The organism is Colwellia ponticola, assembly GCF_005885605.1.
GTDB lineage: Bacteria > Pseudomonadota > Gammaproteobacteria > Enterobacterales > Alteromonadaceae > Colwellia > Colwellia ponticola.
In genome coordinates this window covers 57,672-115,342 of sequence record NZ_SZVP01000011.1, presented here as the reverse complement: position 1 = coordinate 115,342, position 57,671 = coordinate 57,672, and the positions used below count along the sequence as shown (strand labels likewise).

The window sequence follows — 57,671 nt, the reverse complement described above, 5'->3', positions numbered from 1 at the left end:
CTCCTTTTGGTGCTACAGCGGTGCTTGTTTTTGGGGTACCAAGCAGCCCTCTCGCGCAGCCTAAAAATGTTATTTTTGGGCACTTAATTACTGCTTTTGTTGGGGTGTTTTTTACGCAGTATATTGGTGTGTCACCGGTTACATTGGCGCTAGCAACGGGAATTGCGGTGAGTGCAATGTTAATGACGAAAACGACACATCCCCCTGCAGGTGCAAATCCGTTATTAATCATGCTATCAGGACAAAGTTGGGGTTTTCTAATTACGCCAGTTTTATTAGGTGCAATTTTCATTGTATTAGTAGGTAAAAGTATGCAAATGTTGTTAGTTAAGTGGCAAACAGTTAAAGGAAATCTATCAGGCAAGAATCTATCAGGCCACCCATAATGAAATATATACACTTTATTATGGGTGGCATGTTACGTTCTCTCATATTCCTGATCAATGAACGTCATTACTAAATATATAAATAAAATAAGGAGGATAAGGGATGAAAAACATTATTAGCTTATGCCTATGTTCTATTTTGTTGTTACCTATGGCACTAAGCGCCAATGAATTCAGTTATACCGACTATATAGACTCTACTAAACGTATTAAGTGTTTGTATGGTTATGTTGCGAGTAAAACCGGTGATCACCAAGCCGCCATTCAAATATTTGAAGATTGTATCGAACGTTGGAACGATGTTTATTCAATGATTTGGCTCGCATACATTTATGAGTCAGGCGCCGGGGTACCACAAGATTATTCATATTCTACTCAGTTAATGAAAAGAGGCGCTTTACTGAATGATAAGGCTGGATATTCTAGTTTGGCTAGATACCATTATGGCGTAGCACTCTATAAAGGCAAAGGGACTAAAGCCAATGTTAAAGAAGCTAAAATATGGCTGCAAAAGGCCTATGCCGAGGGAATTAAAGAAGCAGGTGAGTACCTAACCTTAATTAATAGTCAGTAGCTATCTTAAAAGTCATTTTAGAAAAATCTATCAGGCCACCCATGATAAGAACAGGTAACATGCCACCCACTTTATTATGGGTGGCATGTTACGTTCTCATGTTACGTTCTGATACGTTGCTTCTCCCTATGGGGGCTTAATTAGGTGAGTGATTCAGCTGACGGTACAACGACCGCATAAAGATCACTGATCGTTGCCAAAGCACTTTGGTGTAATGCGATAGCACTGACATCACTGACTGATGTTTGAAGTGGTCGTGTTGCACAAGCATCAGCAACGACTGTTGGGCTATTGCCTCGTAAAAATGCGCCTTGTGCAGTAAACGTTACGCACATATGAGTCATAAAACCAATAATAATGACCTGGTTATTACCTGCGGCATCAAGCTGTTTATCAAGATCAGTATCGACAAACGCGTCAGGTGCTGTTTTTACGACAACAGGTTCACCGTCAATGGGGGCAACACTAGGGTGAATTTGACCAATATCGTCATTAATATCGTATGGACTCCCAGCACCACCATCATGAATGACATGAATGATCTTGGTGTTTGCTGCACGTGCCTTGGCTAACAATGCGCTTGCACAATCCAATGCTGGCTGCCAACCATCAAGTTCCATGACACCGCGAGTATAAGTGTTTTGGTAATCAACTAAGATCAGTGTTGCTGTAGACAAAGAAGCCGGCGTTTGATCAAAACCATTAAGATCGCGCAGTGTTTTGGTTGTACGGTGAGTTATTACTTTAGCTGTAGACATATTTTTCTCCGTTTATCGTGAGTTATCTTTGTTAACAGCAACTTGCCTTTTACATCCCTAGAAATTAACGTCAAGGTAACCATAATTCAAGTTTGTTGTAAGCATTTTGCTGTACTTGTAGGTTGTTACTTTATGCTCTATTATCGTCACACAAAAGTGTCCTTTAGGACTATATATGATGATATTGGGACAAGATGAATTTAGCCGCCGATCATACAATAGCCATTGTCGCCTATGATGGTATTAGCCTGTTTCACCTATCAATACCGTGCAGTATTTTCGGTGAAAATTTAGATAAAATGGGCGTTCGTCCGTACAAGGTTGTTGTGTGCACGCAAACGCCTGGATTAATACCTACGCTTTCGGGTTTTCCCATTGATATTGGTCAAGACTTAACAGTACTTGATACCGCAGATACCGTTATTGTGCCAGCATGGCTTGATCCCGATGTTCGCCCATCAACGGAGTTACTTGAGTCGCTACGCCGTGCACATAAACGTGGCGCGCGCATGGTCGGCTTATGTCTTGGCTCTTTTGTACTTGCTGAGGCTGGATTACTCGATGGCAGAACGGCTTCAACCCATTGGGTCTGGGGTGACGATTTCGCTCGAAAATACCCAGAAGTCATTTTCGATAACGATGTACTTTATATTGATGATGGCGATGTATTAACCTCGGCGGGAGCCGCGGCAGCCATTGATTGCTGTTTACATTTGTTAAGACGAGATCATGGTGCTGATGTGGCAAACCAAGTTGCCCGTCGTATGGTCGTAGCTCCGCACCGTAGTGGTGGACAAGTGCAATACATAGAACAGCCTTTGCCTAGAAAAGTTGATAGCGATCGCTTAGAACCGGCAATTACGTGGGCCATTGGCCACTTAAGTACGCCAATAAACCTAGATCAAATGGCAGATCGCGCCAACATGAGCCGTCGAAATTTCTCACGACTTTTTCGAAAAGCAACCGGTATCACGTTTACTCACTGGTTACTCACTGGTTACTCACTCGAAGGTTAGCATTAGCGCAAAGGCTATTAGAAACAAATGATCATAATATGGAGTTGGTCGCTAGTGCAGCAGGTTTTAGTTCAAGCGTTAGTTTTAGACAACACTTTTCTACCGCCTTTTCAATATCGCCCACGGCCTATCGCAAACAATTTAGACAAAACGACTCACGATGAGTTGCCAAGCGAGTCGTTCTTTTTCATTTTTTCGTAATATGTGAAGCAACTAGCCTGTTAATACTTGGCTGTGTACTTGCTCATTTAATACGACTACTTCTGCGCGTTTGAAGAAGTTAAAATCAGTAGCTGTTGCTAGGGTATAAGCACCCATCATACGGCTTACAATTAAATCACCATTGTTTAATTTAGGCAACATAATGGATTCGCTTACTACATCAATACTGTCACATGTTGGTCCTGCTAGTACAGAATCAAAACGCATGCCGTCTTGTTTCACACTATCAATTGGGTATGCTGCTTCGTCAAACATTAAGCCGCTAAATGAGCCGTAAATGCCATCATCTAAGTAGTACCACGTTTTACCTTCACGCATGGCTTGTCCCATAACAGACGCGACACTGGTTACACAGCTTGCCACAATGAAACGTCCAGGCTCTGCAAGTATTTGCATGGTTTCGGGTAATTGTGCAAGTGCTACGTTAATTGGCTGACAAAAGACATCAATTGGTAGTACATCGGCGCTGTAAGGCACTGGGAATCCACCACCAATGTCTAACGTGCTTAATGCAGGTAAACCCAGTTCACTCACTTGTTTAATCACTTTTGCACAAGCGTTTATAGCATCTACGTATTTAGTTGCGCTAGCCGTTTGTGAGCCAACATGAAACGATAAACCTTTAATACGAATACCTAATTGTTGTGCGTAGGTAATAATTTCGATGGCCATTTCTGGGCTGCAACCAAACTTTTTAGATAAATCGGCAAATGCTTCTTTGTTGCGAAAGCTTAAACGGACTAAAATTTCTGCTTGGTCTTTGTAAGCAATAAACTTTTCTAGTTCATTAATATTATCTACCACAAAGACAGTGCAGCCATAAGCTAGTGCATCACGAATGTCGCTATCGCGCTTAATTGGGTGCGTGTGAATGGTACGCTCGCTCGGTACACCTTCACTGGCAACTAAATCCACTTCGCCGCTGGTTGCTAAATCAAAACTCGCGCCTTCTGCCAATAATGTGCGTACAACGGCTGCTAATGGTAAAGGTTTTAAGGCAAAATGCAGTGTAACACCAGGTAGTGCATTTTTAAGTGCGTGGTATTGGCGACGAATAGCTTCACAGTCAAGTATCATTAAAGGAGCGCCAAACTGGGTAGCTAGTTGCTCAACTTCTTGATTGGTCGGTTGGGTATAAGCAAAACATTCGCTTTGGTTAGCCGCAACCGTTGCTGCAGGTACTTTGATTGTTAACTCTTGTAATTGTGTTGATAACGCCATGGTATTCTCCGAGTGAAAGGCCGTATGTATTACGTCCTAAGCAACCGCTTGGATAACTGTTTATCTACAAGTCGGTTAAGTGATATTAATAGTGCTTATGCACAGTCAAATTCACTCTTGGATAGTTACTCATTTGCCTTGCTACAAACTAAATTTGTAATGTACTCGGATTGGCTATCATCAAGAAGCGGCGAGATAATAAAGAGTGTTTTACGGTTGTGCAATAGTTAATTTCAAATAAAATAAAAATATTTTAAGCCTAGGTAAAACAGCTGCTTGAGAGGAGTTAATTGATAATCTTATCGATAAATAAAATTAATCGATAAGCCATTTAATGAATCAAGAGGTTATTGTGCAGGTTATTGTGCCAGCCATAACAGGTTATTGTGCCAGCCATAATATATTGTGCAAATAACAACCACCAAGCTAGACTTAATTCATTCTTTAATTTTATTAAATAGGGTGATTATTATGCCTAAGCCGCGTTCACAACAAATTAGTTTATCGGACACACCCAATTACCACATTTGTAGCCGTACCGTGCGCAAGGCATTTTTGTGTGGCGTAGATAAAGAAACTGGCGTTAGTTTTGAACACAGACGTGCTTGGATTGAACAACGCCTTTTTCAATTATCTCAAGTGTTTGCTATTGATATTTGTGCCCATGCTATTATGCATAATCACATACATATAGTTTTACATGTTGATAGTGAGCGAGTAAAAAAATGGTCTACAACCGAAGTATTTACCCGTTGGCATTCATTATTCAAGGGGACTTTATTGACTCAAGGTTACCAGCGATCTGAAAATAAAAATACGATTGAGGCTGCTGAAATGGCTATGGTGGACAGTACTGCCGCTATTTATAAACAGCGCTTAATGGATATCAGTTGGTTTATGAGGTCATTGAATGAACCAATAGCGCGACAAGCTAATAAAGAAGATAATTGTACGGGACATTTCTGGGAGGGACGTTTTAAATCTCAAGCCTTACTTGATGAAGGTGCTCTCCTGGCCTGTATGGCTTACGTAGATTTAAATCCGATACGAGCAGGCATCGCCTCGACGCCAGAGCAGTCTATTTATACTAGTATTCAATTACGGGTTAAAGCCGCGCTTAAAGGTAAGCAGCCTACTGCCTTATTACCTTTTCGAGGTAATGAGCATCAACACAAAGTAGAAGGTATCCCTTTTAGTTTAGAAGACTACTTAACCCTTATTGATGAGAGTGGTCGAGTGTTACGTGATAATAAACTAGGTGTTATTGACTCTACCATGGTAAACATCTTGGCAAGGTTACATATTAGTGACGAGAGTTGGTTAAGGCTTATTACCGATTTTGAAGGGATTTTTACTGGTGCAGTAGGGACTGTTGAGCACTTATGCGAGTTTACTGAACATGTTGGCCTGCAAAGAACCCATGGTATAGCTAATGCCCAAGCTTGCTTAAATAGCGCATAATCCTTTTACTATTATTAATAGTTGAACGATATTTCCCTTAAAGGTGGGGCAGGCGTAGTTGTATCCCAATGACAATAATCACCCAGAATTAACGACTATAAGCATAAAAGTTAATAGAAAATTCATTGACGTTATAAGTTAGCGTTATGTATATCAATAATCTTTAATCAAAATGTTATAACGTATTATTATGGCTGGCATAATAGTAATTATGGCTGGCATAATAGTACTAGTAATTATGGCTGGCATAATAGTACTAATTTTACTCTTATAGTGAATATTTTATAGACAAAGTGTTTTATTGATGTAATCTAAAATGACTAATCACTTGAATAAGAATAATAAAATGGAAAGATTAAAAGAATCTCAAGCGCTGCTAACACTTAATTATAATGCTTATAACAAGGCGGCAACTAAACCACTAGCACCATTAGATGTAAACGATGAAGCGCAATTAAAAGAGTTACTTAATACGGTAATGAATCGTGAGTCCATATCACATATGCGACATAAAAAAGCGCTTAAAGAAAGCGCTGAGTTACGCAGTGCTATTGCGGATGTTCTTTTGTTGCTTGATGGATGCGATATAAAAAAAATAAAAGCCGCCATGAGAAAAGCGACGGCAGTGCCGGAAAAATAATTTGCACTATCTCCACGCTATGTGGGTAATACTATAAGTCGTGTTTTTATTTTTCTAGTGCGGTAATTTTATCTTTAATTTTTTCTGCCTCAGCGGTAATCATGGCATAAGATTTAATATCTCCTTTGCGCTGTGCTTGCATCGCTTGCTCAAGTTTTGCTTCGTAAAGCTTATTGAGCTTTTTAGTTGGGTTTTTCTTAAAAAATGACAACATATAAAATACCAGTAAATGAGTTATACAGAGGTATACGTAAGTAAAGCAATATAAGTTTTTAATGTGTTAATTAAATTTAACAACCACTGAACGCATAAAAGCTCACACAAAATAAAATACGGCTAAATAAAGTTAGTAACGCTGTCGCTATTAGATTAAAATACGCTTAACGTTTACCCCCTAAACGAATGCGTTATCACGTAACTTAACACGGTTGCTTTTCGGCTTTTTTGAAAACCAATTCATTCTGCGAAAAATCAATAGATCCTAGCAATTTTATCGCGTTTTATTATGCTGCTATTTCATCATTATGGATAAAACGATAACCTTGTTAAGGATATCGTTAAGGGTAAATAGGTAAGTGAACTCATTAAGTTAACGGGTGTTGCTAAAGTAACGCGTTAATTAATGCTCAATTCACGGTTGAACTAACGCTTGAAATAACGTTTTTACAAAAGGTTGTAGTAAATATATGGATTACTTTGAACAGTTAGGGTTAAGTAGAGATGCTTCTACTACAGATATTAAAAAAGCCTATCGAAAACTTGCTAACAAATATCATCCCGATAAAAATAGTGACAGTGACGTTGAAGAAAAATTTCAATTAATTAAAACGGCTTACGATGCTATTGTCGATCCTAAAAAACGCTCTGTCTATTTAAAAAGTAACTATACTTTAATAACCAACCCTAGAGAGGTTGCAGATACTTTTTGGCAAAACGCATTACGCTAACAACTCAAATTTGAAAAACATGCATTAAGAGAGAGTCCTTTGCAATCTGACAAAAATATACCTGATTATTTAACCGATGATTTTTCTATGTATTTAGAAAACATGTCGTCGTTAACTGATCCTGAAAATCCTGATTTATTAGCAAACTATTTATCTGATTTATTCAAGCAACTTGATACCACGCCTTTATTATTTACCGGTATGATTGATCAATTAGCGATGGCGATAACCACCAAAATTAGAATTGATAGTAAAAATTTAGCGTTACTTGACTTAACACAAGAGCCTACGTGGGCTGATATAAAACCTTTTGTTGGAGTACACGCCGACGCGAGAGCTTGTATTACCGAAATAATGAATAGTGCAGAGTACGAGTTAAAAATGGCTGTTTTACTGATTCATTACTATAACCGTTATGATGCAACGCCGTTAAAAGCATTAGACGATGATGATGACGATTTTAATGATGATTACGGTTCAGATGATTTTGATGAAAACTATTAATCATTACGAGTAATCAATACTAATAAACTATAAATGTTTATGTAATATCAAGTTGCCTAATTTATTGAATTAGCGCATCGAATAAAAAATATAATACCCTAAGGAATAACCGTGACAAATAATGCACTAGTTTTGGCTACCGATATTATTGAGATAGCACAACAAAGCGGTAGACGCGCTGGTACGTCTTTAGAAGCTATCGCTTCTGAGCAAGGTGACGAAACAATGTTAGCCGTATTAACAGAAATGGATATTTTAACGGTTGCTAAAATTGTTAGAGAGCACGACGCTACTATTCCTTCTATTGCCACTTGGTTAATGGATGCAGAGTCTATTAAGCAGTTATTGAATGTTGAGCCGTCTTATTGGCAAAACATGGATGAAGAAACTGTCTTTTGTGCACAAACCGAAGCACACAGTTTATTATCACAAATTTTTCTGTCTACTGATGACGAAGAAAAGCAACTAGAAGTGTTAAAAGCCATTGTAGAAGATGACTTTGGTTTATTGTATTTGTCACTGCCATTTGTAGGGCATGACTTTTCTGAAATTGAAGAAGATGAAGAGCAAACCTCTGGCAGTATTGAAGAGTTGCTAATGAAAATTAAAAGCTTAGATGAAGATGCCTACCGTGAAGTCATGGTGGTAAGCACTAATGGGACTTTAGCAAACATTGAAAAAGTGTTAAAAGATAATGCAAATAAACAACGTGTAACTTCAGTAGAGATGGATACTGATGACATGTTTGCACCACTGTAGTGTTAGTAAACACTGTGTCTCGCGTTTATCAACAGTCTATCAATTGTGTAGCATAATTAGGATTCTTTAATGAGAATTGCAGAGTTAAGAAACCATCCGTTTCTACTTTTGGTCTTAAAAGATGGAGAAAGTGAAGGCTATTTTTCTCCAGAGTTAGTCGATAAAATAAAGCAACAGTTAATAGATATGTCATTAAGAATAGCTTCTGATAATTTATCTATTATTTATGCCGATCAAATTAACAAAGGTTGTGAAATTGTTCTGGGTATTACCAATTTAGGCTTGTTGGCGCTTTGCGATAACGATACTGATAAAGCTAAAACCATAATAAAAACACAAGGTATTGTCTATTGCTTTAGAGCAGGCTGGGCTAAATACGCACAATTAAAAACTATTTCACCTTCTTATTTTGACAGTATTGCTATCACTACTTATGCCTTATCAGTCAATGACACCGCTGATATTAGCGCGCGCCATGCTAACTTAATAAAAGAAGGCTATAAAAGTGCAAAATTATTAGACGTCTATAAAAATATTGCCGCCACCTATTGTGCTAGCAGTTTACTGATTGATAACGATGAAGATGTTTTATTGTTTGAGTTACAGCGTTATCTCAACAGTGCGCTGGCGTTATTGTTAATTGATAGTGACAAAAAAGTTTTTACTAGCTCGTTATATCAAGCCTTTAATAGCTATATTCTCAGTACCAAAAAAGAACTGATACTTGAGAAAATACAAAGCAGTATCGTAACGCTTACCGGACAACTGTCGATATTAACTAAAAGTTATTTACAAGAAATAGATTTATTAGGCTTTTCTGAGTTTAAAAGTATTATTAATCAACAAGTCGATGTTGCCATTCATATTCAAGAAATTTTAGAGCTGCCGATCACCGTACTCAATGAGTTACATGATGATTTTGAAGGCGGTTATGACTTTCATGCTGATGATGAAGATGATATAGCTTATTTAAGACCAGACGAGCAATAATCTTTTTGATAGTGGGTGGTTAATAATGCGTTATTTATCGCAGTGTTGATAACCACTATAGTTGTAGATTTTATCAGTAAAAGCCTGTGATGAGAGTTACAGGCTTTTTATCTATAAGGGCCGTTAAAGCTATTTAGGGTATTGAAGTAAAGGTATTGTTTCTATTTATCATAATACGCAGCAGACTATCCGCAATAACTAACAGTACAGCGATCCCAAAGAAGCCATAACTCCATAACTGATTGTGGCTGATAGATTCATTAAGTAAGAATATCGCTACTAACATCATTAATATCGGCTCACCATAATTAAGCATACCAAAAACGGTTAGCGTTAAGCGTGACGCGGCGGAAACAAAAAACAGCATCGCAATAGTGCCGAGTAAGCCTGAGCCTAATAGTAATACTATGCCCCAGTTTAGCGCAGGTAATAAGGGACGTTGTTCAATCACACCAATATATACCAACAATAACGCTAGCGGCGTCAATAAAATATTTTCTGCGACAAAGTTACTGGTTGTCGATATTTTGCTTTTACGGCGCAAAATAAAGTAGGGCGGATAGCCCAAACAAACCAGTAATGTTACCCAAGAAAAAGTGTGATTTTTAAATAACTGTACGCTAACGCCTATTAACGCCGCGCCGACAGCTAGCCACAATAAAGGCGTCAGCTTTTCTTTAAAGTAAAATCGCCCGGTTAAACTAATGGTAATAGGCAATAAAAAATAGCCCATGGCAATATTAATGGTTTCACCATTTACCGGACCCCAAAAAAACACCCACCATTGCAGCCCAACTAAAGGGGCAGTAAAGCAAAGTATTAACAATTCTCTTGGCTGAATAAAGCTCGCTTTTAGCGCATAAATTTTTCCAGCCATCGCTAAAAATATACCGCCAAAAGCTAATTGTGATAACACGCGAAAAGAAAAGAGAATATTACCATCGACGGGTGCCAAAAATTGTAGGTAATAAGGCAGCAATGAAAAAATAATAATTGAGCCGAACATCAGGAGGTAACCCTGTAGTTCTTGTTTGGCGACAGTTGACGTAGGCATTAATACCAATCCGTATAAGAAAGTGGTCTCTTAGCCAGAATTTAAAGGCTTAGAGGCAAGGCATTGATTGTAGGGAAGGCTTATTCCCTTGTCAAAATTAATAATGATGCATATAAGCCTTTAAAAATGGCCCTTTGGGAATGCATGGACACCATGATAACGTCACAAAATTTACTTGATGTAGAATAACTATATCGGCATAAATGTTATTTGGTCTACTGTCGTCCATGCTATTCTAAGTGGTCACTTCTTTATGCGGAATGGTATAATACTCGCTAAAAATTGACGATATGTTGGTAAGTCGTAAACCATGTGCTAGGAAGTGGTTGCTATCACTATATGGTTAGGTAATGTTACTTGTTCTAAGCGTACTAATATAGCGCTATGTAAGTAATAAACTTGATAGAATTAGTATTAGTTTGTGATTACTCTATAAAGCTCAGCTATAACAGCGTAGGATCAAACTACTTTAGATAAAATCAGGTGTGCACTAACGTGTACTAACAAAAATTTATGCAACTAACAGCAAAAGCATCATTGACCAACGCATTACTTATTTCTATTTGTACACCGCAATTTAAAGGTGATGAGGCAACAGAATCATTAGCAGAGCTTGCTCGTTTAGTGACTACCTTAGGTTTTAGCGTTGTTGGAACGCAATCGCAAAAGCAAAGTTCAACCCAAAAAGTTAATGTATTGGGCCTAGGAAAACTCGCTGAAATAGCGCACCTTACCGGTAATAAAGGTGAGGTTGAAGAGCAAGATGATAGTGAAGACTTCCTCAATGAACAAGCTGAAGCATTCTCTACTAATATAGCGGCAAGTATCCCATCAGATAATCTGCCGTTTGGCTGTGCGGATGTGGTCGTTTTTGATTGCGATTTAAGCCCCTCTCAGCTACGCAATGTTGAGAATCAATTAGGCGTAGAAGTATTTGACCGTACCGGTATTATCATTGAAATATTCAGTCGCCATGCCCGCACCAAAACAGCTAAACTACAAGTTGAAATTGCTCGCCTTAATTATGTAGCACCACGACTTCGTGAAACCTCCACGGGTGATAAAGAACGCCAAATGGGTAAAGGTGCTGGCGAAACTACGTTAGAGCTAAATCGCCGTAAAGTACGGGATCAATTAGCCGAATTAAAACGTGAGTTGCTCAGTGTTCAAGATGAAATGAAAGGTCGACGTACCCAACGTTCAGAGCTTTTTTGTGTCGCTTTGGTTGGTTATACCAATGCGGGTAAGTCATCGATGATGCGCGCTATTACCGGTAGTGATGTTGAAGGGGAAAACAAGCTATTTGCCACGCTTGATACCACCGTTCGTGCCTTGTATCCAACCACACAACCGCGAATACTTGTGTCAGACACGGTTGGTTTTATTAAAAAATTACCACACGATTTAGTTGCTTCATTCCACTCAACATTAGCAGAGGCGCATGATGCTTCATTATTGTTATATGTGGTTGATGCCTCTGATCCTTCGTTTCGTACTCAACTCGATGTCGTACACGAAGTACTAGAAGAAGTTGGTGTTGAAGACAGTAAAAAATTATTGGTGTTAAACAAGTCAGATCAATTAAGTATTGAACAACAACAAGCCTTAATGGAAGAGTTTCCTGATGCCATGATGACTTCAGCGCGTAACCCGGCTGATATTGCTAAATTGCATGACTACATTGTTAACGTTGCGCAGCAAGACATGATTGAAGAGGAGGTGATTGTGCCTTATACCGCTAAAGGTATCATAGGTGAAATTAGATCGAGTATGAGTGTCACTAACGAAGTCTATGAATATAACCATATTAAACTGACTGTGCGCTCAAATGCGATTGAGTTAGCCCGATTGAAAAAACGTATGCTTAGTTTATAACAAGGTGGAACACTATTGATTTATCTATTTCTCTCTATGAAACTTCCTTGTAGATAACAACTGTCGACAACAGAACCTTTTTGTTATAGTTTAGTGATTGTTTAGTTATGCGGTTGATAATAATACCGTTTAACCGTAAGGGGTCAGTAGAACCTCAAGATATTATATGGAGATATTATATGGTAGAAGCAACTAAATTAACTGGGCATGAACGACATATTGGTGAACATAGTGCGTTAATATCAACATCGGATTTAACCGGTCAAGTTAATTACTGTAATGAACAACTTTATCATTTTACTCAATATACAGCTGACGACGTCATTGGTAATCATCAAAAAATGTTTGGTGCTGGCTGTATGCCAGCCTCTTTTCCTGGCGATCTTTATGAATCACTGCAATTAGGTAAAGCCTATGTGGCGATCCTTAAAAACCGCTGCCGTAATGGCGATCATTATTGGGCTAATGTGTACTTTACGCCAATTTATGAACACGGAAAACTCGTTGGTATAGAATCGATTAGAACACGCCCTACAGCTGAGTGTATTTCACGGGCAGAAAAACTGTATTTACAACAGCAAAAAGACCACAGTAAGTCGATAAAGACCAGTAGGCTATTGTCGTTATTCACACGCAGTACCCACCTTAAGCTGGGTTTAGCATTAACTAGCGTAATATTACCAGCTTTTGGCTTATTAGCTTATGTGCTACCTGATAACAATTTACCACTACTGGGTGCAACGGCTGGCGTAACCTTACTGCTAACTTGGCTAGTTCTATATGCCATGACAACGAGCTTACGCATAGCAACAAATAACACTCGCTCTATTATTGATAATGATCTAGCAGTGCAGGTATATACTGGTCGCCAAGATGAAGTAGGTCAATTAGTGTTAACTGTTGAAGTACTCAAAGCCAAACTCAATACAGCGCTTAATCGGGTAAGTGAAGCCGTTGAAGAGCTCGTAGCGCAAACAGAGTTAACCAAAAATACCGCATTACATACACAAACAGAAATAAATCGTCAAAAAGAAGATATCGAACAAGTTGTTATCGCGATGGAGCAAATGTCTGCCACAGTTACTGATATTGCCAAAAATACTAATGATGCTTTACAAGGGACTCACGAAGTAGAAGCGATGACTGCTGACGGGCAAAGCACCGTTGTGCAAACCGCTGAACATATAACAACTTTAGCAGACAATATTAATGAAGCGACTGGGGTTATTCAATCGTTAGCGCAAGACAGCAAAGGCATTACTGATATTCTAACTGTTATTCAGTCGGTAGCCGAACAAACTAATTTGTTGGCATTAAATGCAGCGATTGAAGCGGCTAGGGCTGGCGAACAAGGTCGAGGTTTTGCTGTCGTTGCTGATGAAGTGCGTAGCCTTGCCGGTCGCACTCAGGGATCAGTGGTTGATATTGAAAAAATGATCGCCCGTTTACAAGACAGTACGCATAAAGCGGTTAACGTAATGGCGGCTAGTATGCCTTTAGCAACAGGCAGTGTTGCTCAAACCAACTTGTCACAAGAGGCATTAGCACGAATAAGTGCACGTAGTGGTCAAAACAATCAATTAAACACCCTAATATCGTGCGCAGCAGAGCAACAAGCGGTTGTGGTCTCTAATATGCTAGATAAGGTACAAATGATCAGTGATTCTTCACAATCAACCGCTAATCATGCTCAAGTTAATCAAGACTCAAGCCAGCAATTGACAAAGCTGACGCAGCGCTTGCATGGTATTGTCCACAGTTATAGTAATCAGTAGTTCGTTTGGTGATCTATAAACAGCTTGCTTATAAATTACTTATCACCTCGAACATGCTCGAGTTTTAATAATGACGGAGTTAACAATGTCTGACCAGACTTATGTACCACCAACAATTTGGCAATGGAACTGCGCAAGTGGTGGTAAATTTGCTAGTATCAATCGTCCTATCGCTGGCGCAACACATCAAGCAGAGTTGCCTATAGGTAAGCATCCTTTACAGCTTTATTCGTTAGCAACACCTAATGGCGTTAAAGTGACCATTTTATTGGAAGAGCTATTAGCATTAGGTATAAAGGACGCTGAATATGATGCTTACTTAATTGATATTATGGAAGGGGAGCAATTTGGCTCGGGGTTTGTCGAGATAAATCCTAATTCTAAAATACCCGCCTTAGTTGATCATAGTGGTGATAATAAATTACCTATTTTTGAGTCTGGCGCGATACTGTTGTATTTAGCCGAGAAGTTTGGCCAATTTTTACCTCAAGAGACCTTGTTAAGATCACAATGCTTATCGTGGTTGTTTTGGCAAGTAGGCAGTGGACCGTACTTAGGTGGTGGCTTTGGTCATTTTTATGCTTATGCACCAGAAAAGTTTGAATATCCGATTGAGCGGTTTACCATGGAAGTTAAGCGACAACTTGATGTACTCGACCGTCATTTGGCTAATAACCAGTATATGTGCGGTGACCAATATACGATTGCCGACATGGCTATTTGGCCATGGTATGGGGCTTTAGTACAAAATAGAGTTTATGAGGCGGCAGAGTTTTTACAAACACACTCGTATAAACACTTAGTGCGTTGGACTGAACAAATCGCTCAGCGAGCGGCAGTAAAGCGTGGAGTAATGGTGAATCGTACTTGGGGTGAGTTAGATGAGCAGTTACCTGAGCGTCATGACGCCAGTGATTTTAAAATCAGCTAGGTGGGGTAACCGAAAATATCGTCTTAAATGGTTACCTAGGTTTATTACCTTAGCTATCGCCTAATTTATCAGCTGAACGTATATCTATTATGCCCCTGATCAGACTTAATCGGGGACATAATTTATTTCAAACAGACTTAATTTTTCTGAGACTTTTTCTTTTTAAACCAGACATAGGCTTTATATATCACGATAGCGAAGAGTGTCCAAAATACAGTATGATAAAAGGCATGCAGAGAGCCTTCACCTAGAGCATGGTCAGTATGTGCGAATGCTTGCCCTGAAAACAGGGTGATAAAGCTAATGATAATAGTTAAAAATTTCATGTTGGATCCTTAATTTGTACTAATGAATAGTTAGATGAAAGTTAAATGTGTTGTTCGAGTGTATCGTGATTGTATTCGTGCCCAGTAACACTTAGCTAAAAGGCTAAATTTTCAGCATACCTTCTTTTTCAATAAATTCAATAATCTCTGCTAGGCCTTGTTGCGTTTTCATATTTGAGAAAATAAACTTTTTATCGCCGCGCATTTTTTTAGTATCTCTTGCCATCACATCAAGCGAAGCACCGACTAAATCAGCGACGTCAATTTTATTTATAATTAACAAGTCAGACTTGGTAATACCAGGACCGCCTTTACGCGGAATTTTATCACCAGCGGACACATCAATAACATAAAGAGTTAAATCTGATAATTCAGGGCTAAATGTGGCGCTTAAGTTATCACCGCCGCTTTCAACTAAGACAAAATCTAAATCAGGGTGCAATGCCTGTAACTCATCAATAGCGGCTAAATTCATTGAGGCATCTTCACGAATGGCGGTATGAGGGCAACCGCCTGTTTCAACACCCATAATTCTGTCCGCAGCGAGCGCACCATGTTTAGTTAAAAATTCAGCATCTTCACGGGTATAAATGTCGTTGGTTACGACAGCCATATTGTACTTGTCACGTAGTGCTAAACATAACTCGCGTAATAAGGCTGTTTTTCCTGAGCCAACGGGGCCGCCAACGCCAATACGTAAAACCTGTTTTTTCATATGTAGTTCTCTTAACGTTATTTTAAAATAAGTGTGTCTTTTCTACGCCTAGTATTACGAGCGAAAAAGGCGTGAGTATTGCGTTTCATGCCAGGCACTGGCCATAGCTAAGTGCGGTAAACTGCTACCTATATCGTCATCGCCAATAGCATTGGCTTTTTCAATAATTAATTCTGTATTCATGGTTAACTCAAATAATAGGTTTTGTGCTTGCGTTTGCCCAAGTGGCACTAGTTTTGTTGCCGCAGCGACTTGGTTATCTATGTATGTCCAACAATAACCACTTTGTGCTGACATTAAGTCAAGTTGAAACACATAAGCACAAAGTGCAAAGGCACTGACAAAGCTGATCTCAGGTAATGCTATAATTGCTTGATACGCGTCGATGTTAATCTTATCGAGTTGTTTAATTAGCCTAATTAACGCTTTGCCCATGGCTAAGTCGGCCAGTAATAATTCATGACTTTCTCGACAAGCAATTAAATGATTATTCCAGTAGATAAAAGCGGTTAAATCATAGTCCTTATTATGGGATGACTCATCCGGAGCATCATGAAGAGATAGTGCGTTAAATAATCGCTTTAAAATCGCTAAGTCGGTTTGAGCTATCGACTCTTGTAAATTAATATTTATCCAACTAGCCGTTGTTTGAGGTGAGGTTAACCAACCCATTTCAACGCCATACTCTAATCCTTGCGAAAAGGAAAAACCGCCCACGGGCAAGTTAGCACTGCACAGTTGCAAAAGTCGATTGAGCTGAATCGAATTGGCGGGTTTAGTGATCATGTGTGTGTCTACTGTTACTGTAGGCACCATTTTCAGGTTCAAATATTGTTGGGGTATGATCAATAATTAAACCATACTTTTCAGCAAGCTCTTCTAATACATTATCAGGCTTAAAACGCACCCATAACTCACCAATTTGCAGTGAGGTATGGCGGTTACCTAAGTGATAACACACTTTGCAAAATGTTAACCAGTCAGTAGCGATGGCTGTTGATACGGGCTCTGCTTGACCTTTAATTTCAATAAATAAACCACACTCAGTTTTTAATACCTCACCGACTAATAAGGGATGGCCGCGCTCCATAAAAATACCAATGTCGACACCGCCGTCGGTTTTACCTTTAATACGGGCTTTTTTACGGGTATCTTGATCTAACGTTATTGAATCCGTTATGTCGCTGTGGGTATGACTAAAACGTTGGTATGCTTGTAACATGTAATTTCCTAATTCTTTCTCATTAAAATAGACAATATAATTGGGCAAGTGGTAATGTGCTAGCGGGCTCGCAGGTTAATAGTTCACCATTTGCCCTTACTTCATAGGTTTGTGCATCGACTTCTATTTTTGGTTGCCAGTTGTTATGAATCATATCGTCCTTACCAATATTTCGAGTGTTTTTACACACCCCGACCATACGCGTCATCCCTATTTTTTCAGGAACGTTAGCGTCAATTGAGGCTTGAGACATAAAGGTCATCGACGTTTTTGCTGCAGCACTACCAAAGGCAGCAAACATTGGACGGTAATAAACCGGTTGTGGTGTTGGAATAGAGGCATTAGCATCACCCATTGGCGCTGCGACAATCATGCCTGACTTTAAAATCATTGCTGGTTTGATACCAAAAAATGCAGGTTTCCATAAGACTAAATCAGCCAGTTTCCCCACTTCTACCGAACCAACTTCATGGCTGATACCATGGCTTATCGCTGGGTTTATGGTGTATTTTGCAATATAACGTTTGATGCGAAAATTATCATTTCGCTCAGTATCTGGCGCTAAAGGTCCACGTTGCTGTTTCATTTTATGCGCTGTTTGCCAAGTACGCGTGATCATCTCACCGACACGGCCCATCGCTTGTGAGTCAGAGGAGATCATACTGATAGCACCTAAGTCATGCATGATATCTTCTGCAGCAATACTCTCTTTGCGAATACGCGAATCAGCAAAGGCAATATCTTCAGGAATAGAGGGGTCTAAATGGTGGCATACCATCAGCATGTCTAAATGTTCATCAATAGTATTAATGGTATAAGGGCGAGTTGGGTTCGTTGAAGAGGGCAAAACATTAGGTTCACCACAAGCACGAATTATATCAGGGGAATGTCCACCACCAGCGCCTTCGGTATGATAAGTGTGAATAGTACGACCTTTAAAGGCAGCTAAAGTATCTTCAACAAAACCAGACTCATTTAAGGTATCGGTATGTATAGCTATTTGCACGTCGTAACGTTCAGCAACCGATAAGCAATTATCAATCGCAGCCGGTGTAGTGCCCCAATCTTCATGTAACTTTAAGCCACAAACACCAGCTTCAATTTGCTCTTCTAGTGCAATTGGTAAACTTGCATTACCTTTACCTAAAAAACCAAAGTTCATCGGAAAGTCGTTTGTTGCTTGCAACATCTTATGAATATACCAAGGACCTGGGGTACAAGTGGTCGCCTTACTGCCTGTTGCAGGGCCTGTTCCTCCGCCAATCATGGTAGTAACACCTGACATTAATGCTTCGTCGATTTGTTGCGGACAAATAAAATGAATATGGGCGTCTATGCCACCAGCAGTAAGAATTTGTCCTTCGCCCGCGATAACTTCGGTACCTGGACCTATTTCAATATCAATATTATCTTGAATATCAGGGTTGCCTGCTTTACCGATAAGGGTAATACGTCCATTTTTAATGCCAACATCGGCTTTAACAATGCCCCAGTGATCAAGAATGAGGGCGTTAGTGATAACTAAGTCAACCGTTTCAAAACATGATGCTTGGCTTTGTCCCATACCATCACGAATAACTTTACCGCCACCAAATTTAACTTCTTCGCCGTACTTAGTAAAATCTTTTTCAACTTCTAGCCATAAATCGGTATCGGCTAAACGAACACGGTCGCCAACGGTTGGTCCAAACATATGCGCGTAAGCATTTTTATCAATAATAGCCATGGTTACTTCTTCTCTCCTATATGAGCTTCTATCGACCCTTGTACTTCAGCGCGAAAGCCAAATACACGACGTTTACCACGAAAAGGAATAAGGATGACTTGCCGCGTTTGTCCTGGTTCAAAACGAATAGCGGTTCCTGAGGTAATATCTAAGCGGTAACCTAAGGCAGATTGACGATCAAAATGTAAGGCAGGATTAACTTCGTAAAAATGATAATGTGAGCCAACTTGAATGGGTCTATCACCAGCATTAGCCACCGTTATTATTAATGGTTGACGACCCACATTCATTTCGCGGTTGCCAGCGTCGGTTTTTATTTCACCAGGGATCATATTTTATTCTCTGTTGTTTAACTTTTTCAGTTAACACTGTTTTGTTAAATGGTATCTACACTATATATTTTCTAGATAATGGGATTATGAACGGTGACAAGTTTAGTGCCATCAGTGAAGGTTGCTTCAACTTGTACTTCAGCAATTAACTCGGCGACACCGTCCATGACTTGATCGCGAGTTAACAGTGTGCGGCCATAATCCATCATTTGCGCAACGGTTTTACCGTCACGGGCACCTTCAACAATTTCCATAGAAATGTAAGCCATTGCTTCTGGATAATTTAATTTTACGCCTCGTTTTAAACGACGCTCTGCTAATAATGCCGCAGTAAAAAGCAGTAGCTTGTCTTTTTCTCTTGGTAATAAATCCATAATGTTCTCTATTGTTTTACTTAAACTTAAACTTAAACTTAAACTTAAACTTAAACTTAAACGATGTTAGGTATGCCAAACCCGAGGAATGCTTGCTTCTTTATTAAGGTATAGGGGTCTGATTTTTTGCCATAAGAGAATAAATAGTGCTTTGCATTCTTGAGCATGCTCACCTAAATAACGTATCACGAGTAGCTGACGTATTTGGCTAATACTAATTTTTGTCTCGGCATTCGCTGCAATAATGCAGTCACGTAATTGCGCAATAAGTACTTTTTTATTCTTCTCATCAAGTTGTCCTGCTGGCGCATAAGCCATAAAAGTCCCAAAAACACTAAGGTTGTTTAAGCCAGCTCTATGTTGGTATATTTCATTATCAGGCTTAATTGATATTCTGTCGTGATAGATCAAGGTGTTGTCACAATACACTCTATTTAATTGGCTATAATGGCCATTGTTAAATAGCAGACCAGAGCTTGGTAGGCCTAAGCAGGTAATATCCCAACCTAAGTAAGCACTGTCATTTGTTAAGTGGACATCAACGGTGTTAAAACCATCAGCGCCTTCATAAACAATGGTTTCTAATGGAAAATTCTCACATTTGGCTTGTTTAGCGATAAAAATATTACCATGCTGAAGCTGTTTTGAGTCGCCAATAGACAGGTCTTTACGCGCTCGATAAAAGCGATTGGCACCAGGCGTAGTCACTAGAGCGTGAGCTTGCTCGTTAACCTTGATACTTATTCGCAGTTCATCACCTGAAACAATACCGGCAGGAGGATGTAATAAGTAAATATGGGCACAATCTCGCCCTTCAGGATAAAAGGCTTTTTGTACACTGAGCGGACCATTACGTTTAGTATGGGTAAGTTGGCTACCACTTGGCGTTAAACTAAACTCTAAACATAAGCTGGCAAGCCATGCATTTTTAGGCGTATCGTGCATCGATACATTATGAGTGCTCGTTGCGAGATGCTTTTTTACTGTATTGGTGAACATTATTATTTTGACTACTTTTTATTCTAGCTAGTGTAAAGGCTAGAATAGTATTGAAAAATTACTACTATCAGACTTATATCTCAGATAAAGCATATATTGAGCCAAAAAATAAAAAACACCCTGTTTTTCAATGTTGTTAGCAGATTAAAAAAGATCTTAAATAGCTAAATATTATTAGATGAATAAGTTAAAATGTTGATATTGTCTTTATATAACAATTATTTATTTTATTTTCCGTTGAATCATGTACAGAAGGTATTTAAGGCGTAATGAGCACAAGAGTAAATAAACGTTTACTCATTGGTCATAACGCTCTTATGCACTCGAATCGTTCTCTATGCACTATATAAGTGCTTAAGCACTTATATAGTGCATAGAACGGGGCCTAACTTAATGTTGAGCAAGTTTACTTTTTAAGGGAAAATAAAGTTAATTCAAAGTAAACTTACCAAAATGTAATTCTATTGAGCGGGGCTATGATGCTTGAACTGGATATCCGTACACTTCTTGTTGTAACAACCCTTGCATCTATCGGCTCTGCTATTGCTCTAGTTTTTCTATGGCTATCACAGACTCGCCACAACGGTGCAGGTTTTTGGGCTATTGGTATGTCGTGTATTTCAATGGCGAGTATTTTGATATCAGGGCAAGGTATTTTTCCCGATTTTCTTTCTTTCGTGATTGCTAACTCGTTTTATGTGTTTGGCTTTGTGTTTATTCTGCACGGTATTCGTATTTTTGCTGATCGACCCCCCTTACTTTTTTTAAATTTTTCTGTCCCTCTCATTACCGCTGTATTGTTTTATTATTTTTATTTTATCGATAAAAATATAAATATAAGAATTGCGACGCTTTCTACGGCATTCATGATCACTTGTTTGACGATTGTTATTACTTTGTTAAGCAATAAAAAAGCACCTTGGCGGTCAGCTGGGTTTTCTGTAGCGGCTGTTTTCGGTTTGTTTGGTCTTTTTCATGGCACGCGAGGAGTGATAGCACTTATATCTCCTTTTGACAGCTTTCTTATGTACCCTAGTATGTCGACGTCATTTGTCTTTCTTGCAGGGATCTTTATCCTCGGAGCTATTCCAATAACACTGATTTTACTGACCTACGCTGCTTTAGAAGCAGAACTGCGGATAACTTCGCTTGCCGTTAATCAATCCGCATCATCCATCATTATTACTGATACGAATGGTGCTATTGAATTTGTTAATCCCGCCTTTACCGAGAAAACAGGTTATTTACTAGATGACGTAATAGGTAAAAACCCTCGTGTGTTGCACTCAGGTGAAACATTGCCTGAAAAATACGATACGCTTTGGAGCACATTAGCTGAAGGAAATACTTGGCGAGGCGAGTTTCATAATCGCAAAAAAAATGGTGAGCTTTTTTGGGAAATAGCGTCAATAGCACCGGTTAAGCAAAGAAATGGCATTATCAGTCATTATGTCGCTGTCAAAGAAGATATTACGGCGTTGAAAAATGCAGAAGAGCGTATTCTTCATATGGCTAATCATGATGTACTAACCGGGTTGCCTACCAGACGACTTGCCATGGATCGCTTAATGAGCGCTTTAGCGATAGCCAAGCGCAAAGAAACGAAAATAGCCGTTTTATTTGTTGATATTGACGGTTTTAAGAAAATTAATGACTCTATTGGTCATGATGCCGGTGACTATGTATTAAAAGAAACAGCTACTCGACTTTCTACCAGTGTCAGAGCCGTTGATACAGTAGCCCGTGTTGGCGGTGACGAATTTTGGATACTACTGACGAATATACCCGATAAAGACTGCGTTATAGTCATCGCGGAAAAAATACTGAGCGCCGTCGCAAAACCTTATACCCTTGATCACGACGAAATATGTATTGGTATAAGTATTGGTATTGCTTTATATCCAGACAATAGCGTTAACCCTAAGGAGTTAGTTCATTTAGCTGATCAAGCCATGTATAAAATAAAGCGACAAGGCAAGAATAATTATGCTTTTGTCTAATGCTGTCTTTTTATACAGTATAGTTTAAGGAGTGTAGCTTAAGAGTAATTTATTATCATTTTAGGAAAAAAAGACAAGCGCTTTACTCGCAAATAATAGTATATTAACTAGCCTGTATGCTGAATAATTAATATACAAGCTTTAAGTCATACAATAGTCACACTTTTGTTGTACTTTGGTATTGCTATATAACACACCTGATTAATCGATGCTGGCGTTAAGGGCGTTTCTCGTTATAGCCAACTAGATGTTATTTAGTAAAGTAGCTTTGTAGTATCGCTATTTGTTATATATACAGTGTGTATAGAGAGTATATGACGAAGTTTATTACATTTTATCAGTCTTTTACTGAAGACTCTTGCTATAAAAAATATTTATATAATTACAACAACCAATTAAGTAATTGATTTTAATTAACTAAATTTTATTTAAAACCTTTTACAATTACGATAATTAATATTTTTTAATAATAAAAAATATTTTTATATATTCAAATAATTTGTATATATATTCATAAAAGGTTGACTCAGCGTTATTTTACGCGTAATTTTGCCCTCCGCATTAAAGAATGGTTTTCATTAATTACATATCGTCTTAATAAAAACTCAGTAGAAGTTTGGCGATCTCTGTTCAAGAAACTCTAAGTAATACTCTGAAGGAATCAGTAGCGCACACTTTGATCATTAAAAAAAGTAGATTACTTGTTTGCCGATAAAATCAGCTAATTTAAGTAATTGAATGGAATAGGAATAAACAATGAATGATATGAGCAAAAAATCCCAAGGCCTTTATCGCGCCGAGTTTGAACATGATAGTTGTGGCATCGGTTTTGTCGCTAACCTAAAGGGTAAAAAATCTCACGATATTATTGAAAATGCACTCACCATGTTGAGTTGTATGGAACATCGTGGTGGTACTGGTTTTGACGTCAAAAGTGGCGACGGTGCTGGTATCCTTATTCAAATACCCCATGATTTCTTCAGCCAAGAAACGGCAACAATAGGCTTTACTTTACCTGATGCTGGCGAGTACGGCGTTGGCATGATTTTCTTCCCAAATACTGAAGAGCAGAGCGAAGCATGTCGAAAAATATTAAACGATAATATTAAAGAACTGGGCTTAACCTTATTAGGTTATCGTAATGTCCCAGGTGACAATTCAATGTTAGGTGCTGATTCATTAAATAGCGAACCAAACATTGAGCAGGTCTTTATTGCTAAACCTGCTAAATTAAGCGCACAAGAATTTGAACGTAAGCTCTTTGTATTACGTAAATATACCTCGCATAAAATTAACGGTTTAAACATTACCGAACGCGACGAGTTTTATGTTACGTCAATGTCATCAACTAAAATTGTTTATAAAGGACAATTTACCACCGAGCAAGTACGTCAATATTACCTAGATCTTCAAGACGAACGCACTATCTCGGGCATGGCTATGTTCCATTCTCGCTTCTCAACCAATACCTTTCCAGCGTGGCGCAGAGCACAACCATTTCGTTATATAGCGCACAACGGTGAAATTAACACCGTACGCGGTAACGTAAATTGGATGAATGCTCGCGAAGCGTTATTTAGTTCAGTCAACTTTAGTGACGCTGAATTGAAAATGTTAAACCCTATTTGTAACAAAGATAACTCAGATTCAGCTAACCTAGATATGGCTATTGAGTTATTGGTGTTAAGCGGCCGTCCTCTTGCGCAAGTGATGATGATGATGGTGCCAGAAGCTTGGCAAACACAAACAGATATGGACGCCACCAGAAAAGCCTTTTATGAGTATTATGCTTGTATTATGGAACCTTGGGATGGCCCAGCTTCATTATCATTTACTGATGGTAATATTATTGGCGCCACACTTGACCGTAATGGTCTACGTCCATCACGTTACTTATTAACGCAAGATGGTACCTTGGTAATGGGCTCTGAAACAGGCACCTTGTGTGTTGATCAGTCTACTGTTGTAGAAAAGGGTCGTTTACAGCCAGGTAAAATTTTTATTGCGGATTTAACGCAAGGCCGCATCATTAGTGATGAAGAAGTTAAGCAACAAGTCAGTGCGTCACAGCCTTATGGTCAGTGGTTAGCAAACAACAAAATTGAGTTAGATAAATTACCAGTACCTCGGGCTTCTATTGCCCAGCCACCGGTAAAAGAGTTGCGTAAAATACAAAAAGCGTTTGGTTATACTAGTGAAGATCTTAACCTAGTACTTGCTGGTATGGTTGGCACATCAAAAGAGCCATTAGGCGCTATGGGCACCGATACGCCATTAGCGGTATTGTCTCATCGTCCACAACAACTATCGCATTACTTCAAGCAATTATTTGCACAAGTGACTAACCCGCCAATTGATCCTATCCGTGAAGAGTTAGTGATGTCATTACGTGGTTATATCGGTAGATCGCTTAACTTACTTGAAGAAACTGCAGGGCATTGTCATAAAGTTGAAATTACTCAACCAGTGTTAACTAACGAGCAGTTACGTAAATTACAATATATTGATAACGACCATCTACAAGCAAAAGTTATTAGTATTACGTTTAAAGCAAGTGGTGGACCAGGTGCACTGAAAAAAGCCCTTGATCGTATTTGTTTATATGCAAAAAATGCGGTTGAAGATGATTATGAAATACTTATTCTCAGTGATCGTGAAGTTGACAGTGATCATGTTGCTATCCCTTCAATATTAGCAACAGCCGCCGTTCATCATTATTTAATTCGTGAAAAATTACGTTCAAACGCCGATATTATTCTTGAATCAGGTGATATTCGTGAGACACACCATTTTGCTGCTGTGATTGGTTACGGCGCCGCCGCGGTAAACCCTTACTTAGCATTAGAAAGTATGTTCGGTTTACGTGATGAAGGTGTGCTTGATACTAATTTATCAAATGATCAAATTACAGAAAAATATATCGCAGCCGTTGGCAGTGGTTTATTAAAAACCTTCTCTAAAATGGGTATCTCAACGCTACAGTCATATTTAGGCGCGCAAGTGTTTGAAGCCTTAGGTATTAACTCAGACGTTATTGACCAGTACTTTACGGGTACGGTTAGTCGAATTGGCGGCTTAAGCTTAGATCAAATAGCGCAAGAAGCCTTGTTACGCCACCGTGAAGGCTTCCCAGAAGCGAATCGTATTGCTATTGAAAACTTATTGCCAACAGGCGGTGAATACTCATGGCGCAATGATGGCGAACGTCACTTATTTAGCCCAACTGTGATCCGTTTACTACAGCACTCAACAGCCAGTAATGATACGGCTCAATTTAAGCAGTATGCCAAAACAGTCGATGATCAAAGTAAAGAAGCCTTTACTTTACGTGGCTTATTGGAACTAACTAGCGATCGTCCTGCAATTGCCTTAAGTGAAGTAGAGCCGATTGAAAATATCTTCAAACGTTTTGCCTCAGGTGCCATGTCATTTGGTTCCATTTCGTGGGAAGCACACACTACGTTAGCCATCGCTATGAACCGTATTGGCGGTAAGAGTAACAGTGGTGAAGGTGGTGAAGATCCTATTCGTTATACGCCGTTAAAAAATGGCGATTCGATGAACTCACGTATTAAGCAAGTCGCCTCAGGTCGTTTTGGTGTTACTAGTCATTATTTGACTAATGCAGACGAACTACAAATTAAAATGGCGCAGGGCGCTAAACCAGGTGAGGGTGGTCAATTACCGGGCGACAAAGTTGATGCTTGGATTGGTAAAACTCGTGGTTCAACACCGGGTGTTGGTTTAATTTCACCACCACCACATCACGATATTTACTCGATTGAAGATTTATCTCAGCTTATTTTTGATCTTAAAAATGCTAACCGTGATGCACGCGTTAACGTTAAGTTAGTGTCAGAAGCCGGTGTGGGTACTATCGCTTCAGGGGTAACTAAAGCCTACGCTGATGTTGTACTTATTGCGGGTCATGATGGTGGTACAGGTGCTTCACCACTGAGTTCAATTAAACATACCGGCTTACCATGGGAACTTGGTTTAGCTGAAACCCATCAAACCTTGGTACGTAATAAACTGCGTAGCCGTATTACCGTACAAACTGATGGTCAACTTAAAACCCCTCGTGACTTAGCTATTGCTACTTTACTTGGCGCGGAAGAATACGGTATGGCCACAACGGCATTAGTCGTTGAAGGTTGTATCATGATGCGTAAGTGTCACTTAAACACTTGTCCTGTTGGCATTGCCACACAAGATAAAGGTTTACGTGATAAATTTACCGGTCGTGCTGATATTCTTGTTAACTTCTTTACCATGATGGCACAAGGGTTACGTGAAATCATGGCTGAGCTTGGTTTTAGAAGTATTGAAGAAATGGTTGGTCAAACCCAGTGTCTTAAGCAACTTGAAAATGTTGACCATTGGAAATACCAAGGTGTTGATTTAAAACCACTATTGCATAAAGAAGAATGTGGTGAAAATGAAACCTTGTATAAATCTATCGAACAAAAGCATTTGATTGACGATATTATCGATCGCCAGATGATTAAGGATGCGCAAGTAGCCCTTGATAATCAGCAAAGCGTTTCACTTGAATATGATGTTATTAATACCGATAGAACCATTGGTGCAATGATTTCTAACGAAATTTCTAAAAAGTATCATGAACAAGGTTTACCTGAAAACACGATTAACGTTAAGTTTAACGGCTCTGCTGGTCAAAGTTTTGGTTGTTTCTCTGCTAAAGGTTTGCGTTTTGAACTTGAAGGCGATGCTAATGATTACTTTGGTAAAGGATTGTCAGGCGCAAACTTAGTGGTATACCCAAGTAAGCAAGCGACGTTCTCAGCCAGTGAAAATATCTTAATTGGTAATGTGGCCTTCTTTGGTGCAACCTCAGGTACAGCCTTTATTCGTGGTATTGCGGGTGAGCGCTTCTGTGTACGTAACTCCGGTGCTACCGCGGTTGTTGAAGGGGTTGGCGATCACGGTTGTGAATACATGACTGGTGGTAAAGCCGTTGTTCTAGGTAATACGGGTCGTAACTTTGCCGCGGGTATGTCAGGTGGTATTGCTTATGTACTTGATAATAAAAACGACTTCGCGGCTAAATGTAATATGGAAATGGTTGCCTTAGAAACCGTTGATACTGATGCAGAAAGTGAAGAGTTAAAAGGTTTAATTACCCAGCACTTTGACGCAACAGGCTCAGATGTGGCTAGCGAATTATTAAAAGATTGGCAGAGCAGTGTTAAGCGCTTCGTTAAAGTAATGCCTGTTGATTACAAACGTATGCAAGGTTACATGAATGACGTACGAGAAAGCGGCAAGTTTGAGTCAGAATATGACATTGCCGTTGAAGCTTTCGACATCCATTTAAATAATATAGCTAGCGCTAAAGCTTAAGCTGACGAGGAGAATATATTATGGGAAATCCAACAGGATTTATCAACGTAGGTCGTGCCTTGCCAACTGAACGCGATGCAGGTGACCGTCTAATTGACTGGCTTGAAGTGTATGAAGATATTCCACAAAGCGATGTAGAGAAGCAGGCTTCTCGTTGTATGGATTGTGGTGTACCTTTTTGCCAATCGGCAAAGTCAGAGTTTGCACCCGTTGTTGCAGGTTGTCCGGTTAATAATGTTATTCCTGAGTGGAATGACCTTATTTATCGAGGCCGCTGGAAAGATGCTATTGAGTTATTGCATAAAACTAATAACTTCCCTGAATTTACAGGGCGAGTTTGCCCAGCGCCTTGTGAAGGTGCCTGTGTATTAGGTATTAATGCTGACCCTGTGGCAATTAAGTTACATGAAAAAGAAATTATTGATCACGCTTTCAAAGAAGGTTGGGTTGTTGCTCAGCCGCCATCAGCACGTACCGGTAAAACCGTTGCGGTAATTGGCTCAGGGCCTGCGGGACTTGCCGCTGCGGCACAACTTAATAAAGCTGGTCATATGGTGACAGTTTATGAGCGTGCTGACCGTATTGGTGGCTTGCTAATGTACGGTATCCCAAACATGAAGTTGCAAAAAGAATTAGTGCAACGTCGTGTTGATATTTTAGCAGAAGAAGGTATTGTCTTTGTTACTAACACCAACGTAGGTAAAGACATTAGTGTTGAGCAGCTTGAAAAAGACTTTGATTCAGTGGTGTTATGTATAGGTGCTACTGTACCGCGCGACCTACCTGTTGAAGGTCGTGAACTTAACGGTGTTCATTTTGCGATGGACTTTTTAACGGCTAACACGAAAAGCTTACTTGATAGCGAACACAAAGATGGTCAGTTCATTAATGCTCAAGGCAAAAATGTCGTCGTTATTGGCGGTGGTGATACTGGTACAGATTGTATTGGTACTTCATTACGTCACCAATGTGCCAGCGCTATCCAACTAGAAATCATGCCGCGTCCACCAGAAGCGCGTGAAGAAGCAAGCAACCCTTGGCCACAATGGCCAAAACGCTTATTGGTTGATTACGGTCAAAAAGAAGCGATTGCCATTCAAGGACAAGATCCTCGTCAATATTTAGTGCAAACTAAAAAAATTGAAAGTGATGGTCAAGGTAATGTGAAAGCGGTTCATACGGTTGATATCACTTGGGAGCGTAATGATAAAGGTCAAATGTTCCCACAAGAAGTCGCGGGTAGTGAAAAAGTTATTCCTGCTGATATCGTCCTTATAGCGATGGGCTTTATGGGGCCTGAAGGTGGCTTAGTTGAGCAATTTGGTCTTGAGCAAGATAATCGTTCAAACATTGCTGCAGAATACGATAAGTTTGCGACTAGCAAACCAGGTATTTTTGCTGCAGGTGATGGTCGTCGTGGTCAAAGTTTAATTGTTTGGGCAATTGATGAAGGTCGTCGTTGCGCCCGTGAAGTAGATACCTACTTAATGGGAAATAGCTACCTGCCTTAAGCAAGTAGCGACAACTAACCTTAAAAACGTAGCTTTTAGCTACGTTTTTTTATGCGTAGAATTTTTAGGTGGGAGATTTATCTGCTACAACCTGCTACTAGGCTTAACTTTAGAGAACACTAATAATCGATTATTGGCAGGCATTTCATGGTCGTCTATCAAGTTAAGTCCAGCTGAATCTGCTAAGGTTAATATTGCTTCTATATCGCGAATACCACGCGTGGGATCTGCCTCTTTAAGTCGGCCATCAAAGCTGGCATTACTTTCGCTGGTAAATTTCCCATCATATTTAAACGGTCCATAAATACAAACAGCGCCGTTGACAGCTAAATTTTTTGAAATACCTTCAAAAAATTTAATCACTAATGGCCAACTGATAATATGTAACGTGTTCGCGGTGTATACGCCATCAATAGACTGACGTTCAGTTGTATTATCTTGCCCGTCATCACTAGGCTTATTAACAGCATCCGCTAATGACCAAGTGTCATGTAAATCAATAACAATAGGGCTTTTGACATTAAGCAAAGCCGCTTCATTTAGCCAGGCATTAATGCCAGCATGGTTGGTCGCTAAATCGCTGGTTTGCCAGGTAAGGTGTGGTAGATTTTCACCAAAATAAACCGCATGTTGCCCAGTGCCTGAGCCAATCTCCAACACATACTTAGATGTTGAAAATACCTTACTTAATACGGCTAAAATCGGTTGTTTATTATTTTCACAGGCTTGGGAATAGGGCTTAGTCATTAGATTCTATTTACTCGAGTTGGTGAATGTACTTGATGTGCTTAATTTACAACAGTTTCATTAATTAGGTGGTCTATTTTATAGGAAGAGAAAACGAGCTAATATAAGGTGTTTTATTTAATAACGAGTTGTTCTAATTATCAAATAAATAGCACAGTAGTTGGTTGCAACCTGTAGCAATGTTCAGATAATTAATATGATTGGTATTAGTTAGCTTCAATAGCGCTCTTCACGGATAACGTTTGTTCAGCTTTTTTTTCAGTATTGTTCTCAGTTCTGCTTTTAATAATCCTTAAACCTTCATCAAGTAACTTAATCACCTTGGTAGTCTCAGCTTTTTTATTAAAAGCCACATAGATATCACTCTGATGATTTATTTGCCCTTGTTTGATTGCTGAGTGTGCTAGTCCCATCTTGGTCATGGTATCTTTTGCAACCTCATCAAACATGATGGCCATATCGACTCTTTTTTTACGAATAAGATTGATGATTTGCTCTTGCGTTACCACTCTAACTTCTTTAAAACGATGTTTATTATTTTGAAAGGTGTCACCGTATTCATAGCCTAATATTAAGGCAATTATAGTGTTATCTGGAATGCTTTTTGCTGATGAAAAGTCTAAGGTAGAATTTTTATGATAATAAAATGATGCTTTTGCTTGTAATAGCGACTCTTCGCCAAAGCTAAAGATACGCTCGGTATTGGCTTGTTTAGTCACATTAAAAGCGCCATCGACGCTACCTATTTTCACCATGTGTAATGCTCTTGCATAAGGCACCACGATAAAGTTAACGTCAACATTAACGGCTTGATAGGCTTTTTTAATGATATTTTTTGATAAACCATTGCCTTGGTTGTCAGAGTAAGGCGGCCAGCTATTTTCTACGGCAAGCGTTACTTTACTGGCTGAATAACTAGTAAAACTGATACCCGCAAAAATAATAATAAAAATAAGCTTAGCTATCAAATTAGTTATCATATTAATGTCTATCCATAACCTTGTATCAAAAAATGAACATCATGGGGTATATTACCCCCTTCCTAGCGTGGTTATGCTAGGTAGCAGCATAGTCAATAACGCTTGGTGGTAAAGTAAATATACATAATGTAATAAGCCCTCATTTAGCAAAATGAGTTAGACCTAACGATTAATCATATTAGTTATATAACCATATTAGCGCTTTTCTACAAAGAGGTTACCACTTATTGACAGTATTTTTAATGACAACTTACGCATTTAAAACAGTTGGTACTTAGTGCAAGCGGCAATAGGGTGAATAACCGCTTTGGTAATTTTTCCATATTGCAGCTTCAGTAGTGGTTGATTGATATAACCGTTAAATTTTGGCACTCGCCATTGCGGTAATAGGCTAGGGTCTGTGGTTAAGTTGATAATGACACCCGTTGATTTTTGTACTTTAACTTTGTTTTTTCCATAGATATTGTTGCTATCAATGTCAGTAATTACCTCGTTAGCAAAGTTTTTTTCGCGACTGGCAGCAACAATACACAGTCTATTTTCTGCGGCACGAGTTAACAAACTGTAGTCAACCTCACTCGGCTCTTGAATATCAAAAGGCACAAGTAACACCTGGATAGTCGCTAATGCAGCCACGTTCACTATTTCTGCTATGTTGGCATCATCAGCCGTTAGCATGGCAAGGCGAATAGTGCCTTGCTCTAAAGGTAGCGCTATGATTGCTAACTTATCACCAAGATCAGTCCACTGATAGCGCTGACAAAAATGTAATTGCTGCTGCGTTGCCACGACACCTTGTTTACTGATTAATACCGCCTGGTGTTTTCCATCAATAATTAAGCTGGTACATAAGTATTGAAAAGGTCTAAGTACAGCGCTAACTTGAGCAATAAATTGCCGACTTAGGGCTGTTATCCGCTCTCTTTGATGTTCATCATTAGTAACGGTTTTATCAGCGACAAAAAATAACTCAGGTAATTGAATAATGTCAGTAACATTATTTTCAATATACTGACAGACATCTTCAATGGCATGTTCATTAGCCTTGTAGGTAGCAAATATCGCCACGTTAGCCGTCACGGGCACTTTGTGAACAGTACTGTTGCGTGGCTGTGCTGCTTCGACTTGCTCGGTATGCCTTATGGTTAATGTCTGATAAATATTAGGGCTAGGTGCAGAGTCAGCCTCTAAATAAAGTTCTGGGCGTCGTTGTTTAATAATATGAGTGCCATCAGGACGAAATTTATTATTGAAGCCTATATTACTATCAGCACTTTTTTCGGTACTTTTTTTTGTGTCAGTTTTAGCGGTAGCGCATGAACTAGCTAAGTCTATATCGGTAAAAGCAACACCTTCTTCTGTACTATTAAGTTTGGCTAATACTCGACCATCATTAGACACTATTTGGCTTTGACCTGAACCTATTTTATTGGCCGTTGCGACAAATACATTGTTTTCTACTGCGCGGGCAGGGTCATGTAAATTACTTTGGTCTAAGGTATCTGAATTAATCGAGTTACATAATAATTGTGCGCCGCTTAAGGCTAAAGCACGTGGAGCTAAAAAGTTCATACTATCGCTACCCGATAACAAACCAAGTGTACCTAAAGGCGTTGTGATTACTTGAGCAGTGTTTTTCGTGGCAGTAAAAAACTGTTTTTCCTGTGCAGATAAGCAATGCTTATCTGCTTGGTGAATGAGCTTACCTTGTGGACAGAATAAACATGAAGTCACGCTGATATCGCCTTGGCTTTTGATGCTAGCCGTTGTTTTGCTTTCTATAGAATTGACTTTAATATCGACTAAGTCAGCAACATTATCACGACGTAAGGTAACATTAACAACAATATAGCAGCGATTTTTTATTGCTTGCTCAGCGACTTCTTTTAAAAAAGAACCATCAAGCGTTAACGCATCATACCAAGCTTGGTTATGATCAACATAGTATGCTTGCTCACTATGTGTTTGTTCATCGCCAAAGAACGTGTGACCTAAGGGGGACTGAGCAAAGTGTGTATTACAATACTGGGGTAATACAATTAATGAAGGCTGGCATAAAGCTGCTTTAGTTATCATACGAATACAGCTTGCTAAATTTTCTTGAGGATTTGATGTGGTGGCAAACTGACAAACGGCTACTCGCATGGTGTATATTTTCCATATAACAGGTGAATTTTTAATTGCTAAGGTTAATGCGCTACGCATTATTGGTCGGATTTTACCTTAAAAGCCGACGAGTAAGCTATTTTAATAAGTTTTTATACCCTAATAGATAGCTCCCTAATTAACTAAAGTAAGGTAGTTGGTCTTTTTTTTTATATAAATAGTACTTAATTTGACGAATTACGCATTTAGCGCTTTACAAATAGCTCGCCAGTATTTAGAATTCGCCCACTTTTAAGAAATAGTAAATTTCTTGTAAAGTATCTTGGTGAGATGGCTGAGTGGTCGAAAGCACCGGTCTTGAAAACCGGCAAGGGTTTGTAGCCCTTCTAGAGTTCAAATCTCTATCTCACCGCCACATTATAATAATTGGTCAGCTTGTATAATAAGCTAAAGTTGACGAGTTATACGTTAAAGTATTTGATTTGGTATAAAAGGGTATGTAGCGTAAAACCTTGAGTAAGGTTCAAGCCTGTATATCACTACTAGATTATAAAAATCCGTTAATTAAGCAGTTAATTAACGGATTTTTGCTTATACGGCATTTAAATGTGGAATAAGGTTTGTAGCGTAGACCTTGAGTAGAATTAATATTTCTATTTTACCACCACATTATATGAATCCGCTAATCGAAAGGTTAGCGGATTTTTGCTTTTTTGTGACTTACTTTTTTGAATTCGCTTCTATTAAATTAAGTCACAGTATAAAGCAGTAACGACTTAAACGGCTATCTACAATGAATGGCTTGCCTCTAAGCTTTTAAACTGTCGTTAAGAGAACACTTTCTTATACGCATAACTATACAGAGCAAAGCGATTCAATATTGTTAATGCTCGGGACTCACGTAAAATATTATGGATATCAACAAAAATTCCAATCCGATACATAGCTTCTCTGTTAAAGCTTTAGCACTCACCGCTACTTTTTTATTCTCCCTGCAAGCAGTAGCACAAAACGCTAACAACGAAATACCCTCTCAAGTATTTAAGACTGAACAAAAAGCAGAACCTAATGTCAGCCTTAATCCTGCAATAACTGCTGAGAACTTAGATAGCATTTATCGAGAAATGCCAACAAACTCTCGTTTTGAAAATTTAACCCCGTCAGCTGACTTTTATCAATCACCTTTTCAAGTATCCATTTTTTCAAATACTAATGGTGAAGATACTGAGCGACTTTGGTCACAAACTAATTCTATTTTTGCCTATGGTTTCGGTGTTATTGGTATTATTGCTTTACTACCAGAAGGTATTTCAAACTGGGATAAAGAAGAAGGCATTTTTAATAAATGGTCTGATAATGTGAAAGAAGGTCCTGTATGGGATCGTGATACCGGCATGTTAAACCTTGTGGGTCACCCTTATTTTGGTGGTGTTTACTATCAAGTAGCGCGTAAATCTGGCTACCGTCAATGGGATGCCTTTTTATATTCTACTATTATGTCGACCTTCTATTGGGAGTACGGCATAGAGTCCTTTGCTGAAACACCTTCCATTCAAGACTTAGTCATAACGCCTGTCTTAGGTTGGGCCTATGGTGAATGGGCTTTTAATACTGAAATGGATATTAGAGAAAATGGTGGTAATGTATGGGGCTCAAGCTTTTTAGGTAGTACCGCATTAGCATTATTAGACCCTGTAGATGCGTTAAGTGTTGGTATTAACAATATATTTAGTAAAGAAATCATTAAAGCAGGAACGGGCTTTGTTAGCTTTAACGAAGTACCTTATGGTAACTCTGGGCAAACGGATAGCCAAATTAGTTTTACCATGTCGTTACAGCTAGGTGATGGTGGTCATTATTCACCACGTAGAGTGAAAAGAGCCTCTGGCGCTGATGACCCTATTGATACTGGTATTATCGGGGTAAGTTATGGCGTGGGTCAAACACAACTCGATGACGCATGGAACGTAGAAGGTGCTACTACTACGGAATACAGCTTAGGTTTGTATTTTACCCGTCAATTTTCAAGCCGAGTAACTTACTCTAAAGGTAAGTTTGTTGATGGAGCTACAGCAACAAAAGTTAATTATGAAAACTATAGTCTAGACAGCCAATATTATTTTAATGCTAAAAATACCCTCAGACCATACCTGACTGCGGGGTTTGGTGAAACCTTATGGGCAAGAGATATAGAAACGAAAAAATTTCAAGTTAACGCGGGTCTTGGACTGCATTATAAACTAAATAATAATTTTGCCTTACAAGCCGACTGGCGTTTTTATCACAGCACTAACGCAGACACCTCAGATAATAATGCTAGTTTACGTTTAGTCTACTTATTAGGACAAGGTGAGCGCTAAAACAAGTGAAATACTATAAATAATTAGCAGCCTAAGTAGCAAGTTTTTACTATTTGTCTTAGGCTTTAATCATTCCTCTTATTGTTGGAGTGATCATGAAGCTTAACCTCTGTAGCCTTTTACTGTGCTTGCCTTTTTTGTTCGCTTGTCAAAGTAATTATTATCCTCATATTAAGCAAATTAGTGCACAAACCACTTTATATTTAGACAATCAATATATCGCTTTAAAGCCGCTACATATAGAGACCGAGCAAGAAGTCTTTCAATTGAATAATGAAATGCTCACCCTAGTTGAGACTAAATTAACTAATAACTTACCCGCTCAACAAAAAGCTTATATCTTGCTTAATCACCTTTTTAATGAAGAGAAAATTGCCTTAACGTATCGTGATAATGCCAATTTGACCGCATCACAGGCGTACCAGCGTAAAGTAGCAAACTGTATGTCATTAACGATTATGGCTTATGCACTGGCTGAAAAAGCAGGCATGAATATTAGCTTTCAAGCAGTTAAGGTTCCAGAGTATTGGGTCAATAATGGTCAATATAGTTTATTAACAGGCCATGTTAACTTACTAGTGAGGGAAGATGATTATCATAAAAGGATTATTGTGTGGGGAGAAAAAACAACAACAATAGACTTTGACCCCTTTGTCGCTAAAAAAAAGTTTCCATCTACTATTATTAGCAAAGACACTGTAGTCGCGATGTTCTATAACAATAAAGGAGCACAAGCACTGGTAGATGATAACTATCCACTTGCTTACCACTACTTTAAACAAGCCACGCTCAGCGACAATCAATTTTCTTCTGCTTGGGGTAACCTCGGTATTTTATATAAACTGTCAGGGCATTATCCTATGGCAGAAAAAGCTTATAATTATGCCATTAGCTTGGATCCCGATAACCTGACTTCATTAGGTAATTTAGCCTTGTTACTAAGTCAACAGGGACGTGCTAACCAAGCGTTACTTATTGAGGAATATATTACTAAAGCGAGAGCAAATAATCCTTATTATCACGCTTTACTGGGTAATGAAGCCTTCTTAAAGCAGTCATACCAGCAAGCCTTAGAACATTATAAGAAGGCTATTGAGCTTGATGACGAGCAACATGAGTTTTATTTCGCTATAGCCAAAATCTATTACCAACAAGGTCAATTACTGTTAGCCAAAAAATCAATGCTCACAGCGGTGAAGTTAGTCAATTTTCAAGACATCAAAAAACAGTATATTGCTAAGTTAAATTTTCTGAAAGGTCAAAGTACCCTAAGCGATTAATGCGGTATTTTAATAAGCGTATAAGTAGGTCTACCTTCCTTAATGATGTTTTTATCCATTGAAAACGCTTAGCAGGGGAAGTAAAAGCTACCTCGGCCAATAAATGTTACATAATTGTTCTAACTGACTTATTTATCTCAATAAAATTAGGTACACTTAGCGTTATATTAAGCAGGTTACATAATACTGGCACCTGGTACAGGAAAGTGTAAAACATGAAAGCAGCATTAAACGAGAGTAATTCAAGTTGGTATTTACTTTTTTTGGTATGGATAATAGCAACCAGTGGTACGCTAATCAGTTTGTTTTTTAGTGAAATAGTGCAGGTACCCGTTTGTGTGCTGTGTTGGTATCAACGTATAGCACTTTATCCTTTAGTTATTATAGTACCTTTGGCTCTTTTTCCTTTTGATATAACTGCTATTCGCTATATCAGTCCGTTAGTGATATTAGGTTGGCTGTTCGCATTATTTCATGTGTTAATTGTGCTTGATATTATTCCTGAAGCAGCGCAACCTTGTGTACTTGGCGTACCTTGTTCTGAAACGCACATTAATTTATGGGGTTTTTTAAATATTCCGTTAATGTCTTTACTGACATTTTCAGTGATAGCGTTATTGTTATTTTTAACCAAAAAATCCTTTGCTAATACTATTAACAAAACCGAGAGTAAACGCTAAACTCATCTAGCGTGATATTTTTTAACTAAATTTACTTCAGACCAATTATTCAACGAAATAAGTACCAATCTATGACTAATAAATCTCTTTTTATCGGCGTTGCCGCATTTATCGCTATTATTTTTATTGCTGCTGTGGGTGTATATCAAAGTAAATTACCGGCAACAGTCGAGAGTAATAAGTTACCCGCATTAGAGCGTACTAATGCACCAACAAAAGGTGGCAGTAATGCAAAAGTAACAATTGTTGAGTTTTTTGATCCCGCTTGTGGTACTTGTAGTCAATTTTATCCTTTAGTGAATAACTTGGTGAAAAAGTATCAAGGCAAAGTTAAGGTTGTGATGCGTTATGCTCCTTTGCATCAAGGCTCACAAGATGTGGTTAAAATGCTAGAGGCGGCCCATATGCAAGGTCAATTTTGGCCGGCCGTTGAGTTGTTATTTGCTAATCAACAACGCTGGGTTGAACATCATGTATCAAACCCTACACAGGCTTTAGCGGGTATAAAAACATTGAAATTAGATCATGAAAAACTTGATAGCGATTGGCAAAGTAGTCAGGTAGCTAAAGTGGTGGCGCAAGATATTCAAGACGGACAAACACTTAACGTGCGTGCCACGCCACAGTTTTTTGTTAATGGTAAACCATTAGTTGTGTTTGGCTATCAAGAACTAGTTGAGCTAATAGAAGAAGCGGTTGCTCAGGCGTATTAAAAGGAAAGTGTTCGCTTGATTATTTTATTACCGTTATTTATTGGCTTGGCTATTATTGGTTACTTAATATCTAAGCCATATTATCGTGAATATAAGCGCGCTAAAGTAAAAAATTTACCTTTTAATCACGCATGGCAGCAAATAATTGCTCAACGCATGCCTTATTTTAAGCAAATGCCCATAAGTTTACAGCAGCAATTACAAAAGCATATTCAAGTATTTATTGCAGAGAAAGAATTCGTTGGTTGTAACGGTATAAATATAACCGATGAAATAAAAGTCACCATTGCTGCGCAAGCCTGCTTATTATTACTTAATAGAAAAACCAATTACTATCCTCAATTAAATACTATTTTGGTGTACCCGAGTGCTTTTGTTAAAAAGCAAATCGCACAAAGTGCTGATGGTATTCAATATACTCGGCAAGTTGCTTTATCAGGTGAATCATGGGGCTTTGGTAAAATAGTATTATCTTGGCAAGATAGTTTACATGGCGCTGAATTACCTCATGATGGCCACAACGTGGTTATTCATGAATTTGCCCATCAACTAGACCAAGAAAGTGGCCAAGCTAATGGTGCACCTATTTTAGGCAAAGGCCAAAATTATCAACGTTGGTCTGAGATATTTTCTACGCAGTTTAGTCTATTAAGAATACAAGCAGCAGCAGGGAAGCCATCAATATTTGACTATTATGGCGCAACGGAGCCCGCAGAGTTTTTTGCGGTAGTGAGTGAAGTCTTTTTTGAAAAGTCTGTACAGTTTTCGCATGAACACCCGGCACTTTACCAGCAATTAAAAGATTATTACCGAGTTGATCCAAGGCATTGGTGATAATGACTATTATGAGGTTAATCTACCACCATTGACCACCGCAGCTTAACTTAGGATTTACCATGGTTATGTATAAAAAAAAAGCCAGTCCCAAGCCACAAGAAATATCTTATGAACGTGTAAAATCTTATATGCTGTGGTTAATAGAAAGGTATGGCGATTATTCGGCGAAAAAGCTGTTACAAAAAGCAAATTTATTATTTAAAGATGATACGCAATTTAATGAACCTGCACTGAATTATCTGATAGAGCGAGATATTGTTAACGATCTTCGTTACGCACAGCGATTAACAGAAAGTTTGACCGAGAAAAATATCGGCGCCAACAAAATTAAAGAAAAACTTTATAGCAAAGGTTTTTCATCCGCAACAATCAATGAATGTGTCAGTAGTATTGAAACAAGCGATGAAGATTATTTTGAAAAAGCATTACTCCTCAAAGTAAGAAAGTTTGGTGAAGCACCTATTGATGAAATCAAGTTAAAACAAAAAGCATTACGACATTTAATAGCAAAAGGGTTTTCATACGCTATAGCAAATAAAGCGGTGGGTTACTCACCAGAAGAAGAGTAATACACGGCAAAACAGATATTTTATAAAGCTCTATACTGTTTAAAGCGCATCCGTGTGGGTGTTCTTTTCATCTACTTGTTATAAAGGGGCTGTCTATGTTATTTGCAACTAATCGTACGCCAACACAATCTGCAAAATCTAAAAAAGGTCGAAAAATAACGTTTTCAATGCAAAATACCAGTGTCAGGCAAGACATGTACTTTTGTCGTCGAAAGGGCGTTAATGATTATGTAGAAATCGGCAGTAAAGCGTTCTTCCAAGCGCTAAAAGATTTAGATAAAAAAACACAAATTTTGTTTTATATTCATGGCTTTAATAATCTTGGCGAATCAGAAATCTTTCCTAATGCTGAAGTATTACAAGATATGTTTAACGAATTAGAACCCAATCTTGTTTATATTGTTCCGCTTATTTGGCCTTGCGATGATGATTCTGTTGTCGCTTTTATGGATGATTATTGGGATGATCAGCGCGCTTCAAGAGCAAGTGGTGATTCGTTTGCTCGTATGCTCGGGTTGTTTGATAATTGGCGTAAAGAAGAAGCAAAGAAAACAGACCCATGTACTCGGCGAATGAATGTCTTAGCGCACTCTATGGGTAATCGAGTGTTACGAAATGCGATAAGTAGCTGGGTAAAATATGATATGGGCGGTAACATGATACAGTTATTTCGTAACGTATTTATGGTCGCCGCCGATGTGGTTAATCACACGTTAGAGCGTAAAGAAAAGGGCAGGTATATTACAGATTCAGCGCGTAATGTAGTGGTTTACTATGCCAATGATGATTTAGCTATGCCTGCTAGTAAAGTTGCCAACCTTAAGAATATGACCGCCTCCCGTCGTTTAGGGATGACAGGGCCTGAGAGCATGTCTGAAAAACGATTAGCGCGTAATGTTTACGAAGTAGATTGTGATAACTTTAATAATAGTTGGGGCGATAAAAAAGGACACACTTACTTTTTAAGAGACGATAGTGGCAGGATCAGCCCCGTTATTTACCATATGATTGCCGCCATCAACGGTGGTCGAGTTCAACCACCTCAGCGGCACCATATTCTTGAAAAGCCTTAATCTTATTAGCTTTATTATTAAACAGTGTAAGCCATTAATTAATCTACCTTTCTCTTTTTACCACTTTCGGCGCGTTTTTTGTTTTCACTCTGAACATAAACCGTGTCGGTGGTGGCCATACTCGCATGACCTAAATCTTCTGAAATATCTTTAAGAGGGCGACCCCGTTCTATTTCCATACTCGCCCCGGTATGCCTTAACCAATGAGCAGACGCCTCTTTGAGTTTTAGTGCTCTATTTTCTCCTTCCGTTTTTCGCATATTATCATGAGCTTGGTCAAAGACACTTTGTACTAAACGCCGTAAATGCCGAGAAGTCATACCGCCTTGACCTCGTACTTTTTCAACAAGAATCGAGTTTTCATTACTCGAAGGTAAGCCTAACAAACCACGAGAAGATCGATAACGCGCTAAAAACGGTAAAAAATCGATAGGTACGGTAATATCACGTAATTTACGACTTTTACCAAACACTTTTAACCACCAGTTTTCATCATCATCTTGCCAAAAATGTCCCATAGTCGGTGACCAGTTAGGGCGTTCAGATAGCTCTGATATTCTTAAAAATAGAGTTTTCAAAGCAGCTATTACAAATAAATTACGTTCAAACAATGGGTTTTCATCAGCCATTTCAACTGCGGTATCTAAAACATATTGCCATTGACTAGCCGTTAAGCGTTTAATTTCTTTTACTTGTGAGTCAATGATAAAGTGCCGGCAATCTTTTTTAGCGATTTGTGCTGGATTTCCAATACAAAAATCTTCCGCCATTAAATAGTTATAAAAAACGATAATGGCGGTAAACATGGATGACAGTGTTTGTTGTGATGGGCGATATTTTTTCTTATCAATGATGTATTGCGTTTTTTGACTTTTAGGTGCTTGAATTTTATATGGAAACCAATGCTCGTTAGCAGATGAATAACCATTGCTGATTTTAAAACGCTCTTGATTGGATGTGCCAATCCAAGACACTGGTGGTTGCCAACAAAAGTCAGCATATTCAAGTAAGTCTGATTTACGTAATTGGTCTATGGGTTTTTTCTTTTCAATAAATGACCAAAGAAGAAACCGTTCAACGTCATTTCTAAAGCGATCATAAGTATGGTTTGATTTGTTTCTACCAATATAAGTAAGAAAAATTTTACCCCAGTTAAATTGCTCAAGCCACCAGGGTTCGTTTGAAGAAAAAATTTTATCTAATTCAGGGTAATCTTCAAAATCAAAATCACATAAATCAAGGTAAGGCGGATATAAAGGAACAGGGTGGTTTAGTGACATGATAAGTTTACTATTTAGTCGTTATTACAAAATCAGGACTACAGTTTAATATTTTCAATGCGCTATAGCCATTATTAGCTGCATATACTTGTAATATATTGAAAAGTGGCAGTTATGATTACCAATTCTTCTTTATCTAATCTACTACGCTTCGCTAATATAATGTTATTATCATCCTTACAATTACCCTTAGTGCTATAACGCTCGCTTATGGTATGGAATGAAACGCTGTATGGCATAGTTAAGAGCAGGGCACATTATTATCCTGTTTGGTGCAAGTTATCTCATGTGCTTAGGTTATACACACGGAAAAAAGTTAGGTTTAAATGAATGATAAATAAAGATTTTATTAAAGAGTGTCGATTATATATAGGGTTGCCGACAACCGCTTTACCTTTTAAAGATATGTTTTTAGGCTCGTTAGCCGCCTTAATAGCTACACTGGGCGTTATATATTTTTCGCAATTATTGTTGGAATATATTAATGTCGCTAATCATGTTCCTTATAATATTTTTGTTTTAACCTCGATAGCGGCGACATCAGTTTTAGTGTTTGCTGTGCCACATGGCGCACTTTCTCAACCATGGCAAGTTATTGGGGGCCATCTAGTTAGCGCTTTCGTTGGCGTATTATGCTGGAAATATTTTGGCGATAACTTGATGGTAGCAGCAGCCATGTCAGTGTCGTTGGCGATATTATTAATGTCTTATTTTAGATGTATACATCCGCCAGGTGGTGCGACAGCTTTAGGCGCCGTGTTGGGTGGTGAGGCTATTCATCATTTAGGTTTTACTTATATATTATTTCCTACATTATTTAATTGTATTATTGTTGTTTTAGCCGCGGTTATTCTTAACTATCCATTTATTTGGCGACGTTATCCATCACATGTTTATTTTAAAAATAGCCAAGTAGCGCAAATATCACCCGGTGATCGAGAAAATGAAGTAACCATTGAAGATTTTATGAAATCTATCAGTGAACATGGTTCATATATTGATATCACGGATGAGGGTTGGGTTGAAATTTTTGAAAATGCCAAACGCCATGCTGAATTAGATCATGAACACCCAACACAGGTTCAATTAGGTTTAGCATACAGTAATGGTAAAATTGGTAAAAAATGGCAAATCAGAGAAGTATTATCTATTGAAGATAAAAACATCGTTAAGTTTGAAATTGTTGCTGGTAATAATGCGAGTTTATTTGGGCAATGTACAGTTAAAGAATTTCTTCAGTGGGCAAAGTTTAGCGTTGATAAAAATACCTTTGGCGTTTGGACCAGAAAACCGATGGATGCTTAAATTAAATAGCTAAGTTAATCATTAATCAAAAAGCTAACTAAAATATATCTGTACTAATTTAATTGTTGGAATATAACTTCAGTAGCTTTATGTTTTTAATCAGTTATATATGTATAACTGATTAAAAACATAATTGAAAAGTTAAACAGCGCTATTGTAAATCAATATGACTAACAGCTAACGTAAATCAAATTAGCGTATCAACGGCAGAAAGTCTCATATAAATGACAATGCCCACCATGTCCGATACTGAAGAGTATCGGACATAGTGGGCTGGTTAGATTATAGGGTGGTTGTCCCTGTCGTTATGCGGATTAAAAAAGTTTTAAAATTATGCTTTTAACTGAGTTCAGTTGCTCAATTTATTTAAAAGCGTTAACTTAGTTTTAATAATGTTAATGCCAGTTTATGCGCAACGATATGTTCTTGCTTAAGTGTTTTTTGCCTTTGGCAACCTACCGTGAATATGTTTTGCCAATCGCTTTTTTTTTCTTGTTGTTCGGTCAGTGTTCTTTGTAAGAATTTAATAGCAAGGTTTTGTTCAAACCATTCTTTTTCAGTACCCTTAAGTTCTTGTAAAGTATTTATATACTCATCGATACTTTTAATCGTTAACCAATAATCAGCATGACTGGTTATGGCTATTTCAATACCTTTTGGATCAACATCACTAAAGCAGACTCTTTTATGATGTTCAAAACGGCGGAAAAATTGATAAGCTGTTCCTGTGTGCTGCTGCTTTTTTATATCACCTCGGTATACCCACAAAGCTTCTGTAAGCTCTTCAGCGTGTGACGCTAAATTAAGTGCCGATAAATTTGCCATAACAGCAAGATTTTCTACCAATATAATGGTTTTATGTTCTATGGTGATAATATCATCAGCCTTAACATAAATGCCCAGTGACGTTAATGGCGCTAGCTCAAGGCTTTTTTGGTTAATATTAATTTTGGATAAACTGTTAATTAATATAAAATCTTTACTAACGGCATAACTATTATCTTTTTCACTTCGATTGTTCGCGGCGTTAGTCTCTCTGCTTTGTTTATCCGGATAAGCATCGTGCCTTATATCAACACCAAGACTACTTTTAATTTCTTCACTCAGGGCTAAAATATTTTCAAGACTAAACGATAACCATTGTTTGCTGAGGTCGAATTGACCAAAATTATAATCTTCATATAATTTGGTTGTGAGCACAGAATTTTTTATCTGACCGCCCTGCCGACTTTTTTGTAACTTATCTTGAGTGAAATCATAAAGCTGCTTATTCATTTATTTTTGTCACCTGACATTGCTTAACTAAGTTGTCATTAAAATATTCACGAGATTTTAGCCCAGCTTTTCTTTGTTGGCTGCTAATTCAATAACGACATCACTATAACTATAATTATCAGTGGTACCGTTAACAGGTACACCTTTCATTTTTATATTCAGTGCACTTTGCTGGGCGCTCGTTAATTTGCAGTAACAACTAAAAACTAATTCAATCCAAGCTTTCGGGGCAATACTCTGCTGTTCTAGCAACCAATCATGTTGAAACTCTTGAAAAAAACTAAGTGCAGACACCGAGCTGTTATTGATAATAACGTGTTCGAATAATAATTCCGTTTGTTGTTCAAAAAAATCTTCTTCAACGGCCATTTTTTCAATGGGCTTGTAACTGACTTCACTACTTTCTCTGACCTTAATTGATTGTACAACCGCTTGTTTACGTAACGCTTGTATTAATTCTAGTAACGGTTGTTCAATCTCAGTTTGCTTAGTATCCACATAACTACGCAGCGGCATTGGCGGCGAATACTTTAAGGTTTCAGGTAAGTTTGGTAGTTCAAAAAGATTTTCATCAAGGTCAAACTCTGGACGTTTACGTAAAAAACGCGCCATATTACGCAACTGACTGGCTTGTTTTTCATCACGACGTAAACGAAATAAACTAATACGCATGTTATCAATAATCAAACGTAGTTTAGGTAATATCTGATTATACCAATAAACAAAGCGCGATATTTTACGAGCAAATTCATTTGGACAAGGCCAATCTAGCCAATCGTAGCAATCTTGCGGATCAATTTGTTGTAATTCATTCAGCAGTTTTTGCGCATGTGATAAGTAGCGTTCGTTTTGGCGTATTTTATTAGATAAACTATTTACAAAACCAAACTGACTAACAATAGCAAAGTGCATGGTATCAAGGTTGTTATTAAAATTATCTTTTACCTCATAGAGTAAATCATCGAGTTGATCTAGATAATATTCGGCATCTTCTTGCTCTTTAGCATCGATTGCCGCTCTATAATCTTTGGCGATATCATCAATGGCATCAATGACTTTACCCATATCGGTCAGTTGTCGATAACTGGACTGCTTACGCATGAGTCGATTTAGCATACGCTTAAAATCGGTGGTTACTCGGTACTCGCCAGGAGATTCATCAGGTCTGATCAAGCCTGATTTATGTAATAAATTTAAAGTGTTAGCATCTTGCTCGTCACTCGCAATTGAGCCATATACATAGGTATTAGCGAGTAATTCATTGTAGGCGCCAATTTGTCTAAGTAAGGTGGCAACTTGTGCAGTATCAAAACCAGCCATTAGAAGAGTAGCTCATCTTGTTGACTTTTTTCTTGCTCAGGTAAGCTGACTAACTCGGCATCGTTTAAGAATTCAATCAATAAATAAATTAAATCAAAACGCGCCGTCGCATAATATCGACTACTACCGGTATTTTTGCGAACAAAGTACTGCATTTCTTCGAGCTTTTGAAAAACCATCACCAGTTGTTCACGCGTTTCGGTTTTATTGGTTTTAAAAGGCTTGATAGACGTTAGGCGTCGTAGCTGCTCGCTCAAGGTTTGATCATGCTCAAAGGGTTCAAATAACTCGTTGATATTGAGAACAGATTTAGCGCGAATAGGTAAATCTGCTTGCGTAGCTGTTAACAATAAGTCTAAAAATTCAACTAAGGGTCTAAACGTGCCGCGCATTTCACTGAATAATTGGCTTAGCTCATGTTGATTACTTTCATCTACTTGGTTAAATGTACAGTAATAGGCGTCAGCACTATCAAGGTAGGTGAGTTTTCTATCTAAATTGGATAAAAAATCATTTACTTTATCATGCTGACTTTCCGCTTTTAAATATAAATACTCTGCTTCGTAAGCGGTTTGACAAATAACAGCGCCACAAAGTAGCTTTTGAATACTTTGTTTAAACATTAACTTAACTCCCCTGCTATTTTTTGTGGTGACTGCGGACCACGGTTTTTGTCTAAGTCTTGTAAGGTATCGGCCGTTATACTTGTGGCTATTGACGTTTTATTACGTTGTGCTAATAACTCATCTAAACGTGATTGTGGAATATCAGCATGATAAATTTTATTATCTTTGAGTTTATAGTGACGATGGTATAACGATAAAATATGACGATCTGTCGATGGAGAAGCAGATAACATACTAATATGATTGTCATTAAACATTTTTAGTAATAGGTCTATATTTTCTGCCGCTAGTTCACCTAATTCATCTACGGGTAAAATTACTTGGCTAGCATGCTTGCTGTCACCGCGTAGCATCGCCAATAAACCAGCAAATAATGACAACATAGCTAAATAAGATAAGCCGGTTGAACTCACTTTTTTAAGTTGTTTAGCATTACGCGCATGTTTTACCTGACCTTTTTCGACAATGGTAAACTCTAAATCAAACAAATTGTTGTGCGCTAAAACAAAGCCTTCATTGGGTAAGTAATTAGCTAATTTTTGCATAGCAAACACTAAATCATCAGGTACTTCGCCAATACCATCACGTAATTGATCTTTATAACGCTCAAACACTTCAGCAAACTTTTGCAATGGTCCCCAGTAATCGAGCTCTTCTTGCTTCATTACAGTGGTAACATTAATATCAGCTAGTGCTTCAAAGTGTGCCAACGCGGTGACTTTTGTTGATAATAATCGACCAATACGTTTTATATTGCGACCAAAGTTTTCAATATGCTGATAAAACTCGTTGATCATGGTGGCATTGACGGTGACTAGTTGATAGGTACTTTGCTGCTTTTGATCGGCACTATTTAATAACTCGCTGATAGGCTCACGATATTTAAAGAGCGTCTTAGCACCCGCATAATTATCATTATCGTGTAATAGTTTTTGCCAGTTTTCAAATAACTCACTACCGGAATGTTCTTTTCTAAAGCGTTCACTAAACGTGGTTAGCTGACTGGTTAAACGTTTTTCAATGGTTTTAAATTGTTGGTAATAATCTTGGAAAAAACTGACGGTTAAATCTGCTTGATTTGCAGGCTCTTGCTGACAAAGCTCGCTGGAAACAGCTGACATTTCACCTAAACGTTTATTATCGTTAAGTTGTACTAATAAATCATCCGTTGCTTGTTTTGCTAAATTATTTTTTTTAATTAACAGTTTTAGCTCGTTAATTTTTGTCGTTAGCGCAACACGATTATCTTCATAATTTGATTCAAGATTGCGTTTGATGATTTTTCTATTTTGATTTTCTTCAGCCAAGGCATCACGATGACAATAACGTTCATTCATAAAACTGTTATAGTCGCGCGCCTTTTGTGAAAATACCGCACATTGTTGTAAGTTTTTCTCTAACATCACTCGTTTCGCAATACGCTTGTCAACTTCACCTTCGGGGTCTAGCTTTTCAATGTCGCTCGCTTGTTGTTTTTTAAGATCAGCTAAACGCTGCTTAGTATTACTCAGTAACGTTGCATGTTGCTCTGTTAATAGTGCGAGCTGATTGTCTCGGTCACTTTCAATCACCATGCTTTTTTCTAACTTATCGTTAGTGAGATCATGTAATTGTTCTGCTTTGTTTTCTTCAAAGCTATGCTGCTTTTTCTCAAGCGCTTTTAGTTGCTGCGTAAAATTGTGTATTTGGCTTTCTATAATTTGGCGATGCTCTTTAATAGCCCGTTGTTTTTTTATCGCTAAGTTTTGTTGTTGTGTTTGTAGCTGGCCTAAGGTGAGTTTTTGTTGGTTGAGGCTTTGTGTATGCTCAGAAACGTTAATTTTTAGCTGGCTACTATCTTTGGCAACCACTTTTAGTTGTTCATCGAGTTGTGTAATTGCATTCGTTTGTGTTTGTAATTTAGTTTCAATTGCTTGACGCTTGTCACGCAGCTGCGCTTCATCTAAAAATAAAGAGTCATCACAAGGCAGTTGCTGTAAATCAATCGATAAACCATAAAGGCTGGGCGATATTTGCTTAGCATTTGCGTTAGCTGTTAACCATTGAGGGTTTAAATCAGTTCTTGATAATTGTTCAGTGGTGAGTAAGCGACCAATGTTATCTTGCCAGTTAACTGCTTGCGGTTCATTAATAAGATAATGATGTAAAGATCCCGTTTGTGGCAGTAACTGTAACTCAACCTGATGGTAATCTTGGCGTAATTGTTCAAGATAGCGGTTAATCTCACTGCGCTGAGTAAGGTATTGGTGTTGCTTTTTTTCTAACTGGTATTGTTGTTTTTGTAATACTGATTCTTGTTGTACTAGCTGATTATAGTTGTGTTGAGCATGGGTTAAGGCATCATTATTATGTTCTATATCGGTAGATAATTGTGGCGGTATGCTAGGCTGAGCAAGTTGTTGCTTAGCCGTATCAACTTGATGCTGTATTATTTGCTGGTCTTTTTGCAGCTTGAGTTCTTCTTTGTGCAATTGTGCACTAAGCGCGTGCTCTTGTTGATGAAATACGTCATTAATACGAGATAATTTTTCTGTAGACTCTGCAGTGATCCGCGCGGCTTTTTCTTTATTACTGTTAATGCCTTTGAGTTTTTCTACTTCTATTTGCTGGATAAGCTTATCGAATTTTTGCCCTATTTTACTGATATTACCTTCAAAAGCATCAATAACGGCAATAACTTCATTCAACTCGGCTTGAATTTGTGACGCTTGCTCTGCTTTAAGTTGATAACTACTGGCATCATCTTCATCAAAATTAAGCTTATCGGCATCAAGTAATTCTATTTTACTTAAATCTGCTTCAATTTTAGCAATAAGGTTAAATTTTTCCTTGTTAAACTGCTCAGTTAACGTAGTTAATTCATGATCAAGTTTATTTTTTGTTTCACTACTGGTTTTTTTAAGGGTATCCCTTTCTTGCTGTTTTAGTTCAAGACGAGCTTGGTGAGCAATTATTTCGGCATGAAGGTGTTGTAACTTATTGACCAAACTAGCAAAGGCGCTAAAATCATTTTGCCAGATAGCAATTTTATCAGCGACTTTTTTGATGGCACGACTGGCCTGAATATCAGCAAGCCAGTTAGTAATATCAGCTTTATTTAAACTGAGTTGTTCTTTTTCATCAAGGCTATCACGGGCAAGATGATCGCTAGCAATGGCGACTAACATACGCTTAACCGCTTCAAAATCTAGATTTTTTTCTATGGTGCCGTTAATAACTTTATCAATATGTGGGCAAGCTTGTTCACTAAAGGAAAAGCGATTTTGCAGTAATCTTATTTCTTTGTGCTTACGACCGCTGCGCAAGTTTTGTATCACTTGACGGTATTTATCTATACCTAAAAACTTAGAGCTTTCTTTACCTATATTACGATAATTTCTTTCTATTTCGCTAATAGTAAACGGTTTAGCTTTACTGTCTTTACCTGTAACTGAAGGGTTCACAGTCGTATTACTACCCGCTGTGCTAGCAATAAAATATTGACTATCGTACGCTGCATCAATAAATTTAAAATGTACACCTCTGCCATCACTCGTCGCTAATACTTGGCATTTTTGCCCAAAGGGTCGGCAGTATTCATACACCAAAATACTGGACTCACGCGGTAAATAAAAGTCAGCAAAGTTTTTTGCCTGATCAACCTTACTAACAATATCGCTAGGTCGCATACCATAAAAAAGTGGTAACAAGCGCATTAATGAGGTTTTACCTGCGCCGTTAGTTCCTTCAAGTTGAGTGTGGCCCGTTAGGTCAAGTTCGTTAACTTGACCTTGCCAAAAACTGTCGATAATTATAATGCGTAACAGCGAATAGCCATGTTCTGCCATAGTGTGACCTTAGGAGAGTTTTGTAATATAGGTAAATTGATAGCTATTCTTATGTAACAGCTATCGATAAAGTGCGTATTATTTGAAAGATGTTACTAGTGTTAAATAGCTATAACAATCATTATTGCGGTTATATCAGCGGTTGTATTTTTAATACTAGCGCGGGATCAATTTTTACATTAAACCAGTTTATTCGCCAGTCTAAATGCGGGCCTGTTGCCCTGCCACTTTCACCAACAGCCGCAACTATATCACCTTGTTTTACTTTATCACCTTGTTTTACATAGGTATTACTTAAATGTAAAAAGGTTGAGCTAACGCCCTGACCATGATCAATAATCATAGTGCCGCCGGAGTAAAACATATCTGGTACCCAAAGTAATACGGTACCAGACGCTGGAGCTTTGACCGGATCACCGATTTTACCTGCGTAATCTAAACCAAAATGTGGATTTTTAGGCACGCCATTATAAATACGTTGACTACCATAAACACCGGTAATAGTACCTTCAATTGGCGCAATAAAACCTTGTGCAAAATAAGTGAAATCACTGGCAACTTTTCGCGCTGCTTTTACTTGCTTACTATCTTGTCGAGCTCGAGCAACCGATTTTGGATTAGGCTGCATAATGCTTTTTTTAATGCCCTCAATACGCTGAATATTATAACTGCGTTTTTCTGGCGTTAAGGTTTTCGCTACCCGGTCGCCATTAACGGATGTGATCACTAATTGATAGCTTTTTTTATCATCGCGGGAAAAGCCAAAGGTGTAATCACCCTTAGCTGATACGGTAATTGCCTTACCATTTAACGTGACGGTATTACCAGGTAGTGTTTTGCCAACCATTAAACCACCCTGTTTAATTTCACCCGTCAATACAATATTTTTTCTAGCTTGAGCCTCTGTGACTTTACTGGGTAAAATATTGTATTGCGCTAGCGCTTTATTAGCGCTGGCAGCAAAACTTGCTACCAATGCTAAGGTGATTAGCGTATTGCTTAAGGTCTTATTTAAGCTTGTGTTTAAAGTATTATTTATTTTTTTCTTTAAAGGTAAAGTTAAATAAGTAGCAACAACATTAACCATGAACAATTGCCCCCTTTGCAACACCTTCATAAGCAACAACTTTTACATTTTTATCAGTAAGCTCGCTAAATTCAGCTTTTAACTGTCTTAAAATAAAGTCAGCTAATAATTCTACCGTTGAGTCGCAATCAACCACATCAAGTACCTTGGTATCAACAGCAATATCGAAACGACCTTGAGGTGCATGGTAACTAAAATATTGATGTTCCGGCGTTAAGTTACTTATCGCATGAGTAGATAGTTGAATATCTTTAGCAGCAACTCTATCGTTTTCACTGGCAATATAAATATCTTGCCAACGTTTACACCAATAAGCTTCTAACTTAGCATCTCTTTTATCATCGACAAATATTTTGATTTTAGAGCGATGACCATGAGCAATGCGTTGGCAGTTGCCATCATGGAGTTTTAAACCATGGGTATAGTGGTAATAATCACTTTGAATATCTTCAGGGCGTAACACTAAGGTTAAGCCTTGCACATTACTAGGTAGTTTAGCCATAATAATAGCGGTTAAGTGCTTAGTGACTTCAGCAATGGTTATCTGTAAACAATCTATTGAAGCAAAAGCACACGCCGGTGATTGTAAATAATAATTTGCCACATCACTATTAAAATCAATAACTTGATGGCCATCGTTATGTGGCGAATCAGCCAGTGTTAATGCTTTTTCTTGAATAGGCAATACCAATTTATGATCAACAGCATCGTCTATAATGGCTTTTATTTGCTTTTTTACCACAGCAAAGTCAAGCACCATACTCATTTCGTTTAACGAACCATCGAGTAATACATCTACAATCCAGCTCTCACCAACAATACCGCGCTGTTTACACAGGTATGAAAAATCTATCACGGTAAGATTATCGACAAATAATTGCATTTTTTTCCTTAATTTAACTTTTAGATCTTAGGGACTATTGTAACATGGTCAATGAAATACAGTTGCATGTAGACCTAATTATCATTGACCTTTTTTATGGGTAGATTGGCATTGATGCCGTCAAGTAACTAGCTTAAAAATTTTTACTTGCTATTAAAAAAATAATTAAGCTTCTACTGTCCACAAAATATCTTCACTAGCGCGAACAGGTACAACAACATCATCACCAAAGTTCATCGTTGCTGGTACTTGCCATGATTTTTTAACCAGGGTAATTTTATCAGTACTTACGGGTAATTGATAAAAAGTTGCACCATTAATACTGGCAAATGCTTCTAACTTATCCAGCGCATTTTCTTGCTCAAATACCTCAGCATACAATTCAATCGCTGCAAAAGAAGAATAAACACCAGCACAACCACAAGCTGTTTCTTTGGCTTGTTGTACATGTGGCGCAGAATCTGTACCTAAAAAGAATTTTTTGTTACCACTGGTTGCAGCAGCTCTTAATGCTTGTTGATGAATATTACGTTTTAAAATGGGTAAACAGTAATAATGTGGACGGATACCACCAACTAGCATGTGATTACGGTTATACAATAAATGATGGGCGGTAATAGTAGCGCCAATGTTATCACCAGCAGCGATCACAAAATCTACCGCATTTTTAGTGGTAATGTGCTCTAAAACAATTTTAAGATTTGGGTATTTAGCCACGAGTGGCGCTAAAATAGTATCAATAAATACTTGCTCTCTATCAAAAATATCAATATCAGCGGTGGTGACCTCGCCGTGTACTAATAATGGCATTTCAACCGATTGCATAGCCGCAAATACGTCTGACAGTTTATCAACATTGGTTACACCTGATGAAGAGTTGGTTGTAGCACCTGCAGGATATAGTTTTGCTGCATAAACTAAGCCTGATTCTTTCGCCGCAATAATATCTTCTGTGCTGGTGTTATCTGTTAAATACAAGGTCATTAATGGCTTGAAATGTGCACTTGGTGCTTGTGCCATAATGCGCTCATAATAGCTTTTAGCTAATGCGGCATTAGTGACTGGCGGCACTAAATTTGGCATAACAATAGCGCGACCAACATAACGGCTAATGTCTGTTACGGTATCTTTTAAGACCTTACCATCACGTAAATGTACGTGCCAATCGTCAGGACGAGCAATCGTTATGGTATTATTTGTTTGAGTATTTAGCGCATTACTTGTATTTGTCATGTTTAAATTCCAATGGTTATAAGGACAGCAATATGAAGTAGGATATTTCACTACATTGCTGTTTTAACTATATTATTTATGCTTTAAAGCATATTAATTAATGAGTAACGCGTAACTAAATAGTAACGCGTTACTGTTGTGTGCTGTAGTGGTAGACAGTATTAATAACGTTTAAATCGCACTACTATTTTTGATTGTTAATCACTCTCGCCACTTGTCGTATTCTCACCTTCGAGCAGTGCCATTAACTGCTCTTTTAAATTAGGAGGGACTTTATAAATAGTTAATGAGTCATTATGAGGATTGTAAACGACGTCTTCACCAAAGTGGCTACGTTCAAAACTTAAGCTTATACCGTTGCCATAACCCGAGTATTTTGTGATTTTGTTAACCACGGCTTGCTCGTGCGGAAATGACTCTTCAATAGGATAAGATTGTGTTTGGCAAAACTGATAAAAGTCTTGCTTTGATCCCGCGCTTTCAATAACTTTCCCTACTTCTTGTAGTGACACATCTTGAGAGCTAGCTTTTTGCTCTTTACAATAATTTAGTAAGTCTTTGCGTGTTTTTTGTTTTTCGCTGGCGTCTAGTTGATTAACCGCGACATAGTCTTCAACTGCTTGCACTAATGTTTGCGTTTGCTCTTTCGCATTTAACCCTTCTTCACAACCTAAGAAGTCTAAAAAGAAGTCTGAGACTTTACGACCCGCTCTACCTTTGACAAACGATATATAACGATTACCATGAGCATTGTCTTTATAATCAAATAAATCAATGCGCGCCGCAAGTTGTAACTTAGTGGTATCTAAGTGTTGGGCTGCTGAAATATTGAGCTCGCCATCAACACTGTAATGTTCGGATACCGGTATCACGGCAACAAATAAGTAACGACCGCCCATGTATTCATAATGACATAAGACAAAATAACCAGTTTCTTCTATATCATACTTATCTATTTCATTTTTTAATACGTTACCGGCTTGGGTACTAAAAGCATAAAAGTTTTGCTGTTCGGTTAAATAACTTTCCATTAGATCAATAAAGCGCGCTGAATCACCTTCGCTTGGCATGGATGAAAAGCTCCCATAAGCCTTACTACCTTTAGCATTATAAATGGCATGTAAACCATCAACAAAGTTAGTGATTTTTACATTTTCTTCGCTAAAGTTAGTATTTTCAGGCCCTAGGCGAAGTATCACTTCGCCTGTTTCTTCTTTTTTAGATAAAAAATGTAGTGCAATATTTTTAATTATTAAGCTCATATGATTATTATGTTCAGTTACCTAGGTTAATTAATGTGAGAGTTATCGCCGCAACGACCGTTATTTTTACATAAGGTATATATTAAAGTGTGCAGGCATTTGATAAACTAGAGGAATTAAATTTATCATTAACGAAAACTATTATTATGCCTATTGTATCTAAATATTCGAACGAACGTGTAGAAAAAATTATCCAAGATTTATTGGATGTGTTAGTAAAAGAAAAAGCAACACCAGATTTAGCGCTGATGTGTTTAGGTAACGCAGTCACTAACATTATTGCCCAAGTGCCTGAAAGTAAACGTGCTGCGGTTGCAGAGAACTTTACTAAAGCATTAAAACAATCTATTTAAGTCCCTCTTTTACTTTTACTCGCACAAGAAGAATTATCATCAATGGTTTCATTTGATACAAAAAGTTACAGCAAAAAACTATTACATTTGATCAGTTGGAGCCATTGGTTCACATTTTTCAATATTTTAGCAGCAATTGCTCTCTCCTCTTACTATTTATTTAGTGAAACTGCACCGACAACATTTTTTGGCCAAGTTTACTTAATCACCACTTGGGTCAGTCATATTGCCTTTTTAACCTTTATGAGCTTTGTTTTAGTGTTATTTCCATTAACATTGATACTACCTCACACTCGCTTTATTAGAGCCAGTGGCGCTATCATTTTTGCTATTGGTTTATTGTTACTGATATTAGATGGCTTTATTTATAGTCGCTTGGGCTATCATTTAAGTGCTTCTTCTAGTGGACAAATAATCAGTTTACTACAAGAGATTGCCTCTCAAAACAGCCTATTTTATACCATCAGTGGCTCACTCATTATCATTATTGTCGGCTTTGAATTTATTGTTAGTAATTATGCGTGGAAACATTTAAAGCAATTACAAAAAACGGTCTTTGCTCGCTATGTTATTTTAGCCTTAGTGGTGTCATTTTTCTTTAGCCATCTTAGTCATATTTGGGCAGATGCTAATCTAGATTATGACATTTTGCGCCAAGATACTGCTTTACCTTTGTCTTACCCGGCAACAGCGAAAACCTTATTAACCAAATATGGTTTGTTTAATATTGATGATTATATAGAGCGTAAAAATAGTCCGTTATCGTTTAGTCATGCTATTCCTAACTACCCAACACTTGCTCCTGGTCTTTGCCCAAGTGAAAACGCCGATAAAGCACCAACTAACTCAACCTTTTTAGTGTTAACTGAACAACAATTATCAACGACACAATTAAATCAATTTATCCGTAGAGCCAGTGCTAGCAGCTTACATTTAACTAATAATATTGATACGGGTCTTAATGATGACGCTTGGTTTAACCTGCTTTATTCATTACCCAGTATTTATCAGCAAGATATTTTAAAACAAGGTATTAAACCTCTGTTGTTTCAAGGGATTGAGCAACAACAGCTAGCAACAAGTTTAACGGTTATTTCAGATGAGTTTGCAACAAACGAGGCGGTAACTAAGGCTGCTGTGAGTGACTCATTAAACGGTGGCTCTGTAGCAAGTAGCATTGGCGATAGTGAACCGCGCTGGTTTGAAGCCTTATTTAGTGAGAAAACCACATTAGAAAATATTTCAAGTTTATTGTTTGCTGAAAAGCTAACCAACAAAGCCCGCGGGTTACATATTATTTACTTTAAAAATAGTCATGCAATTGATGCGAACAAACAAGTTAAAAATAATAACCAATATCAATTTGAATTATTTGTTGATGCCTTACTACTTGCACAAAAGCAACGAAAGCAAAAAGATATTATTTGGATAAGTTCAATTGGCAATGAAAATAACGACACTCGCTTAAACACCAAACCGGCGTTATTTATTTACCCACAAACAGCTAAAACAACACATACTAATGTCAGCTTTAACACTAGCAACATGGATTTACAACCTACCTTAATAAAGCAATGGTTAGGGTGTAACGTTACTGGTTATAGCAATGGTAGCCATTTGCCTAGCTTGAATAAAGATAGAGTGATTGCTAATACAACAGATAAAGGCATTATTATATTTGATAAAGATAAATCGGTATTTGTTGATCAAAATGGCAACTTTCAAAGCTACTCACGTCAATTTTCATCACCGATAACAGTAAATCCTGACTTTCCATTAATGATTGATGGCGTACACTTTATTAAGCGCTTTACCTTGCAAGAGAAACAATAACACAACAGGTAATGCAATAAAGAAAATCTTTATTGCACTAATATCGAGTAATTGTTAGCCGTTTAGAGCATTACCGTTAACAATTAATATAATTAGCATTGCATTACGCTGATAAATCGTTATTATACAAAGGATAAACTCATTAACCCCTAGAGTTTATGTTGTCGGGATATAGCGCAGCTTGGTAGCGCGTGCGCCTGGGGGGCGTGAGGTCGCAAGTTCGAATCTTGCTATCCCGACCAAATAAAACAAAACAAAATAAAAAAGCCAGTTAAATAGTTGTAAAACTAATTAACTGGCTTTTTTTGTAACTGCCCTTATCCTATCGTTTATTATAGACCTCTCACCTGACGCCAACTA

Annotated in this window: 51 protein-coding genes and 2 tRNA genes (2 of these 53 cut by a window edge); 28 read left to right on the top strand and 25 right to left on the bottom strand. The window is 38.1% G+C overall.

Annotated features, from left to right (window positions below):
- A protein-coding gene (locus tag FCS21_RS11815; protein ID WP_138623625.1) for an HPP family protein crosses the window boundary here: on the top strand, positions 1–386 show its 3' portion. 106 nt of this gene lie to the left of the window's left edge; only the last 386 of its 492 coding nucleotides appear in the window; the start codon falls outside the window, past its left edge; it ends in the stop codon at positions 384–386.
- 103 nt (positions 387–489) lie between these two features.
- Positions 490–960 carry a tetratricopeptide repeat protein gene (locus FCS21_RS11810; RefSeq protein WP_138623623.1) on the top strand — a complete coding sequence of 157 codons (471 nt, stop codon included), beginning with the start codon at positions 490–492 and terminating at the stop codon, positions 958–960.
- A gap of 140 nt (positions 961–1,100) precedes the next feature.
- On the opposite strand, the gene FCS21_RS11805 is transcribed toward FCS21_RS11810, so the two are convergent.
- A complete protein-coding gene (locus tag FCS21_RS11805) occupies positions 1,101–1,718 on the bottom strand; it encodes a cysteine hydrolase family protein (RefSeq protein ID WP_138623621.1) in 618 nt (205 codons plus the stop codon).
- 194 nt (positions 1,719–1,912) lie between these two features.
- Here FCS21_RS11805 and FCS21_RS11800 point away from each other — a divergent pair, with 194 nt between their 5' ends.
- Both FCS21_RS11800 and FCS21_RS17050 read left to right on the top strand, forming a co-directional pair.
- Positions 1,913–2,734 (top strand): GlxA family transcriptional regulator, encoded by an 822-nt coding sequence (locus tag FCS21_RS11800; protein ID WP_246047208.1) that lies wholly within the window; start codon positions 1,913–1,915, stop codon positions 2,732–2,734.
- Positions 2,701–2,898, top strand: a complete 198-nt coding sequence (locus FCS21_RS17050) for a helix-turn-helix domain-containing protein (RefSeq protein ID WP_246047218.1) — start codon at positions 2,701–2,703, stop codon at positions 2,896–2,898. Before FCS21_RS11800 ends, FCS21_RS17050 begins: the two co-directional genes overlap by 34 nt.
- 49 nt (positions 2,899–2,947) lie before the next feature.
- Here FCS21_RS17050 and FCS21_RS11795 read toward each other — a convergent pair whose 3' ends face one another.
- The gene (locus FCS21_RS11795) at positions 2,948–4,177 is read right to left on the bottom strand and encodes a type III PLP-dependent enzyme (protein ID WP_138623619.1); all 1,230 of its coding nucleotides are present in this window, start codon (positions 4,175–4,177) and stop codon (positions 2,948–2,950) included.
- A gap of 471 nt (positions 4,178–4,648) precedes the next feature.
- Between FCS21_RS11795 and FCS21_RS11790 the strand changes: the two genes are divergently transcribed.
- Both FCS21_RS11790 and FCS21_RS11785 read left to right on the top strand, forming a co-directional pair.
- Positions 4,649–5,638: a transposase gene (locus FCS21_RS11790; protein WP_138623617.1), complete on the top strand. Its 990-nt coding sequence runs from the start codon at positions 4,649–4,651 to the stop codon at positions 5,636–5,638.
- Between the two features lie 346 nt (positions 5,639–5,984).
- Positions 5,985–6,278, top strand: a complete 294-nt coding sequence (locus FCS21_RS11785) for a hypothetical protein (RefSeq protein ID WP_138623616.1) — start codon at positions 5,985–5,987, stop codon at positions 6,276–6,278.
- 46 nt (positions 6,279–6,324) lie between these two features.
- On the opposite strand, the gene FCS21_RS11780 is transcribed toward FCS21_RS11785, so the two are convergent.
- The gene (locus FCS21_RS11780; protein ID WP_138623614.1) at positions 6,325–6,492 is read right to left on the bottom strand and encodes a DUF6435 family protein; all 168 of its coding nucleotides are present in this window, start codon (positions 6,490–6,492) and stop codon (positions 6,325–6,327) included.
- Positions 6,493–6,964: 472 nt separating this feature from the next.
- Between FCS21_RS11780 and FCS21_RS11775 the strand changes: the two genes are divergently transcribed.
- From FCS21_RS11775 to FCS21_RS11760, 4 genes are all read left to right on the top strand, one after another.
- Positions 6,965–7,225, top strand: a complete 261-nt coding sequence (locus FCS21_RS11775) for a DnaJ domain-containing protein (RefSeq protein ID WP_138623612.1) — start codon at positions 6,965–6,967, stop codon at positions 7,223–7,225.
- Positions 7,226–7,264: 39 nt separating this feature from the next.
- The gene (locus tag FCS21_RS11770; RefSeq protein ID WP_138623610.1) at positions 7,265–7,729 is read left to right on the top strand and encodes a hypothetical protein; all 465 of its coding nucleotides are present in this window, start codon (positions 7,265–7,267) and stop codon (positions 7,727–7,729) included.
- A gap of 111 nt (positions 7,730–7,840) precedes the next feature.
- Positions 7,841–8,488, top strand: a complete 648-nt coding sequence (locus FCS21_RS11765; RefSeq protein ID WP_138623608.1) for a hypothetical protein — start codon at positions 7,841–7,843, stop codon at positions 8,486–8,488.
- A gap of 69 nt (positions 8,489–8,557) precedes the next feature.
- The gene (locus FCS21_RS11760) at positions 8,558–9,478 is read left to right on the top strand and encodes a hypothetical protein (RefSeq protein ID WP_138623606.1); all 921 of its coding nucleotides are present in this window, start codon (positions 8,558–8,560) and stop codon (positions 9,476–9,478) included.
- Positions 9,479–9,611: 133 nt separating this feature from the next.
- Here the strand turns inward: FCS21_RS11760 and rarD are convergent, their stop codons facing one another.
- Positions 9,612–10,532 (bottom strand): EamA family transporter RarD, encoded by a 921-nt coding sequence (gene rarD / locus FCS21_RS11755; protein WP_138623604.1) that lies wholly within the window; start codon positions 10,530–10,532, stop codon positions 9,612–9,614.
- Positions 10,533–11,045: 513 nt separating this feature from the next.
- Between rarD and hflX the strand changes: the two genes are divergently transcribed.
- The 3 genes from hflX (at position 11,046) to yghU (ending at position 15,113) form a co-directional block, all read left to right on the top strand.
- Positions 11,046–12,407: a GTPase HflX gene (hflX, locus tag FCS21_RS11750; RefSeq protein ID WP_138623602.1), complete on the top strand. Its 1,362-nt coding sequence runs from the start codon at positions 11,046–11,048 to the stop codon at positions 12,405–12,407.
- Positions 12,408–12,586: 179 nt separating this feature from the next.
- Positions 12,587–14,182 (top strand): methyl-accepting chemotaxis protein, encoded by a 1,596-nt coding sequence (locus tag FCS21_RS11745; RefSeq protein ID WP_171035693.1) that lies wholly within the window; start codon positions 12,587–12,589, stop codon positions 14,180–14,182.
- A gap of 85 nt (positions 14,183–14,267) precedes the next feature.
- A complete protein-coding gene (yghU, locus tag FCS21_RS11740; RefSeq protein WP_138623598.1) occupies positions 14,268–15,113 on the top strand; it encodes a glutathione-dependent disulfide-bond oxidoreductase in 846 nt (281 codons plus the stop codon).
- Positions 15,114–15,250: 137 nt separating this feature from the next.
- On the opposite strand, the gene FCS21_RS11735 is transcribed toward yghU, so the two are convergent.
- The 8 genes from FCS21_RS11735 to FCS21_RS11700 form a co-directional block, all read right to left on the bottom strand.
- Positions 15,251–15,439, bottom strand: a complete 189-nt coding sequence (locus FCS21_RS11735) for a hypothetical protein (protein WP_138623596.1) — start codon at positions 15,437–15,439, stop codon at positions 15,251–15,253.
- 103 nt (positions 15,440–15,542) lie between these two features.
- Positions 15,543–16,154: an urease accessory protein UreG gene (gene ureG, locus FCS21_RS11730; protein ID WP_138623594.1), complete on the bottom strand. Its 612-nt coding sequence runs from the start codon at positions 16,152–16,154 to the stop codon at positions 15,543–15,545.
- 54 nt (positions 16,155–16,208) lie between these two features.
- On the bottom strand, positions 16,209–16,940 hold the full coding sequence (locus FCS21_RS11725) for an urease accessory protein UreF (protein WP_171035692.1): 732 nt from the start codon (positions 16,938–16,940) through the stop codon (positions 16,209–16,211).
- Entirely contained in the window at positions 16,930–17,376 is a 447-nt protein-coding gene (locus tag FCS21_RS11720) for an urease accessory protein UreE (protein WP_138623590.1), read from the bottom strand. The genes FCS21_RS11725 and FCS21_RS11720 overlap by 11 nt, the downstream gene beginning before the upstream one ends.
- A 22-nt stretch (positions 17,377–17,398) precedes the next feature.
- The gene (gene ureC / locus FCS21_RS11715; protein WP_138623588.1) at positions 17,399–19,102 is read right to left on the bottom strand and encodes an urease subunit alpha; all 1,704 of its coding nucleotides are present in this window, start codon (positions 19,100–19,102) and stop codon (positions 17,399–17,401) included.
- A gap of 2 nt (positions 19,103–19,104) precedes the next feature.
- The gene (locus tag FCS21_RS11710) at positions 19,105–19,434 is read right to left on the bottom strand and encodes an urease subunit beta (protein ID WP_138623586.1); all 330 of its coding nucleotides are present in this window, start codon (positions 19,432–19,434) and stop codon (positions 19,105–19,107) included.
- Positions 19,435–19,505: 71 nt separating this feature from the next.
- Positions 19,506–19,808, bottom strand: a complete 303-nt coding sequence (locus FCS21_RS11705; protein ID WP_138623584.1) for an urease subunit gamma — start codon at positions 19,806–19,808, stop codon at positions 19,506–19,508.
- 66 nt (positions 19,809–19,874) lie between these two features.
- Positions 19,875–20,807, bottom strand: a complete 933-nt coding sequence (locus FCS21_RS11700) for an urease accessory protein UreD (protein ID WP_138623582.1) — start codon at positions 20,805–20,807, stop codon at positions 19,875–19,877.
- Positions 20,808–21,283: 476 nt separating this feature from the next.
- On the opposite strand from FCS21_RS11700, the gene FCS21_RS11695 reads away from it, so the two are divergent.
- The 3 genes from FCS21_RS11695 to FCS21_RS11685 all read left to right on the top strand — a co-directional run bounded on the left by FCS21_RS11695 (position 21,284) and on the right by FCS21_RS11685 (position 29,682).
- Complete coding sequence (locus FCS21_RS11695) at positions 21,284–22,807, top strand: GGDEF domain-containing protein (RefSeq protein WP_246047206.1); 1,524 nt, start codon at positions 21,284–21,286, stop codon at positions 22,805–22,807.
- A 756-nt stretch (positions 22,808–23,563) separates the two neighbouring features.
- Positions 23,564–28,171, top strand: coding sequence for a glutamate synthase large subunit (gene gltB / locus FCS21_RS11690; RefSeq protein WP_138623580.1), 4,608 nt, complete (start codon positions 23,564–23,566; stop codon positions 28,169–28,171).
- A 20-nt stretch (positions 28,172–28,191) separates the two neighbouring features.
- The gene (locus FCS21_RS11685; protein WP_138623578.1) at positions 28,192–29,682 is read left to right on the top strand and encodes a glutamate synthase subunit beta; all 1,491 of its coding nucleotides are present in this window, start codon (positions 28,192–28,194) and stop codon (positions 29,680–29,682) included.
- Between the two features lie 84 nt (positions 29,683–29,766).
- Here the strand turns inward: FCS21_RS11685 and FCS21_RS11680 are convergent, their stop codons facing one another.
- From FCS21_RS11680 to FCS21_RS11670, 3 genes are all read right to left on the bottom strand, one after another.
- On the bottom strand, positions 29,767–30,429 hold the full coding sequence (locus tag FCS21_RS11680) for a DUF938 domain-containing protein (protein ID WP_138623576.1): 663 nt from the start codon (positions 30,427–30,429) through the stop codon (positions 29,767–29,769).
- A gap of 206 nt (positions 30,430–30,635) precedes the next feature.
- The gene (locus FCS21_RS11675; protein ID WP_138623574.1) at positions 30,636–31,409 is read right to left on the bottom strand and encodes a substrate-binding periplasmic protein; all 774 of its coding nucleotides are present in this window, start codon (positions 31,407–31,409) and stop codon (positions 30,636–30,638) included.
- A gap of 258 nt (positions 31,410–31,667) precedes the next feature.
- Positions 31,668–33,614 carry a nitrilase-related carbon-nitrogen hydrolase gene (locus FCS21_RS11670; RefSeq protein ID WP_246047204.1) on the bottom strand — a complete coding sequence of 649 codons (1,947 nt, stop codon included), beginning with the start codon at positions 33,612–33,614 and terminating at the stop codon, positions 31,668–31,670.
- A 225-nt stretch (positions 33,615–33,839) separates the two neighbouring features.
- Here FCS21_RS11670 and FCS21_RS11665 point away from each other — a divergent pair.
- The 8 genes from FCS21_RS11665 (at position 33,840) to FCS21_RS11630 (ending at position 41,027) form a co-directional block, all read left to right on the top strand.
- A tRNA-Ser gene (locus FCS21_RS11665) sits at positions 33,840–33,930 on the top strand.
- Positions 33,931–34,426: 496 nt separating this feature from the next.
- The gene (locus FCS21_RS11660) at positions 34,427–35,875 is read left to right on the top strand and encodes a DUF3943 domain-containing protein (RefSeq protein WP_138623572.1); all 1,449 of its coding nucleotides are present in this window, start codon (positions 34,427–34,429) and stop codon (positions 35,873–35,875) included.
- A 95-nt stretch (positions 35,876–35,970) separates the two neighbouring features.
- Positions 35,971–37,155 carry a tetratricopeptide repeat protein gene (locus FCS21_RS11655; RefSeq protein ID WP_138623570.1) on the top strand — a complete coding sequence of 395 codons (1,185 nt, stop codon included), beginning with the start codon at positions 35,971–35,973 and terminating at the stop codon, positions 37,153–37,155.
- Positions 37,156–37,370: 215 nt separating this feature from the next.
- On the top strand, positions 37,371–37,835 hold the full coding sequence (locus FCS21_RS11650) for a disulfide bond formation protein B (protein ID WP_138623568.1): 465 nt from the start codon (positions 37,371–37,373) through the stop codon (positions 37,833–37,835).
- Between the two features lie 71 nt (positions 37,836–37,906).
- Entirely contained in the window at positions 37,907–38,548 is a 642-nt protein-coding gene (locus FCS21_RS11645; RefSeq protein ID WP_138623566.1) for a DsbA family protein, read from the top strand.
- Positions 38,549–38,563: 15 nt separating this feature from the next.
- Complete coding sequence (locus FCS21_RS11640) at positions 38,564–39,382, top strand: M90 family metallopeptidase (protein WP_138623564.1); 819 nt, start codon at positions 38,564–38,566, stop codon at positions 39,380–39,382.
- A 62-nt stretch (positions 39,383–39,444) separates the two neighbouring features.
- Positions 39,445–39,954 (top strand): regulatory protein RecX, encoded by a 510-nt coding sequence (locus FCS21_RS11635; RefSeq protein ID WP_246047202.1) that lies wholly within the window; start codon positions 39,445–39,447, stop codon positions 39,952–39,954.
- A gap of 95 nt (positions 39,955–40,049) precedes the next feature.
- Entirely contained in the window at positions 40,050–41,027 is a 978-nt protein-coding gene (locus tag FCS21_RS11630; protein ID WP_138623559.1) for an alpha/beta hydrolase, read from the top strand.
- A gap of 38 nt (positions 41,028–41,065) precedes the next feature.
- Here FCS21_RS11630 and FCS21_RS11625 read toward each other — a convergent pair whose 3' ends face one another.
- On the bottom strand, positions 41,066–42,307 hold the full coding sequence (locus FCS21_RS11625; protein WP_138623557.1) for a tyrosine-type recombinase/integrase: 1,242 nt from the start codon (positions 42,305–42,307) through the stop codon (positions 41,066–41,068).
- Positions 42,308–42,637: 330 nt separating this feature from the next.
- Here FCS21_RS11625 and FCS21_RS11620 point away from each other — a divergent pair, with 330 nt between their 5' ends.
- Positions 42,638–43,612, top strand: a complete 975-nt coding sequence (locus FCS21_RS11620) for an HPP family protein (protein WP_138623555.1) — start codon at positions 42,638–42,640, stop codon at positions 43,610–43,612.
- A gap of 375 nt (positions 43,613–43,987) precedes the next feature.
- Here the strand turns inward: FCS21_RS11620 and FCS21_RS11615 are convergent, their stop codons facing one another.
- From FCS21_RS11615 to yejK, 8 genes are all read right to left on the bottom strand, one after another.
- Entirely contained in the window at positions 43,988–44,887 is a 900-nt protein-coding gene (locus FCS21_RS11615; protein ID WP_138623553.1) for a DUF7281 domain-containing protein, read from the bottom strand.
- Positions 44,888–44,944: 57 nt separating this feature from the next.
- Entirely contained in the window at positions 44,945–46,207 is a 1,263-nt protein-coding gene (locus FCS21_RS11610) for a hypothetical protein (RefSeq protein ID WP_138623551.1), read from the bottom strand.
- Entirely contained in the window at positions 46,207–46,830 is a 624-nt protein-coding gene (locus FCS21_RS11605) for a hypothetical protein (protein WP_138623549.1), read from the bottom strand. The genes FCS21_RS11610 and FCS21_RS11605 overlap by 1 nt, the downstream gene beginning before the upstream one ends.
- On the bottom strand, positions 46,830–50,660 hold the full coding sequence (locus FCS21_RS11600; RefSeq protein WP_138623547.1) for an ATP-binding protein: 3,831 nt from the start codon (positions 50,658–50,660) through the stop codon (positions 46,830–46,832). Before FCS21_RS11600 ends, FCS21_RS11605 begins: the two co-directional genes overlap by 1 nt.
- A 130-nt stretch (positions 50,661–50,790) precedes the next feature.
- Positions 50,791–51,747, bottom strand: a complete 957-nt coding sequence (locus FCS21_RS11595) for a M23 family metallopeptidase (RefSeq protein WP_138623544.1) — start codon at positions 51,745–51,747, stop codon at positions 50,791–50,793.
- Positions 51,740–52,630: a 6-carboxytetrahydropterin synthase gene (locus FCS21_RS11590; RefSeq protein ID WP_138623542.1), complete on the bottom strand. Its 891-nt coding sequence runs from the start codon at positions 52,628–52,630 to the stop codon at positions 51,740–51,742. The genes FCS21_RS11595 and FCS21_RS11590 overlap by 8 nt, the downstream gene beginning before the upstream one ends.
- Before the next feature lie 165 nt (positions 52,631–52,795).
- A complete protein-coding gene (gene pyrC, locus FCS21_RS11585; RefSeq protein ID WP_138623540.1) occupies positions 52,796–53,863 on the bottom strand; it encodes a dihydroorotase in 1,068 nt (355 codons plus the stop codon).
- A 197-nt stretch (positions 53,864–54,060) separates the two neighbouring features.
- Positions 54,061–55,125, bottom strand: a complete 1,065-nt coding sequence (gene yejK / locus FCS21_RS11580; protein ID WP_138623538.1) for a nucleoid-associated protein YejK — start codon at positions 55,123–55,125, stop codon at positions 54,061–54,063.
- Between the two features lie 146 nt (positions 55,126–55,271).
- On the opposite strand from yejK, the gene FCS21_RS11575 reads away from it, so the two are divergent.
- From FCS21_RS11575 to FCS21_RS11565, 3 genes are all read left to right on the top strand, one after another.
- Entirely contained in the window at positions 55,272–55,478 is a 207-nt protein-coding gene (locus FCS21_RS11575) for a YejL family protein (protein ID WP_138623641.1), read from the top strand.
- A gap of 42 nt (positions 55,479–55,520) precedes the next feature.
- Positions 55,521–57,311: a DUF3413 domain-containing protein gene (locus FCS21_RS11570; protein WP_138623536.1), complete on the top strand. Its 1,791-nt coding sequence runs from the start codon at positions 55,521–55,523 to the stop codon at positions 57,309–57,311.
- Between the two features lie 165 nt (positions 57,312–57,476).
- Positions 57,477–57,553 (top strand) — tRNA-Pro (locus FCS21_RS11565).
- A gap of 101 nt (positions 57,554–57,654) precedes the next feature.
- Here FCS21_RS11565 and FCS21_RS11560 read toward each other — a convergent pair.
- On the bottom strand, positions 57,655–57,671 hold the 3' end of the coding sequence (locus FCS21_RS11560; RefSeq protein WP_138623534.1) for a DNA replication terminus site-binding protein. Its footprint extends 919 nt past the window's final position; only the last 17 of its 936 coding nucleotides appear in the window; its start codon lies beyond the right edge, outside the window — the gene reads right to left on this strand; its stop codon occupies positions 57,655–57,657.

What these genes read in the sequence shown, in the direction of transcription:
- FCS21_RS11700 (WP_138623582.1), bottom strand. Translation starts at nt 20,807, where the DNA reads ATGTTCACCAATACAGTAAAAAAGCATCTCGCAACGAGCACTCATAAT.
- FCS21_RS11570 (WP_138623536.1), top strand. Translation starts at nt 55,521, where the DNA reads ATGGTTTCATTTGATACAAAAAGTTACAGCAAAAAACTATTACATTTG.
- ureC (WP_138623588.1), bottom strand. Translation starts at nt 19,102, where the DNA reads ATGGCTATTATTGATAAAAATGCTTACGCGCATATGTTTGGACCAACC.
- rarD (WP_138623604.1), bottom strand. Translation starts at nt 10,532, where the DNA reads ATGCCTACGTCAACTGTCGCCAAACAAGAACTACAGGGTTACCTCCTG.
- FCS21_RS11795 (WP_138623619.1), bottom strand. Translation starts at nt 4,177, where the DNA reads ATGGCGTTATCAACACAATTACAAGAGTTAACAATCAAAGTACCTGCA.
- FCS21_RS11785 (WP_138623616.1), top strand. Translation starts at nt 5,985, where the DNA reads ATGGAAAGATTAAAAGAATCTCAAGCGCTGCTAACACTTAATTATAAT.
- FCS21_RS11725 (WP_171035692.1), bottom strand. Translation starts at nt 16,940, where the DNA reads ATGATCACTAAACCCGCCAATTCGATTCAGCTCAATCGACTTTTGCAA.
- FCS21_RS11705 (WP_138623584.1), bottom strand. Translation starts at nt 19,808, where the DNA reads ATGGATTTATTACCAAGAGAAAAAGACAAGCTACTGCTTTTTACTGCG.
- FCS21_RS11650 (WP_138623568.1), top strand. Translation starts at nt 37,371, where the DNA reads ATGAAAGCAGCATTAAACGAGAGTAATTCAAGTTGGTATTTACTTTTT.
- FCS21_RS11595 (WP_138623544.1), bottom strand. Translation starts at nt 51,747, where the DNA reads ATGGTTAATGTTGTTGCTACTTATTTAACTTTACCTTTAAAGAAAAAA.
- FCS21_RS11575 (WP_138623641.1), top strand. Translation starts at nt 55,272, where the DNA reads ATGCCTATTGTATCTAAATATTCGAACGAACGTGTAGAAAAAATTATC.
- FCS21_RS11800 (WP_246047208.1), top strand. Translation starts at nt 1,913, where the DNA reads ATGAATTTAGCCGCCGATCATACAATAGCCATTGTCGCCTATGATGGT.
- FCS21_RS11645 (WP_138623566.1), top strand. Translation starts at nt 37,907, where the DNA reads ATGACTAATAAATCTCTTTTTATCGGCGTTGCCGCATTTATCGCTATT.
- FCS21_RS11655 (WP_138623570.1), top strand. Translation starts at nt 35,971, where the DNA reads ATGAAGCTTAACCTCTGTAGCCTTTTACTGTGCTTGCCTTTTTTGTTC.
- FCS21_RS11605 (WP_138623549.1), bottom strand. Translation starts at nt 46,830, where the DNA reads ATGTTTAAACAAAGTATTCAAAAGCTACTTTGTGGCGCTGTTATTTGT.
- pyrC (WP_138623540.1), bottom strand. Translation starts at nt 53,863, where the DNA reads ATGACAAATACAAGTAATGCGCTAAATACTCAAACAAATAATACCATA.
- FCS21_RS11590 (WP_138623542.1), bottom strand. Translation starts at nt 52,630, where the DNA reads ATGCAATTATTTGTCGATAATCTTACCGTGATAGATTTTTCATACCTG.
- FCS21_RS11600 (WP_138623547.1), bottom strand. Translation starts at nt 50,660, where the DNA reads ATGGCAGAACATGGCTATTCGCTGTTACGCATTATAATTATCGACAGT.
- ureG (WP_138623594.1), bottom strand. Translation starts at nt 16,154, where the DNA reads ATGAAAAAACAGGTTTTACGTATTGGCGTTGGCGGCCCCGTTGGCTCA.
- FCS21_RS11810 (WP_138623623.1), top strand. Translation starts at nt 490, where the DNA reads ATGAAAAACATTATTAGCTTATGCCTATGTTCTATTTTGTTGTTACCT.
- yejK (WP_138623538.1), bottom strand. Translation starts at nt 55,125, where the DNA reads ATGAGCTTAATAATTAAAAATATTGCACTACATTTTTTATCTAAAAAA.
- FCS21_RS11675 (WP_138623574.1), bottom strand. Translation starts at nt 31,409, where the DNA reads ATGATAACTAATTTGATAGCTAAGCTTATTTTTATTATTATTTTTGCG.
- FCS21_RS11660 (WP_138623572.1), top strand. Translation starts at nt 34,427, where the DNA reads ATGGATATCAACAAAAATTCCAATCCGATACATAGCTTCTCTGTTAAA.
- FCS21_RS11680 (WP_138623576.1), bottom strand. Translation starts at nt 30,429, where the DNA reads ATGACTAAGCCCTATTCCCAAGCCTGTGAAAATAATAAACAACCGATT.
- FCS21_RS11625 (WP_138623557.1), bottom strand. Translation starts at nt 42,307, where the DNA reads ATGTCACTAAACCACCCTGTTCCTTTATATCCGCCTTACCTTGATTTA.
- FCS21_RS11805 (WP_138623621.1), bottom strand. Translation starts at nt 1,718, where the DNA reads ATGTCTACAGCTAAAGTAATAACTCACCGTACAACCAAAACACTGCGC.
- FCS21_RS11745 (WP_171035693.1), top strand. Translation starts at nt 12,587, where the DNA reads ATGGTAGAAGCAACTAAATTAACTGGGCATGAACGACATATTGGTGAA.
- FCS21_RS11630 (WP_138623559.1), top strand. Translation starts at nt 40,050, where the DNA reads ATGTTATTTGCAACTAATCGTACGCCAACACAATCTGCAAAATCTAAA.
- FCS21_RS11710 (WP_138623586.1), bottom strand. Translation starts at nt 19,434, where the DNA reads ATGATCCCTGGTGAAATAAAAACCGACGCTGGCAACCGCGAAATGAAT.
- hflX (WP_138623602.1), top strand. Translation starts at nt 11,046, where the DNA reads ATGCAACTAACAGCAAAAGCATCATTGACCAACGCATTACTTATTTCT.
- FCS21_RS11685 (WP_138623578.1), top strand. Translation starts at nt 28,192, where the DNA reads ATGGGAAATCCAACAGGATTTATCAACGTAGGTCGTGCCTTGCCAACT.
- FCS21_RS11760 (WP_138623606.1), top strand. Translation starts at nt 8,558, where the DNA reads ATGAGAATTGCAGAGTTAAGAAACCATCCGTTTCTACTTTTGGTCTTA.
- FCS21_RS11610 (WP_138623551.1), bottom strand. Translation starts at nt 46,207, where the DNA reads ATGGCTGGTTTTGATACTGCACAAGTTGCCACCTTACTTAGACAAATT.
- FCS21_RS11670 (WP_246047204.1), bottom strand. Translation starts at nt 33,614, where the DNA reads ATGCGTAGCGCATTAACCTTAGCAATTAAAAATTCACCTGTTATATGG.
- FCS21_RS11735 (WP_138623596.1), bottom strand. Translation starts at nt 15,439, where the DNA reads ATGAAATTTTTAACTATTATCATTAGCTTTATCACCCTGTTTTCAGGG.
- FCS21_RS11720 (WP_138623590.1), bottom strand. Translation starts at nt 17,376, where the DNA reads ATGTTACAAGCATACCAACGTTTTAGTCATACCCACAGCGACATAACG.
- FCS21_RS11620 (WP_138623555.1), top strand. Translation starts at nt 42,638, where the DNA reads ATGATAAATAAAGATTTTATTAAAGAGTGTCGATTATATATAGGGTTG.
- gltB (WP_138623580.1), top strand. Translation starts at nt 23,564, where the DNA reads ATGAATGATATGAGCAAAAAATCCCAAGGCCTTTATCGCGCCGAGTTT.
- FCS21_RS11695 (WP_246047206.1), top strand. Translation starts at nt 21,284, where the DNA reads ATGATGCTTGAACTGGATATCCGTACACTTCTTGTTGTAACAACCCTT.
- FCS21_RS11775 (WP_138623612.1), top strand. Translation starts at nt 6,965, where the DNA reads ATGGATTACTTTGAACAGTTAGGGTTAAGTAGAGATGCTTCTACTACA.
- yghU (WP_138623598.1), top strand. Translation starts at nt 14,268, where the DNA reads ATGTCTGACCAGACTTATGTACCACCAACAATTTGGCAATGGAACTGC.
- FCS21_RS11790 (WP_138623617.1), top strand. Translation starts at nt 4,649, where the DNA reads ATGCCTAAGCCGCGTTCACAACAAATTAGTTTATCGGACACACCCAAT.
- FCS21_RS11635 (WP_246047202.1), top strand. Translation starts at nt 39,445, where the DNA reads ATGGTTATGTATAAAAAAAAAGCCAGTCCCAAGCCACAAGAAATATCT.
- FCS21_RS11780 (WP_138623614.1), bottom strand. Translation starts at nt 6,492, where the DNA reads ATGTTGTCATTTTTTAAGAAAAACCCAACTAAAAAGCTCAATAAGCTT.
- FCS21_RS11615 (WP_138623553.1), bottom strand. Translation starts at nt 44,887, where the DNA reads ATGAATAAGCAGCTTTATGATTTCACTCAAGATAAGTTACAAAAAAGT.